39 protein-coding genes, 1 pseudogene and 1 CRISPR repeat array are annotated in these 43,827 nt (G+C 43.2%); of the genes and pseudogenes, 28 read left to right on the top strand and 12 right to left on the bottom strand.

Going from position 1 to position 43,827, the window contains the following annotated elements; all coding sequences use genetic code 11:
- Positions 1-173: 173 nt before the first annotated feature.
- Together QGT46_RS13955 and QGT46_RS13950 are read right to left on the bottom strand one after the other, a co-directional pair.
- Positions 174-1,484: an N-acetylglucosaminidase gene (locus QGT46_RS13955; protein WP_024726635.1), complete on the bottom strand. Its 1,311-nt coding sequence runs from the start codon at positions 1,482-1,484 to the stop codon at positions 174-176.
- Positions 1,485-1,770: 286 nt separating this feature from the next.
- Positions 1,771-3,156: an N-acetylglucosaminidase gene (locus tag QGT46_RS13950; RefSeq protein WP_148460055.1), complete on the bottom strand. Its 1,386-nt coding sequence runs from the start codon at positions 3,154-3,156 to the stop codon at positions 1,771-1,773.
- Positions 3,157-3,364: 208 nt separating this feature from the next.
- On the opposite strand from QGT46_RS13950, the gene QGT46_RS13945 reads away from it, so the two are divergent.
- The 4 genes from QGT46_RS13945 (at position 3,365) to QGT46_RS13930 (ending at position 7,158) form a co-directional block, all read left to right on the top strand.
- Entirely contained in the window at positions 3,365-4,174 is an 810-nt protein-coding gene (locus QGT46_RS13945) for an amino acid ABC transporter substrate-binding protein (RefSeq protein ID WP_034548883.1), read from the top strand.
- Positions 4,175-4,285: 111 nt separating this feature from the next.
- Positions 4,286-4,957 carry an amino acid ABC transporter permease gene (locus QGT46_RS13940; RefSeq protein WP_148460054.1) on the top strand — a complete coding sequence of 224 codons (672 nt, stop codon included), beginning with the start codon at positions 4,286-4,288 and terminating at the stop codon, positions 4,955-4,957.
- A 12-nt stretch (positions 4,958-4,969) separates the two neighbouring features.
- A complete protein-coding gene (locus QGT46_RS13935) occupies positions 4,970-5,731 on the top strand; it encodes an amino acid ABC transporter ATP-binding protein (protein WP_006565643.1) in 762 nt (253 codons plus the stop codon).
- 59 nt (positions 5,732-5,790) lie between these two features.
- Positions 5,791-7,158: a citrate/2-methylcitrate synthase gene (locus tag QGT46_RS13930; protein ID WP_034548885.1), complete on the top strand. Its 1,368-nt coding sequence runs from the start codon at positions 5,791-5,793 to the stop codon at positions 7,156-7,158.
- 53 nt (positions 7,159-7,211) lie between these two features.
- Here the strand turns inward: QGT46_RS13930 and QGT46_RS13925 are convergent, their stop codons facing one another.
- Positions 7,212-8,033: a DUF6612 family protein gene (locus QGT46_RS13925; RefSeq protein WP_024726640.1), complete on the bottom strand. Its 822-nt coding sequence runs from the start codon at positions 8,031-8,033 to the stop codon at positions 7,212-7,214.
- Between the two features lie 135 nt (positions 8,034-8,168).
- Between QGT46_RS13925 and QGT46_RS13920 the strand changes: the two genes are divergently transcribed.
- Positions 8,169-9,077 (top strand): alpha/beta hydrolase, encoded by a 909-nt coding sequence (locus QGT46_RS13920; RefSeq protein WP_148460053.1) that lies wholly within the window; start codon positions 8,169-8,171, stop codon positions 9,075-9,077.
- Between the two features lie 22 nt (positions 9,078-9,099).
- Positions 9,100-10,191, top strand: a complete 1,092-nt coding sequence (locus tag QGT46_RS13915) for a fibronectin type III domain-containing protein (RefSeq protein WP_148460052.1) — start codon at positions 9,100-9,102, stop codon at positions 10,189-10,191.
- Positions 10,192-10,279: 88 nt separating this feature from the next.
- On the opposite strand, the gene QGT46_RS13910 is transcribed toward QGT46_RS13915, so the two are convergent.
- The 3 genes from QGT46_RS13910 to QGT46_RS13900 all read right to left on the bottom strand — a co-directional run bounded on the left by QGT46_RS13910 (position 10,280) and on the right by QGT46_RS13900 (position 11,496).
- A complete protein-coding gene (locus tag QGT46_RS13910; protein ID WP_301591292.1) occupies positions 10,280-10,576 on the bottom strand; it encodes a hypothetical protein in 297 nt (98 codons plus the stop codon).
- Positions 10,567-10,659, bottom strand: a complete 93-nt coding sequence (locus QGT46_RS17370) for a relaxase/mobilization nuclease domain-containing protein (protein ID WP_420360581.1) — start codon at positions 10,657-10,659, stop codon at positions 10,567-10,569. The genes QGT46_RS13910 and QGT46_RS17370 overlap by 10 nt, the downstream gene beginning before the upstream one ends.
- Before the next feature lie 387 nt (positions 10,660-11,046).
- Positions 11,047-11,496 (bottom strand): DUF6194 family protein, encoded by a 450-nt coding sequence (locus QGT46_RS13900; RefSeq protein ID WP_148460051.1) that lies wholly within the window; start codon positions 11,494-11,496, stop codon positions 11,047-11,049.
- A gap of 423 nt (positions 11,497-11,919) precedes the next feature.
- Here QGT46_RS13900 and licT point away from each other — a divergent pair, with 423 nt between their 5' ends.
- The 4 genes from licT (at position 11,920) to QGT46_RS13880 (ending at position 17,222) form a co-directional block, all read left to right on the top strand.
- Positions 11,920-12,780, top strand: coding sequence for a BglG family transcription antiterminator LicT (gene licT / locus QGT46_RS13895; protein WP_148460050.1), 861 nt, complete (start codon positions 11,920-11,922; stop codon positions 12,778-12,780).
- Positions 12,781-12,889: 109 nt separating this feature from the next.
- Positions 12,890-14,752 carry a beta-glucoside-specific PTS transporter subunit IIABC gene (locus tag QGT46_RS13890; RefSeq protein WP_148460049.1) on the top strand — a complete coding sequence of 621 codons (1,863 nt, stop codon included), beginning with the start codon at positions 12,890-12,892 and terminating at the stop codon, positions 14,750-14,752.
- Positions 14,753-15,384: 632 nt separating this feature from the next.
- Positions 15,385-16,788 carry a glycoside hydrolase family 1 protein gene (locus QGT46_RS13885; RefSeq protein WP_148460048.1) on the top strand — a complete coding sequence of 468 codons (1,404 nt, stop codon included), beginning with the start codon at positions 15,385-15,387 and terminating at the stop codon, positions 16,786-16,788.
- 221 nt (positions 16,789-17,009) lie between these two features.
- Positions 17,010-17,222: a helix-turn-helix domain-containing protein gene (locus QGT46_RS13880; protein ID WP_148460047.1), complete on the top strand. Its 213-nt coding sequence runs from the start codon at positions 17,010-17,012 to the stop codon at positions 17,220-17,222.
- A 134-nt stretch (positions 17,223-17,356) separates the two neighbouring features.
- On the opposite strand, the pseudogene QGT46_RS13875 reads toward QGT46_RS13880, so the two are convergent.
- A pseudogene (locus QGT46_RS13875) lies at positions 17,357-17,464 on the bottom strand (TnpV protein); the annotation flags it as partial.
- Between the two features lie 227 nt (positions 17,465-17,691).
- Between QGT46_RS13875 and QGT46_RS13870 the strand changes: the two are divergent.
- Positions 17,692-18,615: a TDT family transporter gene (locus QGT46_RS13870; protein WP_301591288.1), complete on the top strand. Its 924-nt coding sequence runs from the start codon at positions 17,692-17,694 to the stop codon at positions 18,613-18,615.
- 75 nt (positions 18,616-18,690) lie between these two features.
- Here QGT46_RS13870 and QGT46_RS13865 read toward each other — a convergent pair whose 3' ends face one another.
- The gene (locus QGT46_RS13865; protein ID WP_148460045.1) at positions 18,691-19,779 is read right to left on the bottom strand and encodes a pyridoxal phosphate-dependent aminotransferase; all 1,089 of its coding nucleotides are present in this window, start codon (positions 19,777-19,779) and stop codon (positions 18,691-18,693) included.
- An 83-nt stretch (positions 19,780-19,862) separates the two neighbouring features.
- Between QGT46_RS13865 and QGT46_RS13860 the strand changes: the two genes are divergently transcribed.
- From QGT46_RS13860 to QGT46_RS13780, 17 genes are all read left to right on the top strand, one after another.
- A complete protein-coding gene (locus QGT46_RS13860; RefSeq protein WP_301591286.1) occupies positions 19,863-23,081 on the top strand; it encodes a DUF5717 family protein in 3,219 nt (1,072 codons plus the stop codon).
- Complete coding sequence (locus tag QGT46_RS13855) at positions 23,078-24,130, top strand: DUF5716 family protein (RefSeq protein ID WP_148460043.1); 1,053 nt, start codon at positions 23,078-23,080, stop codon at positions 24,128-24,130. Before QGT46_RS13860 ends, QGT46_RS13855 begins: the two co-directional genes overlap by 4 nt.
- Positions 24,127-24,927 (top strand): tetratricopeptide repeat protein, encoded by an 801-nt coding sequence (locus QGT46_RS13850; protein ID WP_024726652.1) that lies wholly within the window; start codon positions 24,127-24,129, stop codon positions 24,925-24,927. The genes QGT46_RS13855 and QGT46_RS13850 overlap by 4 nt, the downstream gene beginning before the upstream one ends.
- Positions 24,902-25,897 (top strand): hypothetical protein, encoded by a 996-nt coding sequence (locus tag QGT46_RS13845; RefSeq protein ID WP_148460042.1) that lies wholly within the window; start codon positions 24,902-24,904, stop codon positions 25,895-25,897. The genes QGT46_RS13850 and QGT46_RS13845 overlap by 26 nt, the downstream gene beginning before the upstream one ends.
- A 24-nt stretch (positions 25,898-25,921) precedes the next feature.
- Complete coding sequence (locus tag QGT46_RS13840) at positions 25,922-28,561, top strand: valine--tRNA ligase (RefSeq protein ID WP_148460041.1); 2,640 nt, start codon at positions 25,922-25,924, stop codon at positions 28,559-28,561.
- Between the two features lie 40 nt (positions 28,562-28,601).
- Positions 28,602-29,801, top strand: coding sequence for a bifunctional folylpolyglutamate synthase/dihydrofolate synthase (locus QGT46_RS13835; protein ID WP_301591298.1), 1,200 nt, complete (start codon positions 28,602-28,604; stop codon positions 29,799-29,801).
- Positions 29,798-29,941, top strand: coding sequence for a hypothetical protein (locus QGT46_RS13830; protein WP_022261227.1), 144 nt, complete (start codon positions 29,798-29,800; stop codon positions 29,939-29,941). Before QGT46_RS13835 ends, QGT46_RS13830 begins: the two co-directional genes overlap by 4 nt.
- A gap of 13 nt (positions 29,942-29,954) precedes the next feature.
- On the top strand, positions 29,955-31,286 hold the full coding sequence (locus QGT46_RS13825) for a tetratricopeptide repeat protein (protein ID WP_148460039.1): 1,332 nt from the start codon (positions 29,955-29,957) through the stop codon (positions 31,284-31,286).
- Positions 31,287-31,407: 121 nt separating this feature from the next.
- Complete coding sequence (gene spoIIAA / locus QGT46_RS13820; protein ID WP_006565629.1) at positions 31,408-31,713, top strand: anti-sigma F factor antagonist; 306 nt, start codon at positions 31,408-31,410, stop codon at positions 31,711-31,713.
- 18 nt (positions 31,714-31,731) lie between these two features.
- Positions 31,732-32,145 (top strand): anti-sigma F factor, encoded by a 414-nt coding sequence (gene spoIIAB, locus QGT46_RS13815; RefSeq protein WP_148460038.1) that lies wholly within the window; start codon positions 31,732-31,734, stop codon positions 32,143-32,145.
- A 9-nt stretch (positions 32,146-32,154) separates the two neighbouring features.
- Positions 32,155-32,880 (top strand): SigB/SigF/SigG family RNA polymerase sigma factor, encoded by a 726-nt coding sequence (locus tag QGT46_RS13810; protein ID WP_024726658.1) that lies wholly within the window; start codon positions 32,155-32,157, stop codon positions 32,878-32,880.
- A 171-nt stretch (positions 32,881-33,051) separates the two neighbouring features.
- Positions 33,052-34,395, top strand: a complete 1,344-nt coding sequence (gene rho, locus QGT46_RS13805; RefSeq protein ID WP_148460037.1) for a transcription termination factor Rho — start codon at positions 33,052-33,054, stop codon at positions 34,393-34,395.
- Between the two features lie 109 nt (positions 34,396-34,504).
- A complete protein-coding gene (gene rpmE, locus QGT46_RS13800; protein WP_009290709.1) occupies positions 34,505-34,705 on the top strand; it encodes a 50S ribosomal protein L31 in 201 nt (66 codons plus the stop codon).
- Positions 34,706-34,783: 78 nt separating this feature from the next.
- Positions 34,784-35,716, top strand: coding sequence for a DUF1385 domain-containing protein (locus QGT46_RS13795; RefSeq protein WP_148460036.1), 933 nt, complete (start codon positions 34,784-34,786; stop codon positions 35,714-35,716).
- Complete coding sequence (gene prmC, locus QGT46_RS13790; protein WP_024726661.1) at positions 35,709-36,545, top strand: peptide chain release factor N(5)-glutamine methyltransferase; 837 nt, start codon at positions 35,709-35,711, stop codon at positions 36,543-36,545. Before QGT46_RS13795 ends, prmC begins: the two co-directional genes overlap by 8 nt.
- Positions 36,546-36,556: 11 nt before the next feature.
- Positions 36,557-37,630 carry a peptide chain release factor 1 gene (gene prfA / locus QGT46_RS13785; protein WP_148460035.1) on the top strand — a complete coding sequence of 358 codons (1,074 nt, stop codon included), beginning with the start codon at positions 36,557-36,559 and terminating at the stop codon, positions 37,628-37,630.
- A 2-nt stretch (positions 37,631-37,632) separates the two neighbouring features.
- Positions 37,633-39,531 carry an NAD(+) synthase gene (locus tag QGT46_RS13780; protein WP_024726663.1) on the top strand — a complete coding sequence of 633 codons (1,899 nt, stop codon included), beginning with the start codon at positions 37,633-37,635 and terminating at the stop codon, positions 39,529-39,531.
- Between the two features lie 373 nt (positions 39,532-39,904).
- A CRISPR array of direct repeats spans positions 39,905-41,573; the repeat unit is 30 nt; unit sequence GATAAACAAAAACAAGAGTTGTATTGAAAT.
- A gap of 248 nt (positions 41,574-41,821) precedes the next feature.
- Here QGT46_RS13780 and QGT46_RS13775 read toward each other — a convergent pair.
- The 4 genes from QGT46_RS13775 to QGT46_RS13760 form a co-directional block, all read right to left on the bottom strand.
- On the bottom strand, positions 41,822-42,061 hold the full coding sequence (locus QGT46_RS13775; RefSeq protein ID WP_148460034.1) for a helix-turn-helix domain-containing protein: 240 nt from the start codon (positions 42,059-42,061) through the stop codon (positions 41,822-41,824).
- 4 nt (positions 42,062-42,065) lie between these two features.
- Positions 42,066-42,485, bottom strand: a complete 420-nt coding sequence (locus tag QGT46_RS13770) for an RNA polymerase sigma factor (protein ID WP_301591273.1) — start codon at positions 42,483-42,485, stop codon at positions 42,066-42,068.
- A 247-nt stretch (positions 42,486-42,732) separates the two neighbouring features.
- Positions 42,733-42,933 (bottom strand): hypothetical protein, encoded by a 201-nt coding sequence (locus QGT46_RS13765; protein ID WP_301591271.1) that lies wholly within the window; start codon positions 42,931-42,933, stop codon positions 42,733-42,735.
- 80 nt (positions 42,934-43,013) lie between these two features.
- Positions 43,014-43,598: a type 1 glutamine amidotransferase family protein gene (locus tag QGT46_RS13760; RefSeq protein ID WP_148460032.1), complete on the bottom strand. Its 585-nt coding sequence runs from the start codon at positions 43,596-43,598 to the stop codon at positions 43,014-43,016.
- Between the last annotated feature and the right edge of the window lie 229 nt (positions 43,599-43,827).

Genomic DNA, 43,827 nt, shown 5'->3' with positions numbered 1-43,827 from the left:
AGCTGATGGATGATGTTGCGTTTCCCTTCCGTCATTTGTACTTTGTGTACTGGTTTCTTTTCTCTTGCCATAATAAAAGGCCCTCCTATGATTTTTATTTTATCATAGAAGAACCTTCTAAGTTCTATTTTACAGAAAAAGTTTCACACACTCGATTTGTCTTATAAAAACCATTATTTAAATTTTGGACGGTCGAATGTGACTGTGTTGCCTGTTGCATAGGCACTTCTGAACTGACTGTACATGAGTTTTCCGATCTTCTGGGCATATCCCGGATCTGTAGCATACTGATGCCAGATGTACTTAGTATTTGGATTATAGCGGAATTTGTACAGAGTATTTTGCTTGTATGTACTGTTATTAATATACTCCTGACTGACATATTTTGCAGCGCCTTTAATGGCTTTGTCCACACTTGTCCAGCCCTGATAGTATGCGTAGCTGAAACCGCACAGCTGTGGGTCAGAATCATAGGCTTTGATACCATATAAGTTATATACTTTTTTAGATGAGATCTTTTTTGTCTGATATTTGCCGTTTACTTTTTGAAACCCTGTGACATTGCCCTTTTTGTCTTTCACAACAGACTTTCCTGTTATAACCTTGGTAATCCATTTGCCCTGTGAAAGAGTGCTTGTACCATAACCGGTCTCCAGGATCGTCTGGCAAAGGAAATAAACAGGATCGATCTTATAGGTTTTCGCAGCGCTGTTGAGAACAGAACCTTTGTTTTTCAGTACACTTTTGGATTTTACCTTACTGTTTAAGAGACTGTTATACTTTGAGCTGTTGACGGTGCGGTATGTATTCAGACGCAGATACTGGTAGCCGTGAGTCGGATCAGTACTGGTCGGCACATAGTTGTTGTAGTTGATTTTTTTACCACCATAAGATTTAACTGTCTGGGATTTAATATAATCGGATGTCTTCTTATTATAATTAGTCGTTGTGTTTTTTGTGTATAAGTAGCTGTTTCCCGGTTTGTTGATGTGGATTCTCTTTGCTGAAGAGATATAGGAATAGTCCAGTCCTAAATTCTTGATTGTAAAATTAGCCGGAAGCAGAATGTTATATTTTTTGGTCGTGTAGTACTTGACTGAGACGGGTGCAACGGATAATTTTTTCTTCTTACCGTTTACATAACAGGTTTTATTATTCTTATAGAAAGTTAGTGTTTTGTTCTTGTGCTTTAGTACAAGTTTGCCTGTTTTTTTGTTGTAGCTGCGTTTGATTTTCGGCCCATTTTTAACCAGAATACTGTAGTAAGGTATCATGTTAATGCTCTTCATCTGAATACCCGGTGTTTTGGTCGAAATTCCTTTTTTAGCGTATGTAAAGTTAAGCTGTTTCCCTGTATAGTATCTTGTCTTGCCGCCGTATCTGATCTTTAGAGAAGCAGCCGAGATATCCGGTTTTGGAAAACCGGAAAAAATGGATGTAAAGGCAAATAACATCGTAAATGCTGCAATGACTCGTTTCTTCATAACCTATTTATCCTCCTGTTGTAATTGAAATGTAATATAAGTATAGCATTATATTAAAAAATATACAATAAAATCGTAATATAAATGTAATATTTAAGGCGGACAGAGCAGAAAAAATTTGTTTTAGGAGAGGACAAAGTGGACAGGCCCGCCTCATCTCCCCAACCCCTTATTCTTTGAGGGGCTTTTAAACTTTGCGTGCCAGATGCGATTTGACGCAGTCAAATGATTTCCTAAGTAATAAAAAATAGCCCAGGATCTGTCCCTGAGCTATTTCGCCTTTTATTTAGTTGAATACTGGTGTGTCATAAATAAATCCGCTGGTGCTTGAATATACGCTTTGATATGTATTCATCAGCTTGCCGATGGACTGGGCATAGGCCGGATCAGAGGCATACTGATGGCCCAGATCCTGGAGGTAAGGGCTGTATCGGATTTTATATAAGGTATTTTGTTTATAAGTTCCATGGTGAATATAATTATTACTTACATATTTTGCAGCACCCTGTATAGCTTTGTCCACGCTTGTCCATCCCTGATAATATGCATAGCTGAATCCGCCCAGCTGCGGGGCATTATCATAGGCCTTGATGCCATAAAGATTGTACACTTTTTTGGATGAAATATTTTTCACTTCATAAAATTCGTTCTTATTAACTTCGTAGTATTTCTTACCTTTTTTCTCTCCAGCTGTTTTAACAGCCTTTGATACAGTATTAAAAGCTGTTACTTTAGTTCCGGTTGCCCCTTTTGGAGAGAGAGAATCACCGGTGATAACCTGTGTCACTGCCTTTCCTTTCGCTAGTGTGCTCGTGCCATAGCCGCTTTCATGGATGGTCTGGCAGAGGAAGTATAACGGGTCAATATTATATGTACTTGCAGCATTAGTAATGACTGAAGCTTTTCCTGATAATACGCTTCCGGTTTTTTTAGAAACCATTGTCTGAAGAGTGGAGGAAAATTTAGAAGTATTTACAGGATGGTATGTATCGAGACGAAGAAATTGGAAACTGTTCGTATTATCCGCAGTTACGGGGATGTATTTTTTATAGTCGATCGTTTTTCCGCCGTAAGTTTTCCATTGGGCCTGCTGTTTTTTTATGTAATTGTTCAAAGTCGTATTATACTTTGTTGTCGTATTGGATTTGACTGGTGATACAGGTTTGCTTTCGGCAGGCTTTGCATAATCAATGCGTTTTGCGGAACTTGAGTATGTATAGCTGATGCCCAGATATTTGGCTGTGAATTTCGCCGGGAGCAGAATATAGTTTTTGTTGATGCTTCTGTATTTTACAGTCAGCGGAGCAGTAGTAAATGTCCGTTTTACTCCGTTGGTATAGGCATACTTTTTATTTTTATAGAAGGTGATCGTCTTCTTTCCGTTGGTGAGTACCAGCTTTCCGGTCTTGCTGTTGTAGCTTCTCTTTACTTTCGGCCCGTTTTTCACGATCGCATTATAATATGGAAGCATGTTGACCTTGTTGATCTGGATGCCCGGGGCCTTTCCTAAATCGATTTTTTTTCCTTTATAATAAAATGTGAGCTGTTTTCCCTTGTATGTGCGGTCTTTTCCGGAATACCGCAGTGACAGGCTTCCTGCGAAGACAGAGGCAGTCATAGAGACGCTCAGTACCGCGGACATGGTGAGTATTTTAAGTCCTTTTTTTCTCATGGTAGATATTCCCCTTCCTTTCTTTACCAAAGATAAATTTACTATAACACGGATCGCACCGCAAAAACAAGGATTTTGCATGGAAAAGAGCAGGAAATACTATCCATGGAGATTGACAAAAAGCAAGTAGTTTGATAGTATATTAACGTATGAATTTAGTACGCTAATGTGCTATCATGACAGGAAATAAAAACGGAGGAGTTTTAGGATGAGAGTGAAAAAATTATTAGTGCTTTGCGTGAGTGCTGTGCTGGCAGGGTCTATGCTTTTGGCAGGATGTTCAAAGAAAGAAGAAAGTAAGACAGACGAGTCTCTTCAGTATGTAAAAGACAACAAAGAATTAATTCTGGGATTGGATGCCTCTTTCCCTCCTATGGGCTTCACAGATAAGGATCAGAAGATCGTAGGTTTTGACATTGATATGGCAAAAGAAGTTACCAAGAGAATGGGGATCAAATTAAAATTACAGCCGATCAACTGGGATTCCAAAGACCAGGAGCTGCAGGGCAAGACAATCGACTGTATCTGGAATGGCCTGACATACAGCGAAGACAGAGCAAAAGAGATGCTTTGTTCTGAATCTTACATGGATAACCACCAGGTAATGCTCGTACCGGAAAAGAGCAAGATCAAGAGCTTAAAAGACATTAAAAAGCAGCAGGTGGGAGTACAGAAAGGTTCTACGGCGGCAGATGCGGTTGACAAGACAGAAGAATTAAAGAATGCAAAGATTGTTTACTTCGGCAATAACGTTGAGATCTTAAATGACCTTGGAAATGGCTGTGATGCAGCTGTTATGGATGAAGTGGTAGCAAAATATTACGCCAAAAAGGATCCGGGAAAATTCAAGATCTTAAATGACAATTTAAGTACTGAGAAATATGTCATTGGGTTCCGTACCGGAGATGAGAAACTGAAAACCGAAGTGGAAAACCAGTTAAAGGACATGAAAAAAGACGGAACATTGGCTAAGATCAGTAAAAAATGGTTTGGCGAAGATCTGACAACAATCAAATAAGAGACAAGAAGCAAGAGGCTTTTTTCAAAGCCTCTTGATTTTTTCACCAACACAGAAATTAATTTCTGACAAGAAAAATTCCGGAAAATTTATACTTATAGGAGCAAAGAAATGATAGATAGTATCATACAATGGTTTGAAAAACTGCCTGGCATTGCAGATATGCTGTTATATAACGGATTGGATCAGACACTGATCATCTTTTTCCTCACACTGGTCTTCGGTCTGACATTGGGGCTTGTGCTGGCGCTTGGGAGGATGACCAGATTTAAGATCATTCAGCTGCCGGTGCGTTTTTACCTGCTGATCATGAGAGGTACACCGCTGATTCTCCAGTTATACGGATTTTATTTCGGCCTGAATCTGCTTTTAGGCATACGAATCGAGCGAACCATGGCCGCAGTCGTGGCATTTTCCTTAAATTATGCCGCTTATTTTGCGGAGATCTACCGGAGCGGAATCCAGGCAATACCGAACGGACAGTACGAGGCAGCAAAAGTGCTGGGATTCAGTAAGGCACAGACATTTTTTAAGATCATACTGCCGCAGGTAGTCAAGATCATACTGCCGCCTATGGGAAGTGAGTGCATGACTCTTGTAAAAGATACTTCTCTGGCACATGTGATTGGTGTCATGGAAATTTATGTGGTCGCAGCCAATAATATGTCCAGAAGCCGCGGGATGGAATATTTGATCGTGGCAGGTATTTTTTATCTGATCATGAATATGATTGTATCTAAAGTTTTTGGCATCCTGGAAAAACGGATGAGCTATTATCGTTAAGGAGGAAAGAAAATGAGTGTTTTATCTGTGACTAATCTCCAGAAAAATTTTGGAAAGCTGAAGGTCTTAAAAGATATTTCTTTCCAGATTAACGACGGAGAGATCGTGACGATCATTGGTTCCTCCGGTTCCGGGAAATCCACGCTGTTAAGATGTATGAACCAGCTGGAAAAGGTGACGAAGGGAACCATTGAGATCAATGGCCATACGCTGGTATCCATGAACGGAGACACGCCGGAGTATGCGTCAAAAGAGGTACAAAAGAAAATACTGATGGAGACAGGATTTGTTTTTCAGAATTTTAATCTGTTTCCTCATTACAGTGTGCTGAGAAATGTAATGGAGGCTCCGGTACAGGTGGCCGGTATCCCAAAAGAAGAAGCCAGAGAGAAGGCATTTGGACTGCTCAGGAAGCTCGGACTCGAAGAAAAGGCCGATGCCTATCCGTGTGAACTGTCAGGCGGTCAGTCCCAGAGGGTCTCCATAGCAAGGGCGCTGGCGCTGGAGCCGAAAATTCTGTTCTTCGACGAGCCGACTTCTGCACTGGACCCGGAGCTGACCGGAGAGGTGCTGAAGGTCATCAAATCCCTGGCAGATCTGAATATGACCATGGTGATCGTCACCCATGAGATGGCATTTGCGAAAGAGATCTCAGACCGGGTCATCTTCATGGACCAGGGAGTCATCGTGGAAGATGCGGCTCCGGAGGATGTGTTTAACTCAGCCAATGAGCGGACGAGGGAATTCCTCGGAAAGTACCATGATATTGCATAACAGTGCAGTAAACAGGGCTTTTAAATGTTAAGAATCATAGTAAGAAAGGAGCAATCAAGATGATAAAAAATATGCCGAATAAGTTTTCTGAAATTACACCTGAAATTGAAGAACTGGCAAAAAAGTGTGAGAAGAAAATTGATCCCACCCTTTTTGAAAAGTATGATGTGAAAAGAGGGCTGCGGAAACAGAGCGGAGAAGGTGTACTTGCAGGACTGACTGATATTTCGACGATTATGTCCTATATGGTCGAGGACAGAGAGATTGTTCCCTGTGATGGAAAATTATATTATCATGGAATTGACATTGAAGATATTGTCCAGGGATTTATCAAAGAAGAGAGGTATGGATTCGAGGAGACAGTCTACCTCCTTTTATTCGGGGAACTGCCCAATGAGGAACAGCTACAGGATTTAAAACAGCTTCTGGCGGAATACCGTCAGCTTCCGACAAATTTTGTCCGGGACATTATCATGAAGGCTCCGAGCCGGGATATGATGAATACGCTGGCGAGAAGTGTGCTGACGTTATTTTCTTACGATGATAACGCCAGTGATACTTCCATACCAAATGTGCTCAGGCAGTCGCTTCAGCTGATCGCACTTTTCCCTGTGCTCGCGGTTTATGGATATCAGGCATACAGCCATTATGAAAAAGGAGAAAGCTTGGTGATCCATCCGCCTCAAGAGAATCTGTCCACGGCGGAAAACATTCTGTATCTGTTAAGGCCGGACAGCAAGTATACAAAACTGGAGGCAAAAATCCTGGATCTTGCGCTGGTTCTCCATGCGGAGCACGGCGGCGGAAATAACTCAACTTTCACGACTCACGTGGTTTCCTCTTCGGGAACGGATACATATTCTTCTGTGGCAGCGGCGCTGTGTTCTTTAAAGGGACCGAAACATGGGGGAGCCAATATCAAGGTTGTCCAGATGTTTGCTGATATCAAAGAACATGTGAAGGATTGGACGAATGAGAAGGAACTGAAAGGATACCTGACCAGGATCGTGAGGAAAGAGGCCTTTGATAAGTCCGGACTGATCTATGGAATGGGGCATGCGGTCTACTCTATTTCCGATCCGCGGTCAAAGGTATTAAGTTACTTTGTAGAGGGACTGTCAAAAGAAAAAGGAAAAGAAAAGGAATATGCTTTATATACCAATGTAGAAAAGCTGGCCAAAGAAGTCATTGCCGAAGAGCGCAGAATATATAAAGGCGTCAGCGCAAATATCGATTTTTACAGCGGTTTTATTTACAGTATGCTGGATCTTCCTTATGAACTGTATACTCCGCTGTTCGCCATCGCGAGGATCGCAGGATGGAGCGCACACAGGATGGAGGAGCTTGTAAACGGAGGAAGAATCATTCGTCCGGCGTACAAAGGTGTGGCCGGACATAAAAAATATACACCGATAAAAGAACGTTAATAACATGGAAAAGATATGGGCCTGCCGGAGGAATCCGGAAGGCCCGCTGTAATTTACTGTGCAGTTGTTGTGGAAGGCGCCGCGGTCGTTGCAGGAGCTTCCTTATAAGTATCGAGGTCATCAGGAAGTGTTACTTTCACATCTTTTCCGATACTGTTATATTTAACATCAACGATCATTTTGATCTTAAGCTTCGTATCTTCTTTGCTTGAAACAACCATATTGATCTTCTGTGCAGTGATCTCTGAGTCTTTATTGACGGTCATGGTACCGGACATAGAGTCAAACTTTACCTGATCCGCATAATTGGTACTGGAACCTGCAGCGCCTGTGGAATTCATCTGCCCCATCATTTTATTGATGTAGTCGTTGAGTGCTTTCTCTTTAAACTTAAAGGAGATAATATAATTATCATCTTTCTTTTCCATCTTCAGGTCTTTGTAATTGTCAACAGACATATCAAATTGTCCGGTAGAACTTTCCATCTGTTTCTGCATGGCTGTAAAGTCCATTTTCTGTTTCTGTTTCTGACCGGAATAGTTCATATAGTAGTAACCGTCGGCGTAATAGGCTTTGATGACCATATCCTGACCGGCAATCCCCATGGTGAGGTCCATATCCATCTTCATGTCTTCCGATGTCATGTCAGTAGCCTTCATCTTGAGTCCCATGTTCATCTCAAGGCTGGAACTGGTGGATGAAGTACTGCTCATCTTCATTTTGATATTTCCGCTTATATCGGCAGATTTTACCTTGCTCATTTTCTTCGTGGCAGCTTCCAATACTTCCTCGGGAGTTTTCTTCTTACATCCTCCCAGTGTAAAAAGCATCACGGCAGCCAAAGTAAGTGCCAGAACTCTTTTTAATCTCTTCATAACTGTCCTCCTGTGTTCTTAATAAAATTAGAATACATTACAAAATAATTATATCTGTTTTTCTTTCCAAGGTAAAGCAAAACGAGTATAATACATCATAACAAGAAGGTTGAAAACAAATAGGAGGATGGGAGCATGAAAAGAGAATTATATTTAAAATCTGAAGAAGACAGCCACCGTCTCCATGTATTAGCCATAACGCCTGAACATAAGCCTGAGGCAGTGGTCCAGATCTGCCATGGGATGAGTGAGCATAAGGAACGTTATCTTCCGTTTATGGAATATTTGGAAAGCTGCGGTTATGCTGCAGTGATCCATGACCACAGAGGACATGGTAAGAGTATAGTGAGAGCAGACGATCTTGGATATTTTTATGACACCTCCGGACGGGCCGTCGTGGAGGATGCCCATCAGGTTACAGAGTGGATCAAAAAGGAGTTCCCTGGCCTGCCTGTCCATTTATTTGGGCACAGCATGGGTTCTTTGATCGTGCGGTGTTATTTGAAAAAGTATGACTTGGAACTGAGCTCGCTGACCGTATGCGGAAGTCCCAGTAAAAATCCCCTGGCAAAGCCGGCCGCAGGGATGGCAAAGATCGCATGCAGAATCTGCGGAGACCGGAAGAAAGGTTTATTTTTTCATAAACTGGCATTCGGAGCCTTTAAGAAGCAGCTCAAGGACGGCGAATCTTTCAACGGATGGATCAGTTATGATAAAGATAACGTCAGGAAATATGATGAAGAACCGCTGGACGGGTTTGTCTTTACAAACAACGGATTTTTAAACCTGTTTCATCTGATGGATGAGACTTACAGCCGGAGGGGATGGGAGAAGAAAAAGACTGAGCTGCCGATCTTGTTTATAGCAGGAGAAGATGATCCGTGCATTGTATCCCCAAAACAATTCTGGAATGCGGTCTCTTTTTTAAAGGAGCTTGGTTATGCCAATACGAGAGGAAAGCTATATCCCGGATGCAGACACGAAATATTGAACGAAGCGTGTTCCGATCAGATCTATAACGAAATACTCGAATTTATCGAATAAATGAAATAGAGGATACATAATCATGAAAGCAAAGAGAATACTGCTTACAGCACTCTGTATGATGCTGGTATGGGCAGGAGGAGAGAGACAAATTCAGGGAGCATCGAAAAAACCGGGGAAGCCTTCAGGAGTGATGGCCACCGCCGTAAAAAGAAATGTTGTTCTGTCCTGGGTTAAGGGGAAAAAGGCCACAGGGACGGAGATTTACCTGTACGACAAAGAGAAGAAAAAGTACAGAAAAAAGGCTGTCTCAAAGGCATCCAGACATGTGATCAAAGGATTGAAGCCCGGAGTCAATTATCGCTTCAAAGTCCGTTCTTACAGGAAATACAAAAAGAAGGAATATTACAGCGGATTTTCTAAAACAGTTAAGGTATCGATGGCAGCCAGAGGAGAATCTACCATTAAAAATTTCCTGAAAACAGCCGCAGCCCCGGTGGGCACCACCTTATACATCTGGGGCGGAGGATGGAATAAGGCTGATACCGGAACCGGGAATGACGGGAAGAGGATCGGACTTAACGGCGAATGGAACCGGTTTTTCCTGTCACAGAATTCAGGGTATAATTACAAAAAGTACCGCTACCGCAGAGGAAAAGGGCTGGATTGCTCCGGCTTCGTCGGGTGGACCGTATATAATATCAGAAATACGGTGCCGGGCAAAGGCGGTTATGTGAGGAAGGCAAAAGACCAGCCTAAATTGTTCGCTCAAAAAGGCTGGGGAACATATAAAATCAAGAGTAAGGTGACAGACTACAAAGCAGGAGATATTATGGGATCTTCAAGCTGCGGCCATGTATGGATCGTTATCGGCTCCTGTAAAGACGGCAGTGTCGTTTTGGTTCATTCCAGTCCGAAAGGAGTGCAGATTTCCGGAACGGCCACACCGGCAGGAAAGAAAAAAAGCCAGGCACTGGCACTTGCCAGAAAATATATGAAAAAGTATCATAGAAAATGGTACAAAAGATATCCGGACTGTTCCAGGGGAAGGAGCTATCTTACCCAGTACGGACAGATGAGATGGGATATTTCCGGAGATCATATTATGGAAGATCCGGAGGGTTATCACAGGAAAAGTGCTGAGGCGATCCTGAAAGATATATATGAAAACTAGAACACAAGGAGGATAAATTTGAAACAAAGAGGTAGTGGATAGAAAAAACAAAAGGGCATAGCGTTCATCAGAGATTCGTCCGTTTATATTATCCCCATAGATTTTCTGGATTCTTCATATATCCATAGGGTGGATTGCTTGTGAGTGGGAAGCCTGCCATTCCTTTATTGCGTAATACGTTCCGAACTTTCTGGCTCATATTTTTGGCGTGCCATTCGTTGAATAAATCCTGCATGGGCACAAGGTCGCTGATGCCTTTGGCAGTGTCAATTTTGTCCATGATGGCGATATACCTCACGTCCAGACGCTCAAAATTTTCCTCCAACAACTGCCCGACAAAGTTCATCATTTCCATAAATGCGGGTCTTGTGAACGTCACTCCCAAAAGCCCATCCTGCTCGTCGTCGCGGAGTTAAAGCAGAAATGGTTATGCAGATGTCCTCTGTCAAGGTGGGTAACAACGATTATCTGGTAGCCGTGCCATGCGATATATCCTCCTGTCTTTTTTTTCTTTTTTCAGGGTAAACAGGGGTGTCCCCTGAGTAAGTCGACGCCCATAAGCGGTGTGGGTTAGGATTATGGCTGACACAATCCTATATCCTTTTCACCTCCGTTTTGGATTCCATTTCTCCTGACTTTTGGATAAATGAAAAAGCCGCTACACCACATCACGGATGACAGGAGAGTTTTCTCCTGCTTTGATTCGTAATGCTATGTAACGGCTTTGAAATTCAAAACCATGCTGCAATACGCCAGCCGAAAAGAGCAGCATACTTTCGGTGGCGCTCAGCCTTGTGTGTTGGGTGACATTCCATTCTTCAATCTATGTGCTTAATTCATTTTCAATCTATAAGATTATTTCCTCCGTTTCTTAAATTTCTCCTTTGCATACTCATAGGCTTCTTGGATAAATGGTTTCAGTTCCTCAAAGGTCTGTTCAGAGGGGGTCAATGCACATATCCACGCCATCCATGCATAAACAGGATGGGGCAGTATTTCATCCAATGTGGTAAAGTCATAATTCATATCTACAATTCCGCCCGCAGATGGGCGTTTGGGTACGGCTCCAAATAACTCGGTAAAAGTCTTTTTCCGTATTCCCAGATTCACACGATAGACGTTCTCCCTGCTTAAATCAGAGCCTTTGTCATTGTCGCCGTCCTTTTCCTTAACCGTCAATATGTAGACACCACGCTTTAGAACATGGTCTGGGTTATAAAAAATTCCTTTCTCTCCCCAGCTTTCAACTAAGACTGTCCCCTTAAGATTTTCAAGACAGTAATTCAATATTTTATCTTGTGTCATTCTGAAAACTCCATTTCTAACTTAGTTCTAATTCCCTTATGATTGTTCCAGAATATCAAAGTGGCTATATCTGTGTCAAGATTTTGAGCAAATTTTTCAGGACAAACGTATGAGTAAAGAAACTATGAACGGACTATTACCAAAACATAAAATCAAGATAATTTTTTCTATCCTGTTAATCAAATGTTCATTCTTGCGTTTACCGTGGGATGCTGATTTTTGGTTATTGACAAGAATATCAAAATGTGATAGCCTGAATGTAATGAATGAATGAATGACTCCATCAGGATTGTTACTGTGAGGCAGGCAAGACCTGACATTACACGCCGTAACTGAGTGCGTGTAATGGGGGTCTTTTTTTTGTTTTCTCGTCATATTCAGATAAGGAACTTGTAAAGAAACAGATTATCGGGGGAAAGAGAAATGAGTGGAAAGCGATGGATTGTTACAAGTGTGATCAATAACAACGTCGTGAGTGCCAGAAATGAACGTAATCAGGAGAGGATTCTGATTGGAAAAGGAATCGGTTTTCGAATGAAGTCCGGAGACGAGGTTGCTCCGTCAAAAATAGAAAAAGAATTTTTCTTAAAATCCAAAAATGCAGCCGGTAAGCTCTATGCGCTGATTGCACAGACACCGGAAATATATATGGAAATTACATCTGAAATTGTAAAGATGGCAGAAAAAGAGCTGGATAAAGAACTGGATGAAGCGGTATTTCTGCATTTAATGGATCATATATCGTTTGCTGTTTCCCGTATGAAACAGGGCATTGCTTTTAAATGCGTGTTATTATGGGAAATACGAAGTTTTTATCCAAAAGAATTTGCTGCTGCCAAAAAGGGGTTAGAGCTGATCAATGAAAAAACGGGGGTTGACCTTCCTGAGGATGAGGCGGGCGCGATGGCGATCCATATCATCAATGCGGAGTTTGATTATGAGAATGTGAATGACTCTGTGAGAATGACGGAGCTTATTCATAAAATTATAAATATTGTACGTTACCAGTACCATATGAATTTTGATGAAGAATCTGTACATTGTGTCCGGTTTACCACGCATTTGAAATTTTTTGCCAAAAGAATTTTTCAGGATAATATGCTGGATAGTGACGATTCTGAATTTCATGAAATGATCCGCAAAGAGTACGCAGAGGCTTATATGTGTGCGGAAAAAATAGCAAGGGTCATTTCGGAGGACTATCAGCTGACCGTTACGGAAGAAGAAAAAATCTATCTGGCTGTATATATCCGCAGAATCACTATGGCGGAAGGAAAAGAATAAAGATTGGGAAATTGGGAAAGGACGGTTTACTGCAGGAGCTGGAATTTCTCTTCCAAAATACAGAGCAGCAGAAACCTGCTCCAATTTCATAACGTTAGGGAGGTATTATATGAATCATAAAAAATTAGCGGCCGATATTTTACAGCTTGTAGGCGGTGATAAAAACATAGCCAGTGTTACAAATTGTATGACACGGCTTAGATTTCATTTAAATGATGTAAAAAAAGCAGACGTAGAAGCTATAAAAAAATTAAAGGGTGTTCAGGGCGTTGTAACGAAAAACGGACAGTTTCAGATTGTCATCGGAACAGATGTGGGAAACGTCTGTGAGGAAATCCAAAAACTGGGTGGTTTCGAAGAGAATGCAGCTGCTGGCAATGAAGAAAAAAAAGGCATAATTGCATCCTTTTTTGGCACATTAACAGCAATTTTCCAACCAGTGATTCCGGCGCTTGCCGGCTCTGGTATGATCAAGGCGCTGCTTGCTTTAATGGTGGCATTTAAATTAGTAGATAATGCTTCCCAGACTTACCAGATCTTTTCTGCGTTTGGCGATGCGCTGTTTTATTTCTTGCCGTTTATTCTGGCGTTTTCCGCAGCGAAGCGATTTAAATGCAACCCATATGTGGCTGCAGTTTTGGCAGGCGTACTGTTACATCCTTCTTTTACCGGATTAAATACCGGTGATGCGGTAAAACTGTTTGAGATTATTCCGGTAACAATGATCTCTTACAGCGGAAGTGTTGTTCCGATTTTACTGATCGTATGGGTACAGTCTTATATAGAACGTTTTGCAAATAAAATATCTCCGAAACCGGTTAAAATTTTCCTTGCGCCAATGATTACCGTTATTGGAACGGGCATTGTGGGAATTGTGATCGCAGGACCCCTTGGAAATCTGGTTGGTCAGGTGATCGCAGTTGGGTTTAACTGGTTAAATGAGTATGCAGGCTGGGTGATTCCTGTTTTGATGGGTACTTTCTGTCCATTCTTCATTATGACAGGTATGCATTACTGCTTTGCGCCGATTCAGACAATTCAGTATGCAACACTGGGATATGGTACAATTCTGGGCCCCGGCATGCTGGCATCCAATATTGCTCAGGGAACAGCAGCGCTTGTTGCAGGTCTTCGAAGTAAAAATAAAGAATTAAAACAGCTTGGTATTTCTTCCGGTGTTACAGGTTTGATGGGTATTACAGAACCGGCTTTATATGGTGTAAACCTCAGATTAAAGAAACCATTATATGCATCTATGATCGGCGGCTTTGCGGCGGGTCTGTACGCAGGTATCACAGGAATTCATACATTTTCTTCTACTACGGCAGGCATTTTTGCACTTCCGGTATATATTGGAGGCGATGGTTTTAATAATGTGATCAATGCAGGGGTTACCATTGTGATTTCTATCGTTGTAACAGCAGCCGCAACATTGATCATTGGATTTGAAGATCCGAAGGAGGAAGAGGAGCGGGAAGATCTCCCGGATAGAAGTATTGAGCCGGAAAGATCAGATAAAGCGGTCAAAATCTCGATAGATTCTCCATTAACTGGAAATATCATTCCTCTTAAAGAGGTGAAGGATGAAGTGTTTTCCAGCGGAATTGTGGGCAAAGGTGCGGCAGTAGTGCCGGAAAAGGGAGAAGTGGCAGCTCCTGAAGATTGTGTGGTAGAATCCATTTTTGACACAGGTCATGCAATTGGGTTAAAAACAATGGACGGAGTGGAGCTTTTGATCCATGTTGGTCTGGATACTGTGGAGTTAAAAGGAAAATATTTTGAGGTACATGTAAAACAGGGTGAAAAAGCAGCCAGGGGACAGCTGCTGATATCCTTTGATATTCAGGGGATCAAGGAAGCGGGTTATGATGTTACGACTCCGATTGTTGTGGCTAATACGCCGGACTATCTGGACGTATTAGCGAAAAAAATGGGAAAAGCCGGAGAAGATCTGATTACGATTTTAAAATAAGGAGCATTCCCGTAATTCATAAATCTTGTCAATGGACGAGAAAAGAACCTCACAGTATAATTAAGATATCATCTTACAACTTTAGTGGTAGGAATAGATATTGGAAGTGAGACTCACTTTGCCAGAGGTTTTGAATGGCGGGGACGTGAACTGACCAAGAGAGTTCTTAAATTTAGCAGTGACATCTATGGTTTACAAAGTAACTGTAAACAGTAAAGCGTCCGCCAAGTGATTGGTGCTGTGAGCAGGAATGTAAGTACATGATACAAAGCAGAGCCAGAATAGCTGCGCTGGATTTTATCCGTAGGGCATGACCCTGTCAAGGAGCATAGGCAGCACCCAACTATAGATAGACAGAACGAAGGAATTTAGGACCCGGATGGAATGTTTGGTGATCCTGTTAGACATGAGAGGTTTGTTACTGTAGGAAAGATGGGAATGAAGAATGGCCTTCATAAAAGAGCAAGACGTTTATTCTTTTGCACCCTTTTTTACCTGAAATCAAGCACAATAATGCAGATTTCCATCTATATGGCTTTGAATTGTAACTTATACAGAACTATTAACTTTTGACAAAAGGGCTAAAACAAAGGCTTTTTTGTGCAAAATCAATAAAAAGAAATAGAGAGATTATGAGTTTTCAAAAAGATTTTTTGTGGGGCGGCGCTTTGGCGGCAAATCAGTGTGAAGGTGCATATCTGGAAGATGGAAAAGGACTTTCCATTCAGGATGTTATGCCAAAGGGTGTTGCAGGGTCGGTATCAGAACAGCCTGTTCCAGAAAATTTAAAATTAATAGGAATTGATTTTTATCATCGCTATGAAGAGGATATTCGTCTGATGGCGGAGATGGGATTTAAAGTGTTCCGTATGTCAATTGCATGGAGCCGGATTTTCCCAAAAGGTGATGAAGAACAGCCGAACGAAAAGGGATTGGAGTTTTATGACCGTGTTTTCGATACCTGCCGTCTTTATGGGATCGAACCCATGGTAACGCTTTCTCATTATGAGACGCCGCTTTATCTGGCAAAAACATATGATGGCTGGAGGAGCCGCCAGATGATTACCTTTTTTGACCGTTATTGCCGGACAGTGTTTGAACGGTATCAGGATAAGGTAAAATATTGGATGACCTTTAATGAGATTAATGCATTATGGCATTTTCCACTTATGGGAGCCGGAATTTGGACACCGAAGGAACAGCTTACGGAGCAGGACAAATACCAGGCGGCACACCATGAGTTCGTTGCCAGTGCATTAGCTGTTAAGCGGCTCCATGATATGATTCCTGATGCAAAAATGGGATGTATGGTTTTAGGTGCGTTGAGCTATCCTATGACGCCAAAACCGGATGATATGATTGCCATGATGGAGGCTGACCGTAAGGTAATGTTCTTCTCAGACGTGCAGACCCGGGGATATTATCCGTCCTATATCAAAAAGTATTGGGAGAAAAACGGAATTTGTATTCAAATGGAATCCGGGGATGAAGAACTGCTGAAAAATACGGTAGACTATGTTTCCTTCAGCTATTATATGAGTAAATGCACAGCTGCGGATTGTTCCTTGTATTCCAAAGGTGCAGGAAATCTGACCAGCGGCGTTAAAAATCCATATTTACCAGAAAGCGAATGGGGCTGGCAGATCGATCCCCAGGGTCTGCGCTATACATTGAATTATTTCTATGATCGTTACCAGAAGCCGTTATTTATTGCAGAAAATGGTCTGGGAGCAAATGATCAGCTGGTAGACGACGGACAGGGTGGATATACAGTCAGGGACGATTACCGGATTGAATATCTGAGAAATCATTTAAAAGAAGTGGAAAAAGCTTTGGATGATGGTGTAGATGTCATGGGTTATGCGGCATGGGGCTGTATTGATGTGGTCAGCGCCTCCACGGCACAGATGAAAAAGCGGTATGGTTTTGTATATGTGGACCGGAATGAGGATGGAAGCGGAAGCCTGACACGTTATAAAAAGAAAAGTTTTTACTGGTATCGTGATGTGATCTCTTCCAACGGAGCGTCATTGTAAATTCTGATTCCTTACATAAATCTCACAGGGTGTTTCAACGGACGGAGTATGGTCCCTTTGAAATACCCTGTTTTTGTTATACTATAAATAAGTATTTTTCTTCTTCTTTTCCATGGTTCACCCTCCTTAAGCTGATTTATTTTTGCTGAGGTTCCGAACATGGAACCTTATAGCCTGTTTTTTTTCCTGCGATAATAGAAAAAAAGTAAAGAAGGGCTGACATGATTAAGTATGACAAACTTTGGGAAACAGCAGAAAAAAGGGGAATCACAAAATCCATACTGACTAAAAAGTATAATGTAAGCAAAGCTCAGCTTTACCGTTTAAGATACAATCAGCCGGTAAGCACGAACACGCTTGACCGCTTTTGTAATATTTTGGAGTGTGATATTAGCGACATTATGGAACATATACCAGATGATAATTTCTTTTAAACGGTAAATTTCTTGTTTATAATTATGGATAGGCGGATAAGCGTTTTTTGGCTTATCTGCCTTGATTGCTATAAGGCAAAACAGACTTTTGCTGTCTGTTTTGCTGCTTGTATTAGTTACAGGATAGTAGGTTATGCCTGTCTGTCAATGTCTGCAAGGCAGGCGTCCAGTCTGTCGCTTGTAAGAAGATTGGTGTATGTAACTTTGCGGTACTGTTTCAGATAATTCAAATGTCGCAGCAGTCATGTTTAGCAAGCCAGTCACACAACTCTTGCAAACCTTTTGTGAAGGAAGAAAAGCGAGCTTGCTTATACTCTGTACGACCATAGGAATCCATAATGCAAATACAGGCATAGATCCAGGTCTTATAAGAAGATAATATCAGAAGGAAGATAGATTAAAAAAGCGAAAGTTAGCCAACATGTTTCATGACGTATTGGTGCCTTTCGCAGAAAGGTGGATTATAAAAATGAAAAACACGATAGAGAGAATACCTTTGCCTTTAGCGGGGCCGATGCTCGGTTTTGCCGCCATGGGAATCATGATAGAAAATTATTCTGTAACTTTAAAGTCAATCTGCGGAGCCATAGCCGTCTGCCTGCTGATCCTTTTGCTGGCCAAGATCGGGACTTGTCTCGACATGGTGAAAGAAGAACTTGAAGATCCGGTCAACTGCAGTATTTCGGCTGCATTTTCCATGGGTCTGCTTGTCCTGACCGCCTATATCAAGCCTTATGTGGGAGATGCCGTTTCTATCTTGTGGATTCTTGCGCTGGCGGTGCATGTGTATCTTTTGGTATATTTTAACGGACACTTCATATATTACAAGTTCAACATTAAAAATGTATATGCAAGTTTTTTTATCTTTTATGCCGGACTGGCGATGAGCAGCATGACGGCTCCCAACGTCGATATGAGAGAGATCGGCCGCTGGTTTTTCTGGGCAGCCCTTCTGTTTACGGTGATCATTGCTGTACCGATCATAAAGCGGTATACAGCAGTAAAAGAAATACCGGAACAGTATCAGCCTCTGATCTGTATCTTTGCGGCACCCGCAAGCCTTCTGCTGGCAGGGTACTTAAACTGTTTTGAAAAGCCCGTGGCATGGCTGGTGATCGTGCTTACGGTTTTATCTGTGGTTCTATATGTATTTGTGCTTGCGGTGGGATTAAAATATATCGTCATGCCGTTTACAGCGTCATTTGCCGCTTATACATTTCCGTTTGTGATCAGTGCGGCAGCATTAAAAGAAGCTTTTATCACACTGAGCCAGTGGGGATATCCGGTGACCTATTTAAAATGGATCGTAGATTTCCAGACCGTGCTCTCGGCAGCTCTGCTGATCTATGTGACACTGCAGTTTCTAAAATATATATTCTATGCCAAACAATAAAGACATTCAACGATCGTTTTTTAGCACTATTGAAGGAACGCATTTCAAAGCGTGACGGAAATAGTGCTAAAAAACTCATTTGTGCAGAAGGGTGTCCAGCAGTGCATTATTTTCCTCTGCTTTTCGGAAGCAGAATCTGATATATTCCCCGTCAAGCCCTTCAAAGCTTGAGCAGTCACGGATCATCAGCCCCTTTTTGATGCAGCGTTCAAACATTTCATGGGAGGCGGTGCCGTCCATCAGGCGGACAAGCAGGAAATTGGCATAGGATGGATAAATCTTAAAGAAGGGGGTGCCTGAAAGTCTGTCTGTACATTTTCTGCGTTCTTCTGCGATGTAAGCCTTTGTCTTTTTAATATAGTCTGTATCCATGAACATTGCTTCGCCGGCAAGTGCCGCAAGAGTATTGATACTCCATGGATTTTTTCTGTCCTCCATTGCCCTGATAAAATCCATGTTTCCGCTGATCCCGTATCCGAGGCGGATACCCGGTGCGGCAAAGAATTTTGAAGTTCCACGTAAGACAAATAGATTGTCAAACTTACGGGTCAGGGGTACGGCAGTGACAGCATTCATGTCCGGTGCAAACTCTACATAAGTCTCGTCCGCCAAAACAAAAATGCCGTGTTTTTTACAGTGGGAAAGGATTTCCGAGATTTCGTCCTTGTTTAATGCACTGGATGTGGGATTGTTTGGATTGCAGAATGCGAACAGATCTACATCACTGGTGAGAGAACGCTTCAAGTCTTCAATATCCAGACGAAAGTCAGAGGATTCCTGAAGGTTATACTCCAGGCAGGTTCCGCCGATCATCGAGATTTCCCGCATGTATTCAGAGTAAGTCGGGGACAGCAGCAGGGCTTTTTTCGGACGTTTCAGGTGCATGGTCAGGCTGATCAGCTCAGTCACTCCGTTTCCGACAATGATATGTTCCATGGGGATCTGGGCGTACAGGCTCAGGGTAGAGCGCAGGGATTTGTAGTCACGGTCGGGATACGTGCAGACAGCATCCACATGACGGATCAGGTTTTCCCGGAACAGTGGGGAGATCCCAAGAGGATTTACATTGCCTCCGAAAGGAATGATGTCTTCTTTTTTGATTCCATATATTTCTTCTGCTTTTTCTAAGTCGCTTCCGTGGAAGACTTGCTTCTTTTTTGACATAGTTTCACCTTTCTTTATCTTTTATATTTTGTCGAAGTTTGCTATAATATTACGGAGCAGAGGTCAAAGGACGTGAAGTATCCATGACCTCTGAAATACAGAATTATATTACAGTCCATTATAGACCAAATACCCTGAGACCACCAGTCTTAAAATCGGAGGAACCCATGACAGAAAAGATGAAGCAGTTCGTACAAATTGTACAGGAAGATGAACAGCGGGCAAAGACCCTCTTTTTTTCTGAGGCCTTCAAAAATGAGTATTTGGAGGAGAATTCCAGGGAAAAAGAAATTTATCATCAGCTCCTGCTAGGCCGAAACCGGGGCCAGATCTTTGAAGAGTTTTTGATCTGTATCGGGGCAAAAGAACCTGCGGTGCTGAGACCGGAAAAGGTTGCGTATGAGATCCGCCGGGTGAATGCCGTTGAGCCTCTGTATGTAAAGATTCACAAAGAGGGCAGCGGCTATGTCCAGGGGAAGATTCGTCTGGATTCCACGTTTCTGTCTCTGGAAAAGACAGAATTTTCAGAAGAGGATTTTGTGGAAGGGGTACTGACCATTCCGGTGCTGTTTTCGGATGCAAGGGAAGAAAGCCGGGGAATCCTCACAGTTTCTGCCCCGTACAGCAGCTGTCAGACAGATATCCTGTTCAATGCAGAGAAAGAGAGGAACGACGGGGTTTGGAATCTGTCCGATCAGATCTTCGATGCGTATATGGAATTTTGCCTTGGCAGATGTCATGTCACGGAGTTCGCGGAAAAGGAAATGAAGCTGACCGCACAGATGGAGGGTGAGGCATCTCTTGAGATACTGAGGACCCTCTTAACCCTGCACTGCCATATTGTTCTCGGCGCAGAGGAAGCAATCGAGAGAGGCTTTGCAAGACTTGAGCCGAATATGAGCGAGGTTCAGTCAGATCATTTTTACTATGGCTACTATTTATATTTGAAAGCGCTTTATTTAAAGACACCGGATCAGACAGAGTATGCAAAGGACCGGATTCATGAGCTCTTTCAGGAAGCGGACGATCAAAAGGGATATCTGCTGTGGATGCTGATTTATCTGGACGAAGAGCTGGCATATGATTTCGGACTTCAGCTTCAGAAGATAAAAGAAGTCTATGAAACAGGCCAGTGCAGCAGTTTTTTATGGTTTGAGGCTGTCAGCATTTGGAACCAGGATCACAGCAGGGCAAAAAAGATCACTGATTTTGAGAGAGAGATCATTCATTTCGGCATTTGCCGGGACCTGTTTGGGAAAAGCATGAAAAAACACATTTACGGTCTTGTGCTGAAAGAAAAAGGTTTCTCGGAGGAGCTGCTTTGTGATTTAATACTGTCCTTTCAGAGAGAAGAGTCCAGGGAAGGGCTCCAGGCGATCTGTTCTATGCTGATCCGGGGAAACTGTATTGATGAGTGTTTTCATATATATTTTAAAAAAGCTGTCCGGGCGGGGATTCAGATGATCGGACTCCAGGAATCTTACCTTCGTACGATTCCAAAGGACCGGTATCCGTATCTTGAGAAGAATGTACTGCTGTATTTTTCGTACAGCAACAGTTTAAGCAGCCGGGAGAGAGCTTACCTGTATGCCAATCTTGTTAAGAACCGGCGAAAATATGAGGCAGTATTTCCATCTTTTGAGCCGCAGATTGAAGAATTTCTCTTAGAACAGCTGGCAGAAGGCAGGATCAATACCAATCTGTTTATTCTTTACCAGGCCTTCTTTGACCGTCTTTTGGAAGGGATGAAGGGCAGGGCCGGAATCGCAGGTATTATGGCGAAACAGAAATTGATCTGCAGGAATCCGGCGGTGGAAAAGGCTGCCGTCTATCATCAGGAGTTAAAAGAAGTTCAGAATGTTTCTCTGGAGAACGGAGAAGTTTATGTGACGGTCTACAGCGACCCTCTGGTCGTGTTTATGGATCAGGAGGACAACCGCTATCTGTCCCTGGAATATGAATTTTCAAAGCTGTGGACGAGGGAGCAGGAGGAAGCCGTATTTTCGGGGCTTGGCAGGAGAAATGAAGCATATCTGATCCGCAGAAGCCTGGTCTTTGCACAGAAGGCAGAATATGAACCCGGAGATATTACGGATGTGAGGGCTGTCCTCGAGTGTCAGAGTCTGAAGGAAGAATACAGGCACAGATTATTTGAAAAGCTTCTGGACTATTACTGGAAGCATGGAGAGCAGGAACAATTAGAGCAGGCGCTGTCTATGGTCCAGTGGAAATTTCTTTCAGACGAAAACTGCAAGCAGATGCTGGAGTATTTCATTGCTGGCCGCCACTACAAAGAAGCGATGAAAGGCATGGAGATCTTTGGATTTGATTTCATGGACCCGGAGCCGTTAAAAGAGGTTGTCCTGCATGAACTCACATCCCGCAGCCGGAAGAGGGTGCAGACTTTGATCGATATGTGCCTGGCGGTTTTCAGGGGACAAGTATACAACAGCGAAATCCTTGCATATCTGGAACGTTTTTTCAGGGGAGAACTGGATCAGATGCGAAAGATCTGGAAACAGGGAGACAGACACAAAATATATGATCAGCAGTTTACGGAGCAGCTTCTTGATATGGCCGCCGGGAAAGGCGCAGGGTGGGAGGACCTTCCTGTCTTCTTATCTTATGTTGAGAGGGATTTCAGAGACAGAAAGCTGATCAAGAAATTGGCGGGCCAGTTTGCAGAACTGTCTTATGAAGAAGGAATACACGTATCGGATGAGTTTTATCCGATCCTGGGAAGGCTGATCGATCAGGGAAATTTAAATCTGATCTGGCAGTGGGCTTATCTGGATTTTTACAAAGATAAAGAATTATCAGAAGAAGTAAGAGAAAGGATCAAAAAGCTTATTGAATGGCAGGAAGACCGACGCTGTATTCTGCCGGTGCTTTTAGAATATAAGGAGCAGATATCTCTCCCGTATGAGTGCTATACTTATACTTATGTAGTTTACACGGGAGAGAAAGCAAGCGGCATGGTATTTCATTATGCAGAAAACAGGTCGGAGCCGGCCAGAGAGATTCCTATGAGAGAACTGCTGCCGGGGTATTATGTGGCCGAAGTGCTGATCTTTGCCGATGAGTCGGCAGATTATTATGTGACAGCACCGGGAGAAGAGAGACGCAGGAGAAAAGATATCGTCTTTCTCGACCATTCTGGCAGGAATCAAAAGGGAAGATTTTATCAGCTGAATCACATGCTGAAGGAAAAACAGAGGGAGAGCGTAGCCATGGAGATGGAAATCTACGCGTATGAAAAGGCAATGACGGATCTGATCCGTCCGATGACAGAGGATCTATGATGAAAATAGGCATACAGATAGAACAGAGAATGATATATCAGTGTTCCGTAACGGATGGAAAGATCGTGGAAGAAGAACCGAAAAAGTTTTCCGGGGACTGGACGGATTATGTGCGTGAGGAATCGGAAAAGCATGCGGATACGTCCAATCTGTTTATGGGCGTCATTTTGGAGGACCCGGAGGAGGACTTGGCGGCAAAAGCCGCGGAGCTTAGGAAAGAGCTGGGATTTTCGGAGGAACAGCTGAAGCTGCTTACGAAGGAGGAGGCCTTTCTGGGACTTGCGGGGGAACGAAAGGAACAGCTAGATCAGGGAGCTGTGGGGCTGTTTGACTATTCCGGTCAGAGATTGTTTTATTATCTGGTAAAAAAGCAGAATGGGCAGCTGCTCGTAGAGAGAGAAGACTATTCTGCTTTTATGAGAAACACCCGGCTGCCCCATCAGAAAGACATGGCATTTGAGAACGCCGCCGTCCAGGCCATGTCCCAGGAGGTTACTTCTTTAGTTTATTTGTACGGCAGAGGATTTGACGGCGGATGGCTGAAAAGTGCTGCGGCAAAGCTGTGTGCGGGACGGCGTGTGTTTATGGGAGATCATGTGTACGCGACAGGGGCCGTCTGTCTGCTGGGAAGAAAAAATGCGGCGGATCTTGACTCTGCCGTGATCCTTACCGACACGGTTATGATGTACCAGATCGGCGCCATGGTATGGAACCACGGCAAAGAAGAATTTCTGCCGGTCATAAAGGGAGGAAAGCCATGGTTTGAGAGCCGGGGAAATATGACGGTACTGGTTGAGACAGCGGCATCTATTCCTGTGGAGATCAAACCCCTGTTTCCCGGCAAGGGTGACAGAATGCGGTTTCCGATTTCCTTAAAAGGCCTTAAAAAACGTCCGGGGCGTGCTACAAAGCTGAAGATTGAAGCTGAGTGCACCGGGGAGACAAAGTGCAGGATCAAGATCACGGATCTGGGGTTTGGAAAATTATATCCTTCTACACACCAGGTATTCCAGCAGGTGATTTCATGGGAGAGGAGGGGACAGCCATGAGAATGGTATTATGTGAGACGGAGGAGAGCAGGCGAACTTACACGCTGAATTCCTTTGGACAGACCATTTCTTCCTATGAAGAATTATGTTATATTATTTCAGGACAGTATTTATATTTTCTGACAGAAGGAATCCCGGAAGGAATGAGAGAGTGGATCGAAGAAGAACTCGGTCTGGTTCTGCCGGCAGAAGAAGAGACAAAGAAGCAGCTGGAGCACATCATCGGCTACCGGAATTATTTTACGGTTCCCGAGCAGAGAATGCTGGTCCAGAAGATGCGCACGGCGTATCTATACTCCTCTGTGCGAAAGCACAAAATGCTCGGCGACTTATATCTGAAACATTCCAGATATCTGAGCGCCTATCACGCATATCAAAAGTCGCTTTCCGGGCTGATGCAGCTGAAGACAAAGGAACAGCAGGAGGTCCTGTATCACACAGGACTCTGCCTGACCCGGATGTTCCGCTTTCAGGAGGCAAAGGAGTTTTTCAAAAGGAGCTGCCGCCTGAAAGAGAATAAGAAATGCCAGGAAGCATATTTCATAGTCTCTTATATGCATGGAGATTACCAGAAGTTTTTGGAGGACGGCAGAGCACTTTCCTTTACAGAAGAACAGCTGAGCGAGATCCATGAAAACATCTCAGGTATGGAGGAACGGTTTTCCGGAAGCGAGGAATCCACAGCACTTAAGAAGATTGACTATCACAGAAAGAAACCCGATGACCTGATGACCAGAAGGCTTACCTGGTCGATGCTGGAACGGTGGAAAAATGAGTACAGAAGAGAGATTGTCTGAAATTGAATATCAGAAAAAACGGATGGAATTAAATCGGCGTTTTGTGGAAATGTATGAAGATGAGGTGTCTTATATTCTGGAGCAGAAGGAAGATATCGAGATCATGGAGAAGCTTTCCGATGAAGAAGCAAAGCTGATCAGTGAGGAGGCCAGAAAATACAACCGCATCTTTGCCAGGATTTTTTATGATTCCGCAGGCGGACGAGTCTCCGATGAGGAATTTCTGCCCCTCTGGGAGAGGGAAGGGGAAATAAGGCAGGGTCTGTCCCGTATCCAATCCCTGGAGGGTGAAAAAAAGCAGATCGAGAAGGAGATCTCAGTCCAGGAAGACGAAGAACGTGATCTGAAGAGAAAAGAGCGTGAGTTTCATGGGAAGTTCATCAACAGGAGGGCCTATTTCCTTTCTTCGCTGATCATGGCCCTGACTGCCGTGGGACTCGGCACGGCGGCAGTTTTTTATTTTGAGCTCCGGCTGAGCGTATCCCTCTGGCCGGCAGCGGCAGCGGTGCTCGGTGCGGCTGTGATCCTTCTGATTCTCAGGACAAGAAAGAAAAAGGCGGTAGAGAAAAAGAAAATGTATCGTATGGTGAGAAGCCACAAAGAGACTTCGGGACGGCGGCTCAGATCGGAGTATGATACGATTGTCAATGACCTGGAGTTTTGCAGGGAGAAATATCAGGTGATGTTTGGATATATTTCCGAAGAACAGTGGAAATTATTCGAGTTTTGTGCTAAAGTTGCAGCGGAATTAAATTGCAGTGAAGAACTTTCCGCCCAGAGGAAGATATTTGTCCTGGCCATGGAGCAGTGCAGAATGCATGCACCTCAGGCCTGGTGTTATTATCCAAAGGCAATTTATGATATACCGAAAAGGATCAAACGGATGGAATGGCTGTCCGGCCGTCAGAACATCTGCGAGCAGGCAATGGTGCAGCATGAGCGGGCGATCCGCAACAATCTTTTAGAATAATATATAAAAAGTAGGAGATATGAGATGAGTAAAGAATTGGAAAAGACTTATAACCCGTCTGAGATTGAAGACCGGTTATACCAGAAGTGGCTTGACAACAAATATTTTCATGCAGAAGTGGATCACAGCAAAAAACCGTTTACGATCGTGATTCCTCCTCCCAATATTACGGGCAAGCTCCATATGGGACATGCACTGGACGAGACTATGCAGGATATCTTGATCCGTTTTAAGAAAATGCAGGGTTACAATACCCTTTGGCAGCCGGGAACGGACCATGCCAGCATCGCAACGGAAGTCAAGATCATCGAGGCGCTGAAAGAGGAAGGCATTGAAAAGGAAGATCTGGGAAGAGAGAAGTTTCTTGAGAGAGCCTGGAAGTGGAAGGAAGAATACGGCGGAACCATCGTCAGCCAGTTAAAGAAGCTTGGTTCTGCCTGTGACTGGGACAGAGAACGTTTTACGATGGATGAGGGCTGTTCCAAAGCAGTGGAAGAGGTCTTTATCAAGTTATATGAAAAAGGTTATATCTACAAGGGTTCCAGGATCATTAACTGGTGTCCGGTCTGTCAGACTTCGATCTCCGACGCCGAGGTAGAGCATGTGGACCAGGCAGGACACTTCTGGCATATTAAATATCCGGTTGTGGGAACCGATGATTATTTAGAGATCGCTACCACCCGTCCCGAGACAATGCTCGGAGATACGGCCGTGGCTGTCCATCCGGATGATGAAAGATATACGCATCTGGTTGGAAAAATGTTAAAGCTTCCGCTCTGTGACAGACAGATCCCGATCGTGGCGGACGAATATGTAGATAAGGAGTTTGGAACCGGTGCCGTGAAGATCACACCGGCCCATGATCCAAATGATTTTGAAGTGGGAAGACGACATGACCTTCCAGTGATCAATGTGATGAACGATGACGCCACGATCAATGAAAACGGCGGCAGATATGAGGGCATGGAGCGCTATGAGGCGAGAAAAGCCATCGTAAAAGATCTGGAAGAACAGGGATACCTGGTAAAAATAAAAGAACACGAGCATAACGTCGGAACGCATGACCGCTGCAAAGCCACCATCGAGCCGATGGTAAAACCGCAGTGGTTCGTAAAGATGGACGAGCTCGCGAAGCCTGCCATCGAGGCGGTTAAAAACGGGGACATAAAATTTGTGCCGGAACGTTATACAAAGACATATCTGCACTGGCTTGAGAATATTCGTGACTGGTGTATCTCCAGGCAGCTCTGGTGGGGGCACAGGATTCCTGCATATTACTGCGATGAGTGCGGTGAAACTGTGGTGGCAAAAGAAAAACCGGAAGTATGCCCAAAATGCGGATGTACACATTTTACTCAGGATGAGGATACTCTGGATACCTGGTTCAGCTCTGCGCTGTGGCCGTTCTCCACTTTAGGCTGGCCGGAACAGACGGAGGAACTGGATTATTTCTACCCGACCAACGTATTGGTAACCGGATATGACATTATCTTTTTCTGGGTTGTCAGAATGGTATTTTCGGGATATGAGCATACAGGGAAAGCACCGTTTGACACGGTGCTGATCCACGGGCTCGTGAGAGACGACAAAGGAAGAAAGATGAGCAAATCTCTGGGCAACGGAATCGATCCTTTGGAGGTCATCAGCCAGTATGGGGCAGACGCGCTGAGATTTACTCTGGTCACCGGAAATGCACCGGGCAATGATATGCGTTTTTACATGGAGCGTGTGGAAGCCAGCCGGAATTTTGCCAACAAAGTGTGGAATGCATCCCGTTTTATGATGATGAACTTTGAACAGGCGGACTTCTCTCATGTGGAACTTCCCGACCTGACAAGCGCAGACCGCTGGATCTTATCCAAGTTCAACACTCTGGCCAAAGATGTGACGGATAATATGGACAAATATGAGCTGGGAATTGCCGTACAGAAGCTTAATGACTTTATATGGGAAGAATTTTGTGACTGGTATATCGAGATGGTGAAACCGCGTCTTTATAACGATGAAGACAACACGAAAGCCGCAGCTTTGTGGACACTGAAAAAGGTACTCTCCGAATCACTGAAGCTGCTTCATCCATTCATGCCGTTTATCACAGAGGAGATCTACTGTAATCTGACAGGAGAAGAATCCATCATGCTGGCATCCTGGCCGGAATACAGAAAGGAATACAGCTTTGCTCAGGAAGAAGCCGCAGTGGAACTCATGAAAGAAGCGGTGAGGGGAATCCGTAATATACGGGCCGAGATGAACGTATCCCCGAAAAAGAAAGCAAAAGTATTTGTTGTCTCTGAGAAAAAAGAAGTGAGGGATATCTTTGAACAGGGCAGGGTCTTCTTCGGAACCCTCGGGTATGCAAGTGAAGTCTGCGTACAGGCGGATAAAGAAGGAATTGCCGGGGATGCCGTATCCACAGTCGTTCCGGATGCCGTAATCTATATGCCGTTTGCAGAGCTTGTCGATATTGAAAAAGAAATTGAGAGACTGAAAAAAGAACAAAAGAAACTGGACGGAGAGATCAAGCGGTGTGAAGGCATGCTCAATAACGAACGTTTCTTAAGCAAAGCACCGGAACAAAAAGTAGAAGAAGAGAAAGAAAAGCTGTCAAAATACCGGCAGATGCTCGAGAAAGTGGAAGAACGTCTGGGCCAGCTTGTAAAATAACATGACGGATTTTGAAGAAGCAAGAAATTATTTGAATCATGTGACGGGTTTCGCTAAAAAAACATCCTTATCCAATGTACAATGGATTCTGGATGTTTTGGGAAATCCGGAAAAAGCTCTGTTCATGATCCATGTAGCAGGTACCAACGGAAAGGGCTCGGTCTGTGCATTTCTGGACTCGATCCTTACGGGTGCAGGAAAAAGGACCGGACGGTTTTCGTCCCCGCATTTGATCCGCATGGAAGAACGGATACAGATCGGCGGCAGAGAGATCTCCGAAAAAAGATTTGCAGAAGTCTTTGCAAAAGTAAAGAGTGCTGTCTTTCTGGCAGTAAAGGAGGGGGCAGAACATCCTTCCTTCTTTGAATTTCTGTTCTTTATGTCACTTGTATTTTTTCAGGAAGAAAATGCGGAGGTCTGTATCATCGAGACCGGAATGGGCGGAAGACATGATGCGACTAATGTGATCGTGCCGAGGCTTTCTGTTATCACTGCGGTGAGTCTTGATCATCAGGAATTTTTAGGAAACACTCTGGAACTGATCGCCGCGGAAAAAGCAGGGATCATAAAACCGAGGGTTCCTGTGATCTGTCTCAGGCAGAAGCCTGAGGTTCTCAGGGTATTTCAGGAAGAGGCGGCACATAAAGATTCGGAATTCCTAACAATTTCAAAAGATAATCTTATTTTTTCTGAAAAAAGCAGTGATTATATTGATTTTTTGAGAAAGAGTGCGTATGATAAAAAGAGTAAATGCTTGAAATTAGGCCTGTTGGGCGATTTTCAGTATGAGAATGCCGCTCTTGCAGCGGCTGCAGTCCGCCTGCTGTTTCCTGACCTGAAAAGAAAGACGGTATTTAACGGTCTTTCCTCGGCTTTTCTGGCAGGACGGATGGAGGAAGTGAGCCCCAATATTTTTATAGACGGAGGACATAATCTTCAGGCGGCGGAGGCATTCTGCCATACACTAGAGAAGTATTTTCCGCAGAGAAAACTGATTGTTTTTGCCCCTTCCCATAAGAAGGAAGAAGAGGGCATCCTGAAGCTTCTCACGGGAGTTGAAAACTTGGAAGGGATCATAAAGGTTCCGGTTGTGAACCGGGAGATACCGGAGGATGATTTCTTAAAGGCATATAAGACAATAATACAAAAGTCAGAGGAGGGGGTTCTCTGCTTTTGTATCGGCTCTTTTTATTTAGCTGGTAAGGTTAAAACGTTTATCTTGAATGGAGGAAGAAAATGATTAATTACAGAGAAGAGTTAAAAAAATTTGAACCTTGCTTAGATGTGGACCAGGCAGAGGATGCCATTTACAGCGATGATTTAAAAGATGTAGAAGATCTGATCAATGAAATCAAAAAAGACATAGAAGAAGAGAAATAGTAAGGTGGCAGATATGAAGAGTAAGGAAAAGATTAAAAACAGTTCCAAATACTACTACAATCTTGGGCTGGAGAAAGCCAATGCCAACGATCTGACCGGGGCTGTAAAGAACCTGAAAGCTGCGTTGTTTTATGACAAGAATGACATGAATGCCAGGAATCTTTTGGGCTTAGTCTATTATCAGATGGGTGACATCGTCCCTGCCCTGAGCCAGTGGGTTATCAGCAGCAATCTGAAAAAAGAAGAAAACGCGGCCATTGATTATCTGAAAGATGTGCAGGAGAATCCTGTCCAGCTTGACACGGTCAATCAGGTCATTAAAAAGTATAATCAGGCTCTTGTATATGCAAAACAGGGGAATGAAGACCTGGCAATGATCCAGCTGAAAAATGTTGTTTCCATGATGCCGAATTTTATCAATGCACAGCTTCTGATCGCCCTGCTTTCCATCAAAGATGAGAATTTTAAAGACGCCCAGAAGGCTTTAAAAAATGTGCTGGATGTTGACTGCAAAAACCCAAGGGCATTAGAATATCTGCAGGAGACGGAATCTCTTTTAAAACCTGCGGACATGAAAGCAGAAGACAGTGATTCCGAGAAGACAGAAGGACCGAAAAAGAAGGGCATTAGCAGCGTTGTAGGCAAATACGAGGAGCTGCCGTCCAACCGCCACCGCATGGTATATATGGTAGGAGGCATTGTGATCGGCGTGCTTGTTTCTCTGGTGCTCTTATATCCGAGTATTAGGAAGGCGTCCAGCTACAAGTATTCATCTAAAATTGAAAATTATAAGGAACAGCTTCTCGCCAAAGAGACTCAGTTAAAGAGCAACGAAAAAGACATCAAAGAGGCAAAGGCTGCTGAGGCAAAGGCGAAGAAAGAATTAAAAGAATTTGTGGGAGACAGCAAGACAGAGGGAATCTATGATTCTCTGCTGACAGCTATGCAGTATTACGGCGACCGTCAGTATACGGAGTCTGCCGATGCCCTGCTGAACATAGACAGGGATAAGCTGGGCTCAAAGAAGATGAAAGAGATTTATGACGATCTGGAACAGAAGGTTTACCCATATGCGGCCACAGGCCTTTACAATAAGGGAATCAGTGCGTATAATCAGGGCAACTACAAAGATGCCATCAGCACCCTGAAAAAAGCCATCAAAGTCAAAGACACAAACGTGGGATCTTATTTCTACCTTGCCAGATCTTATGAGAAAAATGGTGACAAAGACAAAGCAATCAAGGCATACGAGGATGTCATCCAGAAGTTCCCGGGCACCAACAGTGCAAGGAACTCACAGAATTATCTGAATCAATTACAGAACAAAAAAGCTAAAAATCTTTAAAACAGCATTTGGGCTGACAAAGAAACCGATAAGACACGAAAGAGAAATATATCCGGAAGATATCAAAACCTTCCGGTGTATTTCTCTTTCATTTTTTTATCATTAAAGGAGTGAATCATCTATGGCAACAGAATATCAGGTTGAAAACAGGACACTGTACGTAAGGCTTGACGGAGAACTGGATCATCATTTGGCAGAGCGTGTCAGGCATAAATGTGATGTGATCCTGAAGTCATATCCGATCAGGGATATTGAATTTGATTTTAAGAATACCGGTTTTATGGACAGCTCCGGGGTGGGAATGATCCTTGGGCGGTACAAGCAGCTGAAGCCTCTCGGAGGCACGGTGAGCGTGGTAAATGTCAACGATGTGGTAAAACGGATCGTACACATGGCGGGTCTGCACAAGATCATCAATGAGCGATAGCGATAGGGAGGATAAGAAATGATACATTTAGAATTCAACAGCGAATCAGAAAATGAAGGGATCGCAAGAGTGCTGGCGGCAACCTATATGATGAAGTTCGACCCGACGATGGAAGAGATGGCAGATGTGAAAACGGCGGTTTCCGAGGCGGTCACGAACTGCATCGTCCACGGCTATGAGGACGACCAGGGAAAGATCTGCATGGATATTTCAAATGAAGGCAGTGTTTTGAAAATCATCATTGAGGATTTCGGTGTCGGCATTCCGGATGTGAAACAGGCAATGGAACCTATGTATACTACAAAGCCTGATGAGGAGCGGACGGGGATGGGATTTTCCTTTATGGAAGCATTCATGGACAAGATCGAAGTCAGCTCCGAGTCAGGAAAAGGGACCAGAGTCATCATGGAAAAGAAAGTGACCGGGAAATAGGCCTTTTATATGGACGAGACAAGAGAATTGTTAAAGCTTACGAAAGAAGGAGATCAGGGTGCGAGAGAGAAGATAGTGCTTGACAACATGGGACTGATCTGGAGTGTAGTAAAGCGTTTTACAGGTCGGGGACACGAGCCCGAAGATCTGTTCCAGATCGGGAGCATCGGACTTTTAAAGGCAGTGGACAAGTTTGACCTCTCCTATGATGTGAAATTTTCTACTTATGCGGTGCCGATGATCACCGGGGAGATCAAACGGTTTTTAAGGGATGACGGGATGATCAAGGTCAGCCGTTCCTTAAAGGAGATCGCCTACCAGGTCCGGCAGGCAGGAGAGGCCTTTGCCATGAAGTACAACAGGGAAGCAACTATAGATGAACTCTCCAGAGAGACAAAGATCGCCAGAGACGAGATCGTCGTCGCACTGGAGGCAAACAAAGATGTGGAATCTATTTATCAGCCAAGCTATCAAAGCGACGACAGCCAGGTGCTTTTGGTGGACAAACTGCCGGGAGAGGAAAATGAGTCGGATACTGTCATCAACCATGTGATGCTGGAAGAACTCATGGATACGCTGTGCGGAGAGGAGAGAGAATTGATCACCATGCGATACTTCCATGGGAAGACACAGCAGGAAATCGCGAAAAAACTTTCGATTTCCCAGGTACAGGTTTCAAGGATGGAGAAGAAAATTTTACTCCGTATGAGAAAACAAATTCTTGGACATAGTTGAAAATTGTGGTAGTATAATCTAAGAGGGAAATTTCCCTCTTACGATTACAATTCTGTAAAGATCGATCAGATTACAGGTCATCGGATACATCATCCATTTACCCGCACTGAATATTGCATATCGAATCAAAACAAGAAAAATCTTATGTATTTAAACAAAGGAGAACATTCTATGGTATATGAATCTATGTCTTTGCTCGAACTTAGAAAGGCGGCAAAGAAAAAGAATCTGAAAGGCATCAGCAGTCTGAAAAAGCAGGAGCTGATTGAATATTTAAATGATTATGACAATGAACATAAACAGAGTGATCCGGAACCGGAGAAAAAAGCAGAGCAGACAAAAGACGCCAGGACTGACCGTGTTCCCAGAGACATAAAAAGCCTGGACAGCGGAAAAAAAGCCAATGGGATACTGGAAGTTCTGCCGGACGGTTATGGATTTATCCGCTGTGAGAATTATCTCCCCGGAGAGAATGATATTTATGTTTCACCGACCCAGATCCGGAGGTTTAACTTAAAGTCCGGAGACATCTTAAACGGCGCCATCCGCGTAAAAAGCCAGAATGAAAAATTCGGAGCCCTGCTGTTTGTAGAGTCCGTAAACGGATATCACCCCGAGGCGGCAGCAAGGAGGAAGCATTTTGAAGACCTCACGCCGATCTTTCCGAACCAGAGGCTCAGACTGGAGACCGAGCGGGCGACGATCCCGATGCGCATGGTGGATCTTCTCTCACCTGTGGGAAAAGGGCAGAGGGGTATGATTGTATCACCTCCCAAAACGGGAAAGACCACGCTGTTAAAACAGATGGCCCAGAGCATCAGCCAAAATTATAAAAATATTAAGCTGATCGTGCTGCTCATCGATGAGAGACCTGAGGAAGTGACAGATTTTAAGGAATCTGTGGAGGGACAGAACGTGGAGGTCATCTATTCTACTTTTGATGAGCTCCCCGACCATCATAAGAGGGTGTCGGAAATGGTTCTTGAGAGAGCAAAACGCCTCGTAGAACATAAAGAGGACGTGGTCATCCTTTTGGACAGTATCACAAGGCTTGCCAGAGCGTACAACCTCACCGTGCCCCCGAGCGGAAGGACTCTCACAGGAGGGCTTGACCCGGCGGCACTCCACATGCCAAAAAGATTTTTCGGAGCGGCCAGAAATATGCGGGAGGGCGGAAGCCTTACGATTCTTGCCACTGCACTGGTGGAGACCGGAAGCAAGATGGATGATGTCATCTTTGAAGAATTCAAGGGAACCGGAAACATGGAGCTAGTGCTAAGCCGCCATCTCTCTGAGCGCAGGATCTTCCCGGCGGTGGACATCGCCAAATCCGGTACAAGAAGGGATGATCTCCTGCTTTCCAAAGATGAACAGTCCGTGGTCACCGCACTGCACAAAGAATTGTCCGGAAGCCGTTCAGATGAGTTTTTCGAACAGACACTGAATATGTTTAAACGTTCTAGAAATAATAAGGAATTTATTGAATTTGCGAAGAAATCCCTGCTGAGAAAATAAGAGAAAAAGTATTTGCATTGTGGAAGATGCTGTGATATAATGAGAAAGCTGTTTAAGAATAAACAAAAGGAATGTTTAAGATAAACTAAGATCAAAGAGGTGAAGAAACATGCGCGAAGGAATCCATCCAGAATACCATCAGGCAAAAGTAGTCTGCAACTGCGGTAACGAATTTGTAACAGGATCTACAAAGGAAGATATCCACGTTGAAATCTGTTCTAAGTGTCATTCTTTTTACACTGGACAACAGAAAGCTACTCAAGCTCGCGGACGTATTGACAAGTTCAATCGTAAGTATGGTACTAAGTAGAAAACATGAAATGATAGGTTGAGGTTGCGAAATCTCAGCCTATTTTGTTGTATTAGGATTTATCAGAAAGGACTGACTATGAAAGTAAGGATTGGCGGGCAGGCAGTCATGGAAGGCGTCATGATGAAGAACGGAGACCGCTATGCAGTTTCTGTGAGAAAACCGGACGGGGAGATCGAGACGAAGACCGAACGGTATATGAGCATATCCGATAAATATTCGGTCCTGAAGCTCCCGGTCCTGCGGGGAGTCGTAAATTTCGCGGAATCTATGGTGGTCGGTATGAAGACGATCACTTATTCGGCTGACTTCATAGAGGACGGGGAAGAAGAGCCGTCCCGGCTGGAACAGTGGCTGAACCGCCATTTCTCAGAGAAGTGGGAAGGGGTCCTCATGGGAGGCATCGTGGTACTGTCATTTGCCATTGCTATCGGGCTGTTCATGGTGCTGCCTTATTTCCTCTCCAACATTTTTGAAGGATTCGGCATGAGCCGTCCGGCTGTTCTGCTGCTGGAGGGCCTGATCCGGGTGGGAATTTTTTTAGGATATATCATTCTCATATCCAGAATGAATGATATCAAACGGGTCTTCATGTATCACGGGGCCGAGCACAAAACGATCAACTGCCTGGAGGCAGGGGAGGAGCTCACACCTGAAAATGTAATGAAATATTCCAGACTGCACAAGCGGTGCGGCACCAGTTTTCTGTTTTTTGTCATGATCATAAGCATTATATTTTTCTTTTTTATCCGTGTCGACACGGTGTGGCTGAAAGTTGTATTGAGACTTCTGCTGGGCCCGGTGATCGCAGGGGTATCCTATGAGTTTATCCGGTTCGCCGGAAATTCAGACAATCCGGTGATCACGGCGCTCAGCAAGCCGGGGCTGTGTCTTCAGCTGCTGACGACGAAAGAGCCGGATGAGAGCATGATCGAAGTGGCAATCCGGTCAGTGGAAGGTGTCTTTGACTGGAAGACATATCTGGAGAAAGAAAGGAAAAAACGTGAATAGGAAGATTTGGGTCACATATGGAGCGGAAAAGCTGCGGGAAGCGGGGATCGATAACCCGGATGGGGAAGCATGGTATCTGTTTTCCCATAGTTTTTCTTTAAGCCGGGAAGAATACTTATTTTCGATGACTACACCGGTGGAAGAAGGGGAAGAATTAGAGCAGTACAAAGCTTTGCTGGACCGCCGGATCAGGGAGAGGGTCCCTCTCCAATACCTGACCGGGACTCAGGATTTTATGGGATATACATTCCGGGTGACTCCGGATGTGCTCATACCGAGACAGGATACGGAAAGTGTCATCGAGGCGGTTGTGGAAGGGAACTATCCCCATGAAAGCATCCTGGATGTCTGTACAGGCTCCGGATGTATTGCCATCAGCCTCTGTCTGATGCTGAAGCCGGACGTATGCATCGGTACAGATATTGATGAAAAGGCCTTGGAAATTGCAAAAGAGAATGGAAGAAGACTGGCTCCTATGGTAAAATTTAAAAAGAGTGACCTTTTTTCCGGGGTAGACGGTTCTTTTGACCTGATCATCTCCAATCCTCCGTATATTCCTACAAAAGACTGTATGGAACTGATGCCGGAGGTAAAAGACCACGAGCCTATGCTGGCTCTTGACGGAAAAGAGGACGGGCTGTATTTTTACCGACAGCTTGTAGGGACGGCCCCAAAGCATTTGAACGGCGGAGGCACCCTCGTATTTGAGATCGGTTATGACCAGGGAGCGGCGGTAAAAACGATGATGGAGGAAGCAGGGTTTTCCTCTGTGGAGATAAAGAAAGACTTGGCGGGCCTTGACCGGATGGTCATCGGAACGCTGGCATAAAGGAGAAGAAGATGTTTGATAAGTTAGAAAGTTTAGTAGAGAGACTGGATACCGTACTCCAGCAGCTCAATGACCCGGATGTGGCAACGGACCAGAAACGTTTCAGGGATCTGATGAAGGAGCAGAGTGATCTGGCTCCCATCGTGGAGAAATATAAGGAATATGTGCAGGAGAAACAGAACATAGAGGAAAGCCTGGAACTTTTGGAAGAGGAATCCGATGAGGAGATGAAGGAACTTGCGAAAGAGGAACTTGCAGAGTCCAAAGCGAATGTAGAGCGGCTGGAAGAGGAATTAAAGATTCTTCTGATTCCAAAAGACCCAAATGACGACAAGAACATCATTGTGGAAATCCGGGCCGGAGCCGGCGGGGATGAAGCTGCCCTGTTTGCGGCAGACGTGGCCCGCATGTACAGGAGTTATGCGGAAGGACGCCGCTGGAAGGTGGAAACACTGAGTTTTAATGAAAGCGGGATCGGAGGCTTTAAAGAGCTTGTATTTATGATCTCGGGCCAGGGTGCCTATTCCAGGTTTAAATATGAAAGCGGAGTGCACCGTGTGCAGAGAATCCCGGCCACTGAGTCCGGCGGAAGGATTCATACATCTACGATCACTGTGGCCATTATGCCGGAAGTGGAAGATGTGGAAGTGGAAGTAGATTTAAATGACTGTAAGTTTGATGTATTCCGTGCATCCGGAAACGGAGGACAGTGTGTCAATACGACAGACTCAGCGGTGCGGCTGACTCATCTGCCGACTGGAATCGTTGTATCCTGTCAGGATGAGAAGTCACAGCTTAAGAATAAAGACAAGGCATTGAAGGTGCTGCGCTCCCGGCTGTATGAGCTGGAGCAGCAGAAGGCCCACGATGCAGAGGCTGAAAAGAGAAAGAGCCAGGTGGGAACCGGAGACCGTTCCGAGAAGATCAGAACTTACAATTATCCTCAGGGCCGTGTGACAGATCACAGGATCAAGCTGACTCTCCACAAATTGGATTCTGTCATGAACGGGGATCTGGATGAGCTGATCGACAGTTTAACCGCTGCGGACCAGGCAGCCAAATTAAGCAATATGGAAGAAGAGTAGATATGAAAGATGGTTTTATTAAAGTAGCTGCGGCGACACCGAAGGTGAAAGTCGCAGATCCGGAATATAACACAAAAGAGATCATAAAAATTATCAGACAGGCAAGAGATGAGGAGGCCAGCCTTCTGGTTCTTTCCGAACTGGCCGTTTCCGGCTATACATGCGGGGACCTGTTTTTGCAGGACCCTCTGCTGGATGAATCCCTTAGGGGACTCATGGAGATTAAGAGGGAAACAAAAGGGATGGACATGGTCGTCATCGTAGGCTGTCCTTTAGTTGTGGAACATAAGCTTTATAACTGTGGTGTGTTTTTATTTGACGGGCGTATTTTAGGTGTGGTGCCGAAGATTCACCTTCCGAATTACGGAGAGTTTTATGAAGCCAGACATTTTGCAAAAGGAAAAAGAGAAGTAAAAGACATTTTGCTGGATGGTGAGTATGTTCCGTTTGGAGCGAACATCCTGCTGGAATGCACAAATATCCCCGAACTGACCATTGCCATGGAAATCTGTGAGGACCTCTGGGTTCCACTTCCGCCAAGCACTTATCACGCTCTGGCCGGAGCAACCGTCATCTGTAATCCATCTGCCAGTGTGGAGATCACCACGAAGGAGGTTTACAGGAGCGCTCTTGTGTCAAATCAGTCTGCAAGACTGCTCTCAGGTTACGTGTATGCCAATGCAGGAGAGGGAGAATCCACAACAGATGTGGTTTACAGCGGACACCATCTGATCTGTGAGAACGGAACTGTGCTGGCGGAGGCAAAGCGATTTGTAAATGATGTGATCTATGCGGATATGGATGTGAAGCGTCTTGCGGCAGAGAGAAGAAAAATGACCACCTTTTTCGAGGAAGAATCTGAGGAATACCGGAGTGTACCGTTTATTCTTCCGATAAAAGTTAACCAGCTTACAAGAAAGTTTCCAAAGAATCCGTTTGTGCCGTCCAGCAGGGAAGAGCGGGAGAAACGGTGTGATGAGATCTTATCCATTCAGTCTATGGGGCTGAAAAAACGTCTGGAACATACGAACTGCACACATGCGGTGGTGGGAATTTCCGGAGGACTGGATTCTACCCTTGCGGTTTTAGTGACCGTGCGTGCTTTTGATATGCTGGACATTCCAAGGGAAAATATTATCTGTGTAACGATGCCATGTTTTGGAACGACGGATCGGACGTATCAGAACGCGGTATCCCTGATCCATGAATTGGGAGCTACTTTAAAAGAAGTCAATATTGAAAAAGCCGTCAGACAGCATTTTAAAGATATTGAACATGAGGAAGATGTCCATGATGTGACTTATGAAAACTCCCAGGCCAGAGAGAGGACTCAGATCCTTATGGATATTGCAAACAAGTACAACGGCATGGTCATCGGGACAGGTGATATGTCGGAGCTTGCTCTTGGCTGGGCTACCTATAATGGGGACCATATGTCCATGTATGCGGTGAACTGTTCTGTGCCGAAGACTCTGGTGCGGTACCTGGTACTGTATTATGCAGAGACGGTTGAAAATAAAGAGTTATCTGACGTGCTGATGGATGTGCTGGATACCCCGGTGAGTCCGGAGCTGCTTCCTCCGGTGGACGGTGTGATCTCACAGAAGACAGAGGACTTGGTGGGGCCTTATGAGCTGCATGATTTCTTCCTATATTATATGCTGAGATTCGGATTCCCGAAGGCAAAGCTTTACCGTATGGCAAAGCTTACATTTGCAGGTGACTATGATGATGAAACCATACAAAAGTGGCTGGATAAGTTCTACTGGCGGTTCTTCAGCCAGCAGTTTAAGCGCTCCTGCCTGCCGGACGGGCCGAAGGTGGGAAGTGTTGCGGTGTCTCCGAGAGGGGATCTGAGAATGCCGAGCGACGCCAGCGTGAATATCTGGCAGAAATCATAGATAAAGATTGGGGCCGTGCAGAGATGCATGGCTCCTTTTTTTATTACTTAGGAAAGACTTTGTCACGCTAATGGGTGAAAGTCTTTCCTAAGTAATAAAAAACGCTTCGTGGGTTGTACACAGATGCGTAAAGAAACCATTTGACTACATCAAATCGCATCTGGCACGCAAAGCGTTAAGCTTCTCAAAGAGGAGGATTTTTCCCAACCTCTAAAAGCAGATTAATGCCGGAAAGCCGCATAGAATAAGGGCGGGAAGGTATTTTGGACAAAATAAGAAAAAAACTGATGACGGTTGGGAAATAATTGAGAAAACGTTGATTTTATGCGGAAAGACGATTATAATGAAAACAAAGAATGACGGAAAAACGTTGGATAAACAAAAACAAGAGTTGTATTGAAATAAGATTGTTACAGGTGCATTTCAGTGGATCTGGAAAGATAAACAAAAACAAGAGTTGTATTGAAATAGGGCCAAATGGAATTCCTACAGGCCATGCGGAGTGGATAAACAAAAACAAGAGTTGTATTGAAATTTCTGGATATAGATACGACCTTTTACTATTATGGCCGATAAACAAAAACAAGAGTTGTATTGAAATAAGGGTTCCGGGTCCAGGATCTGGTTTCAGCGATTGATAAACAAAAACAAGAGTTGTATTGAAATACTAAACCTGTCAACTTATCCAGTACCCAACCGACAGATAAACAAAAACAAGAGTTGTATTGAAATCTCAGAATGTGGATGACCTTTTGGATGAAAAAATGATAAACAAAAACAAGAGTTGTATTGAAATAAGTGGTATACCCCATTTACCACTTTGATTGCTCCTGATAAACAAAAACAAGAGTTGTATTGAAATGACACTTGCGGGGGTTACAAAGAAAGGAATTTCTAGATAAACAAAAACAAGAGTTGTATTGAAATGAACAAAGTGAACAAATGGGCGCAGAACAAGATTCCGATAAACAAAAACAAGAGTTGTATTGAAATTTATGTTTCCTCCTTCTTACTTTGAAATCACCCAAGATAAACAAAAACAAGAGTTGTATTGAAATAGGCATCTGTAAATGATACAGGGCAAAGGCAGGAAGGATAAACAAAAACAAGAGTTGTATTGAAATTTAGCTACGCTTTTCAACATTGATCGAACTCCGCAAGGATAAACAAAAACAAGAGTTGTATTGAAATATGAGATTTGCATTGATAAAGTCCAACGGTGTTTCATGATAAACAAAAACAAGAGTTGTATTGAAATTCGTATTCCATCCATTCTTCCATACCGTTAGAGTTTGATAAACAAAAACAAGAGTTGTATTGAAATTTCTTTAAAATTCCTGCCTCCATAAGTGCTATTACCGATAAACAAAAACAAGAGTTGTATTGAAATTTGTACGCATGCATCCGAGCTTGAAATTCTTGTTTTCGATAAACAAAAACAAGAGTTGTATTGAAATTTTTTCACTTGCTCATAAACATCTTCCGGCATAAGATAAACAAAAACAAGAGTTGTATTGAAATGGCTTTTTTATAACCTGTAAAAGATCCCTTTTCTGGATAAACAAAAACAAGAGTTGTATTGAAATCATTTCTTTCCATTTCAAGTGCGGTAACAACAAGGGATAAACAAAAACAAGAGTTGTATTGAAATGGATAAGCCGCAATGTCTACAAGCGGATACGGCCCGATAAACAAAAACAAGAGTTGTATTGAAATTCTATAACTTCTGATGAAAAATGGCTGGCCTGCATCGATAAACAAAAACAAGAGTTGTATTGAAATAGCATGACATCACTGTCTTTCCCTCCGCTGTAAGGATAAACAAAAACAAGAGTTGTATTGAAATCAACTATGTATATTTTATAGGCGTGTGAAACGCCGGATAAACAAAAACAAGAGTTGTATTGAAATTGAGTGAAATTAGATAAGTCTTCGTAAGTTAATTGATAAACAAAAACAAGAGTTGTATTGAAATTGATAGTTAGAAGAAATGACATGCCAGATACCAACATGATAAACAAAAACAAGAGTTGTATTAAAATATTTAGTTTCCTTTTAAGTACACACCCTCAAAGTTTGATAAACAAAAACAAGATTTTATCTAAATTTTATATCTAATTTTCGATTATCCGCATAAATACTATACATTCTATCTTTTTGAGGTATAGAAAAACAATCATTTTACCACGAATTTACCACGATTGAATGAGCCTTGATATGACACTAAAATCAACATGCGAGATAGCACAAAACATCTGTGTATCTCCCGTTTTTCATTCATGTAATACGATTATTTCACTCTGATTTCAAATTTCAAGATTGCTTTCATCATTTCTGTATGAATTTGACCTTTTAATTCTTCATCAACCTGCATAGTAATTTTACCACTTTCAAAGTAGTAAAACGGACGTAAGCATAATTTACAAATATAAGCGTCATAGAATTTCAAGATGTCCTTTATCGCGGTTTCATTTCCAGCAGACGCTTCGCGTATTACCTCTAGTGAGGGATAGCCATAATCTTTTCTCATTTGTTCAATTCCTTTCTTTCAATAATAATTTCAGTTTTTTTAATCCGTTACTTCTTCTGCGATAAATAGCAGAACGTGATACATGATACAATTCGGAAATTTCTTGGTCATTCATGCCTTGAAAATAGTGTAATAAGATAACACTACTTTGTTTCTCTGATAACGCATGTAAAGCAACAGCAAGTTTCTCATTTGATACTTGGATTGTATAATTCAAGACTTCAAAAGAAATATAATAACAAGAATAGTTATCCGTCGTTCCACATTCAATTTGTTTCGCTTCTGATAATTTACAAAATAAAACTTCACGCTTAGATCGCCTTGCAAACTGTCTTTTCTTGCTTTTCACTGTGCATTTAATAACAGTCATCATCAAAGCATTAAACTGTATTCTGACGATATGCTCTAAAAAAGATGTTTCCATAATCTCATCCCCTTTCCGCATATACTGAAATATATAAACGGAATACCGCTTATAACCTTTAGGAATACAGGAAAGAGGGCAATAAAAAAGCCCGCACAAAACATATAGTTTGTACGAGCCTTTAAAGCTAAAACGCATTCAATTTTAATAGTGTGCTATTAGGTGGAATTTGATTGCAAGGAATTGTACTTAAAGCATTTCATACGACAATCCCCCCTTACAACGCTTATTTATGTGTCTTTAGATACTACTTAACACCTTTTGAACGATTTAAACTGTTTTCTTTAGCAAGTAAGACCATCTTTTGAAAAGACATAGGTTCATCATCATAAACCCCTATATGAAGAATTTCTATACTTTTTGCGTCTAGCATTGTATCGAAAACTATTTCTTCATACAGCAAATTAGGATTTTTGATTTTCACTCGTTCTAATGCGTCTAAAACCATATCTTTTCCTGATAAAGCCACCACCTTATCGAAATGAAACTAGTCAAATTAAAATTTTTGTATATTCATTTGTGTTGAAATTATTCCTTATAGGGATACATACCTGCTTTATTTTCAAGATACCATTTGGATATATCACTCTGGGTTTTCACATTTAATAATAGTAAGATTTCTCTAGCAAATTCTAATGCACCAGAACCATTTGCTGTAATTATATTCCTGTCACAAACAGCTTGTTTCTGGATAAAGTGCTTTTCTCCCGTATAATGTGGTGCTTGAGATTTCATAAATTCCAAAGTGTTTCCAGAATGTTTTATCTGGTTAAGATAACCGTGTTCAGCCATGAAATTTGTTGCATTACATATTGCGCCCACTGGAATATGCTTTTTTACGGCATACTCGACAACAGGCAAAATTTCATTATTTTTTTGTTGTAACCATGCATAACCACCAGTTAAGATTAACAGGCTAAATTCTTCTGGATAATCATTAATTGAATAATTAGGAACTATTTGGAACCCGCCCATAGATATAACTGGTTCTTTAACCAGACCTATTGTTTTTACGACATACTGTGTATGTGGTGAGTTTAATTCAGCGCATACATAAGCAGGCTCCCAATCGGCATATCCATCAAAGATAAATACTAATACTTCTTTTTCCATTTATTTTTTCCTCCTTTGTGAAGCACATTATACAACAAAAAAGATGACAACTTTGTGTCACCCTTTGTAAAATAAATTAATTTTATTTAATTTTGTTCTAATTGTATCACGTAATTCTGATATTGTCAATATTAGTTGACACATTTTTCTCAAGCATATCACTGACTATGCGGCCAGTTCCAAATCCTCATAATACTGCCTGCGTTTTATCATAGGTGGAAGCCCGCCA

Source organism: Anaerostipes faecis (genome assembly GCF_910574135.1).
In the GTDB taxonomy this organism is placed as follows: domain Bacteria; phylum Bacillota; class Clostridia; order Lachnospirales; family Lachnospiraceae; genus Anaerostipes; species Anaerostipes hominis.
This window is presented reverse-complemented; position numbering and strand designations above follow the sequence as displayed.

What these genes read in the sequence shown, in the direction of transcription:
- QGT46_RS13955 (WP_024726635.1), bottom strand. Translation starts at nt 1,484, where the DNA reads ATGAAGAAACGAGTCATTGCAGCATTTACGATGTTATTTGCCTTTACA.
- QGT46_RS13950 (WP_148460055.1), bottom strand. Translation starts at nt 3,156, where the DNA reads ATGAGAAAAAAAGGACTTAAAATACTCACCATGTCCGCGGTACTGAGC.
- QGT46_RS13945 (WP_034548883.1), top strand. Translation starts at nt 3,365, where the DNA reads ATGAGAGTGAAAAAATTATTAGTGCTTTGCGTGAGTGCTGTGCTGGCA.
- QGT46_RS13940 (WP_148460054.1), top strand. Translation starts at nt 4,286, where the DNA reads ATGATAGATAGTATCATACAATGGTTTGAAAAACTGCCTGGCATTGCA.
- QGT46_RS13935 (WP_006565643.1), top strand. Translation starts at nt 4,970, where the DNA reads ATGAGTGTTTTATCTGTGACTAATCTCCAGAAAAATTTTGGAAAGCTG.
- QGT46_RS13930 (WP_034548885.1), top strand. Translation starts at nt 5,791, where the DNA reads ATGATAAAAAATATGCCGAATAAGTTTTCTGAAATTACACCTGAAATT.
- QGT46_RS13925 (WP_024726640.1), bottom strand. Translation starts at nt 8,033, where the DNA reads ATGAAGAGATTAAAAAGAGTTCTGGCACTTACTTTGGCTGCCGTGATG.
- QGT46_RS13920 (WP_148460053.1), top strand. Translation starts at nt 8,169, where the DNA reads ATGAAAAGAGAATTATATTTAAAATCTGAAGAAGACAGCCACCGTCTC.
- QGT46_RS13915 (WP_148460052.1), top strand. Translation starts at nt 9,100, where the DNA reads ATGAAAGCAAAGAGAATACTGCTTACAGCACTCTGTATGATGCTGGTA.
- QGT46_RS13900 (WP_148460051.1), bottom strand. Translation starts at nt 11,496, where the DNA reads ATGACACAAGATAAAATATTGAATTACTGTCTTGAAAATCTTAAGGGG.
- licT (WP_148460050.1), top strand. Translation starts at nt 11,920, where the DNA reads ATGAGTGGAAAGCGATGGATTGTTACAAGTGTGATCAATAACAACGTC.
- QGT46_RS13890 (WP_148460049.1), top strand. Translation starts at nt 12,890, where the DNA reads ATGAATCATAAAAAATTAGCGGCCGATATTTTACAGCTTGTAGGCGGT.
- QGT46_RS13885 (WP_148460048.1), top strand. Translation starts at nt 15,385, where the DNA reads ATGAGTTTTCAAAAAGATTTTTTGTGGGGCGGCGCTTTGGCGGCAAAT.
- QGT46_RS13880 (WP_148460047.1), top strand. Translation starts at nt 17,010, where the DNA reads ATGATTAAGTATGACAAACTTTGGGAAACAGCAGAAAAAAGGGGAATC.
- QGT46_RS13870 (WP_301591288.1), top strand. Translation starts at nt 17,692, where the DNA reads ATGAAAAACACGATAGAGAGAATACCTTTGCCTTTAGCGGGGCCGATG.
- QGT46_RS13865 (WP_148460045.1), bottom strand. Translation starts at nt 19,779, where the DNA reads ATGTCAAAAAAGAAGCAAGTCTTCCACGGAAGCGACTTAGAAAAAGCA.
- QGT46_RS13860 (WP_301591286.1), top strand. Translation starts at nt 19,863, where the DNA reads ATGACCTCTGAAATACAGAATTATATTACAGTCCATTATAGACCAAAT.
- QGT46_RS13855 (WP_148460043.1), top strand. Translation starts at nt 23,078, where the DNA reads ATGATGAAAATAGGCATACAGATAGAACAGAGAATGATATATCAGTGT.
- QGT46_RS13850 (WP_024726652.1), top strand. Translation starts at nt 24,127, where the DNA reads ATGAGAATGGTATTATGTGAGACGGAGGAGAGCAGGCGAACTTACACG.
- QGT46_RS13845 (WP_148460042.1), top strand. Translation starts at nt 24,902, where the DNA reads ATGAGTACAGAAGAGAGATTGTCTGAAATTGAATATCAGAAAAAACGG.
- QGT46_RS13840 (WP_148460041.1), top strand. Translation starts at nt 25,922, where the DNA reads ATGAGTAAAGAATTGGAAAAGACTTATAACCCGTCTGAGATTGAAGAC.
- QGT46_RS13830 (WP_022261227.1), top strand. Translation starts at nt 29,798, where the DNA reads ATGATTAATTACAGAGAAGAGTTAAAAAAATTTGAACCTTGCTTAGAT.
- QGT46_RS13825 (WP_148460039.1), top strand. Translation starts at nt 29,955, where the DNA reads ATGAAGAGTAAGGAAAAGATTAAAAACAGTTCCAAATACTACTACAAT.
- spoIIAA (WP_006565629.1), top strand. Translation starts at nt 31,408, where the DNA reads ATGGCAACAGAATATCAGGTTGAAAACAGGACACTGTACGTAAGGCTT.
- spoIIAB (WP_148460038.1), top strand. Translation starts at nt 31,732, where the DNA reads ATGATACATTTAGAATTCAACAGCGAATCAGAAAATGAAGGGATCGCA.
- QGT46_RS13810 (WP_024726658.1), top strand. Translation starts at nt 32,155, where the DNA reads ATGGACGAGACAAGAGAATTGTTAAAGCTTACGAAAGAAGGAGATCAG.
- rho (WP_148460037.1), top strand. Translation starts at nt 33,052, where the DNA reads ATGGTATATGAATCTATGTCTTTGCTCGAACTTAGAAAGGCGGCAAAG.
- rpmE (WP_009290709.1), top strand. Translation starts at nt 34,505, where the DNA reads ATGCGCGAAGGAATCCATCCAGAATACCATCAGGCAAAAGTAGTCTGC.
- QGT46_RS13795 (WP_148460036.1), top strand. Translation starts at nt 34,784, where the DNA reads ATGAAAGTAAGGATTGGCGGGCAGGCAGTCATGGAAGGCGTCATGATG.
- prfA (WP_148460035.1), top strand. Translation starts at nt 36,557, where the DNA reads ATGTTTGATAAGTTAGAAAGTTTAGTAGAGAGACTGGATACCGTACTC.
- QGT46_RS13780 (WP_024726663.1), top strand. Translation starts at nt 37,633, where the DNA reads ATGAAAGATGGTTTTATTAAAGTAGCTGCGGCGACACCGAAGGTGAAA.
- QGT46_RS13775 (WP_148460034.1), bottom strand. Translation starts at nt 42,061, where the DNA reads ATGAGAAAAGATTATGGCTATCCCTCACTAGAGGTAATACGCGAAGCG.
- QGT46_RS13770 (WP_301591273.1), bottom strand. Translation starts at nt 42,485, where the DNA reads ATGGAAACATCTTTTTTAGAGCATATCGTCAGAATACAGTTTAATGCT.
- QGT46_RS13765 (WP_301591271.1), bottom strand. Translation starts at nt 42,933, where the DNA reads ATGGTTTTAGACGCATTAGAACGAGTGAAAATCAAAAATCCTAATTTG.
- QGT46_RS13760 (WP_148460032.1), bottom strand. Translation starts at nt 43,598, where the DNA reads ATGGAAAAAGAAGTATTAGTATTTATCTTTGATGGATATGCCGATTGG.